Below are 56,742 nucleotides of genomic sequence, written 5' to 3' on the forward strand. Positions count from 1 at the left end.
GGGGGCGGGCGGGGGGGGGGGGGGGCCCCCAACGCCTGCGGGGGCCCGGCGGGGGCGGCGCGCCCCCCTCTCTCGGTCAGCGATTACTTGGTGAAGCCGATGTTGATGTAGTCGATCGGGTTGGTCGCGAAGCCCATGGCGCCGTAGTTGGCGACGGTCTTCTTCGTGGCGACCGCGCCCGGCAGCTGGTACAGCGGCAGCTCGCCGGCGACGTCCCAGAGCATCTTGTCGATGTCGTTGACGTCCTGGGCGCGCTTGGTGTCGTCCAGCTCGGCCACGGCGCTGTTGAAGGCGTCGTTGATGGCCTTGTTGCCGACGTGGCCGTAGTTCTGCTGCACGTTGGCCGGGTTCGCCAGGTCGAGCGAGTAGGCGCCCTTCTGGCCGGACGCCGGCGTGCTGGCGCCGATCCAGCGGAAGGTGGCCAGGTCGAAGTTGCCGACGTTGACGTACTTCGGGAAGAAGTCGGCGGTGGGCACCGCGTTGATGGTGACCTTGACGCCGACCTGGGCCAGCTGCTGCTGCAGGATCTTGCCGGTGTCGTCGGAGGCCGGCGTGCTGGAGCTGACGTAGGTGATGTCCAGCTCCTTGCCGTCCTTGGACCGGAACTGGCCGCTCTGCTTCCAGCCCAGCGCGTCCAGGTCGGTCTTCGCCTTGTCCACGCTGAACTTCAGGTCGCCGGAGTTGTCCTTGTACTCCTTGGTGCCCTGGGCGAAGATGTGGTTGCCCAGCAGCGGCGGGTTGGGCGTGATCTTGCCGATCTCGGCGTTGGCGATGGCCTTGCGGTCAATGGCCTCGAACACGATCTGGCGCAGCTTCTGGTCGGCCAGGATGCGGCCCTCGCCGCCGTTGAGCGTCAGGTGCACGGTGTCCGGGGCGACGGCCTGGCGCAGCGAGACGTTCTGCATCGTCTTGTAGCGGGTGATGGCGTCCAGCAGCGCGTTGGTGTCGGCCACGTCGATCGCGCCGGACTGCATCGCGTCGGGCATGGTCGGACGGGTCAGCACCTTGAACAGGATGCCGTCCAGGTGCGGCTTCTTGCCCCACCAGTTCGGGTCGCGAACGACCGAGACGGTCTTCGCGGTCAGGTCGATCTTGCCGATCTTGAACGCGGCGCCGGTGATCTTCGGCTCGTCCACCCAACCGGTGTTGAACTCGGTCGGGTCGGAGTTCAGCTCCTTCGGGTAGAGCGGGCTGAACAGGCCCTTCCACTCACCGAAGGGCTTGTCGAAGGTGATCTTGACGTCCTGGTCGTCCGAGCCCCGCTCGACCTTGGAGATGTTCTCGTAGCCGGTCGTGGTGTTGGGCTGGTAGGCCGGGTTGGTCCCGTTCTGGGCCTTCCACTGCCACTCGAAGTCCTCCCAGCTCATGGCCCGGCCGTTGGACCACTTCGCCTTGGGATTGATCTTGAACTCGAGCACCTGCGGGCTGGTGGACACCACGTCCGCCGAGGTCAGGTAGTCCTTGTTGATCTCGAGCGTGGCGTCGGCCTTCTCGGTGAAGATCCACGGCTCCAGCGTGTTGGACATCCGGGCGCTGGCGACGTCGTTGCCGTCGACCTGGTTCTGGTTCCAGTTCGCGGACGGCGAGTCGATGGCGAACTGGAGGGTGCCGCCGTCCTTGATGTTGTCGTCCGGCTGCGGGTTGATGTCGTTGACACCCGCCTTCTGATCGCCCTGCGGCAGTTGTCCGCCACCACCTCCGCCGCCGCAGGCGCTGAGGGTGAGCGCCGCCGCGAGCACCGGCGCCGCGAGCGCCAGCACCTTCCTTCTGCCCATCGAACTGACCTCCGTTGTTCCTCGTGACCGTCCGACGGCGTCGTCGGCCGGTTTGCCTGTCCGCCCACGGCCCGCCCCGGTCACCTGGTGTTGCCCGGCGCGCACCTTGGGTGATTCCTCCCCAGTTGCGACACTGGCCCGGCGACACTGTGGTCGCCGGGCCAGCTGTCACGGAATCGTCCGTCTGATCACTTGAGGAAGCCCATGTTCGCGTAGTCGAACGGGTACTGCGCGAAGCCGAACGCGCCGAAGTTGGCGAGCGTGTTGCGCACCGCGTAGGCGCCGGGGACCTGGTAGGTGGGCAGCAGGTGCCCTTCCTTCCAGATCTCGGTGTCGGCCTGCTGGATCAGGTCGACGCGCTTGTTCTCGTCCAGCTCGGAGCCGGCCTGGTCGAGCAGCTTGTTGATGGTGTCGTTGCCGATCGCGCTGTAGTTCTGCTGGGTGTTGCCCGGCGTGAAGTAGAACGCGGCGGCGTTGGCCGAGATCGGCTGCGGCGGCGCGGACAGGCCGTAGGCGACCAGGTCGTAGGCGCCGCGGTAGACGTAGTTCTTGAACAGCTCCGCCGCCGGCACCGAGTTGATCTTGGCGTTGACCCCGGCCAGCTTCAGCTGCGACTGCACGAGGCCCGAGATCGCGGTGGAGATCGGGTTGCCGGCGTCGATGACGAAGTTGACGTCGAGTTCCTTGCCGTCCTTGGCCCGGAAGTCGCCGCTCTGCTTGTAGCCCAGCTCGTCCAGCTTCTTCTTGGCCGCGTCCAGGTCGAACTTGATCGGCGCGGAGTTGTCCTTGTAGTTCTTGGTGCCCTTGACGAAGAAGTGGTTGCCCAGCGGCGTCGGGTCGGTGCTCATCGGGCCGAGCAGCGCCTTGGCGATCGACTTGGTGTCCACCGCCTGCTCGACCGCCACCCGGGTGGCCTGGTCCTCCAGCGGCGTGCCCTTGGCCCCGTTGAAGTCCAGCAGGTTGTACTGGGCCTCGGTGGACTGCCGGATGGTCACGTTCTGGATCGTCTTGGCCCGCTGGTACAGGTCGACGCTGGAACCGATGCGGTACCAGTCGATCGCGCCCGAGGCCAGCGCGTCCGGCAGGGCGTTGCGGGAGACCACCTTGAACAGGATCTGGTCCAGGTAGGGCTTCTTGCCCCACCAGTTCGCGTCCGGCACGACCGAGACGGTCTTCGCGGTCAGGTCGATCTTGCCGATCTTGAACGCGCCCGCGGTGATCTTCGGCTCGTCCTCCCAGCCCTTGTTGAACTCGTCCGCCGTGGCGTTGAGCTCCTTGGGCGTCAACGGCGAGAACAGGCTCTGCCACTCACCGAAGGGCTTGTCGAAGGTGACCTTGACGTCCTGGTCGCCGCTGCCCTTCTCGACCTTGCCGATGTTCTCCAGCCCGGTCGTGGAGTTGCACTGGTAGTCCTTGTTCTTGCCGTTGCAGGCCTGCCAGTCGGACTGGAAGTCCTCCCACGTGATCGCCCGGCCGTTGGACCACTTGGCCTTCGGGTTGATCTTGTACTCGACGACCTCGGGGCTGGTCGAGACCACCGAGGCCGACTCCAGGTAGTCCTTGTTCAGCGCCAGCGTGTTGTCCTGCTGCGCGGTGAACAGCCACGGCAGCATGGCGTTGATCATCCAGGCGCCGGTCTGCGTGGAGCCGTCGGTCTGGGACGGGTTCCAGTTGTCCGACAGGGAGTCCACCGGCCACTGCAGGATGCCACCCTGCTTGATCTTGTCCGCGGGCTGCGCGTTGATGTCGTTCTTACCGACGGTCGACTCGTTGGACTTGAGGTTGCCGCCGCCGGAGTTCCCTCCGCCGCAGGCCGTGACGAGCAGCGCCGCCGCGGCCAGCGCCCCCAGTAGCTTCTTGTTCATCGGTTTCAGACCACCTGTTTCGTTCGGGCGAAATGACAGGCCACTTCGTGATCCTCGCCCTGGGACTCACGGGGCGGCTCCACCTCGATGCATTTCGCCTTGTCCGAGTCGGACAGTGTGGCGTGCAGGAAGCAACGGGTGCGGAATCGACAGCCGGACGGCGGGTTCGCCGGGCTGGGCAGGTCGCCGGACAGGATGATGCGCTCGCGCGCGCGCTCCTTGACCGGGTCCGGGATCGGGATCGCGGACAGCAGGGCCTGGGTGTAGGGGTGGCTGGGCGCGCCGAACACCGAGTCGACGTCGCCGATCTCGATGATCTTGCCGAGGTACATCACGGCCACCCGGTCGGCGATGTGCCGGATCACGGACAGGTCGTGGGCCACGAACAGGTAGGACAGCCCGAGCTCGGCCTTGAGCTTGTCCAGCAGGTTGATCACGCCGGCCTGGATGGACACGTCCAGCGCGGACACCGGCTCGTCCAGCACCAGCAGCTTCGGCTCCAGCGCGAGCGCGCGGGCGATGCCGATGCGCTGCCGCTGGCCGCCGGAGAACTCGGCCGGGTAGCGGTCGGCGTGCTCGGCCCGCAGCCCGACCAGGTCCAACAGCTCCGGGATGCGCTTGCGGATGTGCGCGGTGTCGATCCCGTGCACCTGCATGGGTTCGGCGATCACGTCGCCGACCGGCATGCGGGGATCCAGCGAGGCCAGCGGATCCTGGAACACGACCTGCATGTCCCGGCGAATCGCCTTGCGCCCCTTGCCGTCCAGAGTGGACACGTCCTTGCCCAGCACGGAGATGTTGCCGCCGGCCGGCTGCTCCAGGCCGAGGATCTGCATCAGCGTGGTGGTCTTGCCGCAGCCCGACTCGCCGACCAGGCCGAGCGTCTCCTGCTCGCGCACCTCGAAGCTGACGCCGTCCACCGCGTGCACGGTGCCGACCTTGCGCTTGAGCACGACGCCCTTGGTCACCGCGAAGTGCTTGACCAGCGACTCGACCCCGAGCACCACCGGCCGCTCCGCCCGCGGCCGCAGCGCGGCCTTGGGCTCCTCGATCAGCTCCGCGCCGAACACCTCGACGGCCGTCTCGATCGCGGCCGCGTTGCTGGCGTCCACGCCCTCGATCTCGTCGGCGGCGGCCTCGGTCGCGGCCAGCTCGGCGCTGCGGATGCAGGCCGCCCGGTGCGCACTCGTGCCGTCCACTTCGGACAGTGCCGGCTCCTCGGTGAGGCAGTCGTCCACGGCCATCGGGCAGCGCGGCGCGAACGGACACCCCGGCGGCAGGTCGGTCAGCGACGGCGGCTGGCCCTTGATCGGCACCAGCGGCAGCTTCTCGGCGGCGTCCACCCGGGGCAGCGAGCCCAGCAGGCCGAGCGTATACGGCATGCGCGGCTGCTGGTAGATCTCGTTGACGTGCCCGGTCTCCACCGCCTTGCCGGCGTACATCACCATCAGCCGGTCGGCGAAGCCGGCGACGACGCCGAGGTCGTGGGTGATGATCACGATGCCGGCGCCGGTCACCTCCTTGGCCGTCTTGAGGACCTCCAGCACCTGCGCCTGCACGGTCACGTCGAGCGCGGTCGTCGGCTCGTCGGCGATGATCAGGTCCGGGTCGTTGGCGATGGCCATGGCGATCACCGCGCGCTGCCGCATGCCGCCGGAGAACTCGTGCGGGAACGCCTTGGAGCGGGCGCCCGAGTTCGGGATGCCGACCAGGTCCAGCAGTTCCACCGCGCGGTTGTTGGCGGCCTGCTTGGTCAGCCGGCCCCGGCCGTGGATGAGCAGCGCCTCCGCGATCTGGTCGCCGACGGTGTACACCGGCGTCAGCGCGGACAGCGGGTCCTGGAAGACCATGGAGATCCGGCGCCCCCGGATCTTCGACAGCTGCACGTCGGACAGCCCCAGCAGCTGCTGGCCCTGGAAGCGGATGGAACCGGTGATCCGTGCCTGATCGGGCAGCAGGCCCATCACCGCCAGCGAGGACACCGACTTGCCCGAGCCGGACTCGCCGACGATGCCGAGCACCTCGCCGCGTGAGACCTGGTAGCTCAGGCCGCGCACCGCGTGCACGCGGCCGGCCTCGCTGGGGAAGGAGACATCGAGGTCGGCGACCTCGAGGACCGGCCCGTCTCCGGCGCCGTCGAGGAGGCCCTCGTCCAGCGAAATCTCGGAGGCGCTCATGCCAACTTGTCCTTTCGCTTCTCGCGCCGGCGGGCGCGGGACGCCGTCGGGTCCAGCGCGTCGCGCAGACCGTCGCCGACCACGGCGACCGACAGCAAGGTGATGATCAGCAGCACCGCGGGCGCGTAGAACAGCCACGGGAAGGTCAGCGCCGAGCCGGTGCCGACGGAGATCAGCGTGCCCAGCGAGACGTCCGGCGGCTGCACGCCGAAGCCGAAGTAGCTCAGGCCCGACTCCTGCAGCACCGCGCTGCCGACGTTGATCGTGGCGTCCACGATCAGCAGCGAGGACATGTTCGGCACGATGTGCTTGAAGATTGTGCGCCACGGGGACTGCCCCATGAATCGCGCCGCGCTCACGTACTCCCGCGTCTTGAGCGTCAGCGTCATGCCGCGCACGATGCGAGCGGTGATCATCCACTGGAACACGACCAGCAGCACGACCAGGATCAGCCAGCTCGATCCCTTGAACAGCGGGCTGGCGATGCTGATGATCAGGAACGACGGCAGCACCAGCAGCAGGTCGACCAGCCACATCAGGGCGCGGTCGGTGATGCCGCCGAAGAAGCCCGCCGCGGCGCCGACGACCGCCGACAACGCGGTCGAGATCACGCCCACCAGCAGGCCGATCGTCAGCGACTTCTGCAGACCGCGCATGGACGCCACGAACATGTCGGTGCCGATGTTGTCGGTGCCGAACCAGTGCAAGAGCGACGGCGGGTCGTAGGTGAGGCTCGTGTCGTGGAACTCGTAGCTGTACGGGGAGAACAGCGGGTAGCTGAAGGCCACGATGTACAGCAGGACGATGACGACGATGCCACCCAGCGCCCAGCGGTTGCGCATGAAACGGCGGCGCACCAAGGCGCCGCGGGAGACCGGCTTGCTGGTCACGATGTCGGCCGCGGCGTCCTGCGCGGCGGCCGGGTTCACGGTGGTGCTCATGTGCTTCTGGCCTCCTACACCCGGATCCGCGGGTCGAGCAGGGCGTACAGGACGTCGGACAGCCAGCCGGACAACAGGACGCAGACGGCCACGAACAACGTCACCGTGGCGGTCACGTTGGTGTCCTGGTCGTTGATGCCCTGCACCAGCCAGGCCCCCATGCCCTGCCAGTTGAAGATGGTCTCGGTGAACACGCCGCCCACCACCAGCAGGCCGAAACCGAAGGCGAACAACGTGGCCATCGGAATCAGCGCGGTGCGCAGGCCGTGCTTGAAGAACGCGCGCCGACGGGTGAGGCCCTTCGCCTGCGCCGTACGGAGGAAGTCGCTGCCGAGGACGTCCAGCATCGCGCTGCGCTGATAGCGGCTGTAATAGGCGATCTGGCCCAGGACGATGGTCACTGTCGGCACGATCAGGAAGCGCAGCCGCTCGTCGAACGCGGCCAGCCAGCCGGCGTCGGCGTCGAGCGTTCCGCTGTACTCACCGGTGAACTGGAGCCACTCGCTGCCGGTGGCGTTGTTGATCGCCTGGGCAACCTGCTTCACCAACGGGCCGAGCACGAGCACCGGGGTCGCGAGGATCACATAGGAGAAGAAGGTCGATATGTAGTCGAAAAGTTTGTACTGACGGACGGCGCTGGCCACCCCGATCAACACACCGAGCGCGATGCCGATGGTGATGCCCAGCAGGAACAACCGCAGGCTCACCCCGACCCGGCGCCACAGCTCCTCGGTGATCGCGTGGTCCTTGGTGGTCTCGCCGAAGTCGCCGTGCAGAACGCCTTCGCCCCAGGTCAGGAAGCGCACCGGGATCGGTTGGTCCAGGTGCAGCTCGACGCGCTTGGCCTCGATCGTGGCCGCGGGTGGCGGCGGGTTGTGCTGCCTGAGCAGGCTCAACGGGTCGAACGAGATCGAGGACAGCGTGAAGGACAGGAATGTCGCCACCACGCAGAGCACGATGTAATTGATCAGTCGGCGAACAAGGAAGCCGAACATCGCCTAGCTCCTCCCAACGGCGGAACGGATCCGCGCCCGTCGGTGGAAGGATGAATGTGTGGTGGTCGGAGCGGTCACCCGGGGGATTCTGCGGCTTACTCCCAGTTCTCGCCACCCTCCAGCGGCCGGATTCTTGCGCCGATTGGGTAACGAAGGGCATGCCGGCTGCTCCGGACGGCGCAACCGCAAGGCCATTCGGTGATCAGCCACTGTGGACTGAACGGCAGACCATTGTGGACAGCCGCTCGTTGCCGTGGCACCGTAGTGGGGTGTCTGAACTGAACGCAACTGCCGCTGCACTGCTCGGATTGCTGCACGACGGTCCCAAGACCGGCGGGCAGCTGGTCACGGCGGCCGGTGAGCGCTTCGGCGCGTTCTTCAGCGTGACCCGCAGCCAGGTCTACCGGGAGCTGCCGGCGCTGGCCGAGCAGGGCCTGCTCAAGTTGGGCAAGCAGGGCCCCCGCTCCAGCCAGCAGTACGTGATCACCGCTGCCGGCAAGAAGGCCTTCAAGACCTGGCTGACCACCGAACCCGGTCCCGACCACCTGCGCTCGCCGCTGATCCTGCGGCTGGTGCACGCCAGCTCGCTGACGCCCAAGCAGCGCGCCGGACTGGTCGAGTCGGCCAAGGTGGTCTACGGGGCGGAGCAGGAGACCCACCGGTCGGCCGCGAAGTCGGCCGAGGACCCGTACGCCAAGGCGGTGGCCGAGTTCGCGCTGGCCCACGCCAAGGCCGTGCTGAAGCTCCTGGAGAGCATCCCGACGAGCTGATTGGGGACGGGCTCAGGGAGACGTGCGTCCGCGGAGAACGCGGACCACGTCGCCCGCCGTGCCTTGTGGGGGCCTGGCCCCCACGTCCCCGCACCGGGGGCAAGCCCCCGGACCCCCGTTCGCGGTGTCGGTGGCGCGACCCCCGACCCCGACCGCGCCGAGTAGTTCCGCGCTGACGTAATCTTGTTTGTTGTGAACCCGGACGTAGAAGCCGACCTCAAGGACCTGTCCGCGACCCTGGCCAGCGTCGAGGCCGTCATGGACCTCGACAAGCTGCGCGCGGACATCGAGCGCCTGGAGGCTGATGCGGCCCGTCCGGACCTGTGGGACGACGTCGAGACCGCCCAGCAGGTCACCAGCCAGCTCTCCCACAAGCAGGGCGAACTGCGCCGCGTGACCAACGTCCGGTCCCGCCTGGACGACGTGGCCGTGCTCTACGAGCTGGCCGAGGACGCCGACGACGCGGACAGCGTGGCCGAGGCCGACGCCGACCGGTCCAAGCTGCGCGAGGAGATCGCCCAGCTCGAGGTCCGCACCCTCCTGTCCGGCGAGTACGACGAGCGCCAGGCGCTGGTCACCGTGCGCTCCGAGGCCGGCGGCGTGGACGCGGCCGACTTCGCCGAGATGCTCATGCGCATGTACCTGCGCTGGGCCGAGCGCCACGGCTACACGACCGAGGTCTACGACACCTCCTACGCGGAGGAGGCCGGCATCAAGTCGGCGACCTTCCAGGTGAAGGCCCCGTACGCCTACGGCACGCTCTCGGTCGAGCAGGGCACGCACCGGCTGGTGCGCATCTCGCCGTTCGACAACCAGGGCCGCCGCCAGACCTCGTTCGCCGGCGTCGAGGTGGTCCCCGTGGTCGAGCAGACCGACCACATCGACATCGACGAGAAGGAGCTGCGGGTCGACGTGTACCGCTCGTCCGGCCCCGGCGGCCAGGGCGTCAACACGACCGACTCCGCGGTCCGGCTGACCCACATCCCGACCGGCATCGTGGTGTCCTGCCAGAACGAGCGCTCGCAGCTGCAGAACAAGGCGTCCGCGATGGCCGTGCTCCAGGCCAAGCTGCTGGAGCGGCGCCGCCAGGAGGAGCAGGCCAAGATCAACGCGCTCAAGGGCGACGGCGGCTCCAGCTGGGGAAACCAGATGCGCTCGTACGTGCTGCACCCGTACCAGATGGTCAAGGACCTGCGGACCGAGTTCGAGGTCGGCAACCCCACGGCCGTGCTCGACGGGGACATCGACGGCTTCCTCGAGGCCGGTATCCGGTGGCGTCGCAGCTCCGGGCAGTGACCGGATGTCATGAAATCCGTGTGAGCTGACGCCGTCGAAATCTCACCCGGACGGGGCTAGATGTCAGGCCGGTAACGGTCGCGGGTAAGCTCGCCGACCGTGATCCGGCTAGAACACGTCACCAAGGTCTACAAGACCTCGACCCGGCCCGCCCTCGACAACGTGAGTGTCGAGATGGGCAAGGGCGAGTTCGTGTTCCTCATCGGCCCGTCCGGCTCCGGGAAGTCCACCTTCCTGCGGCTGCTGTTGCGCGAAGAGGTGCCGAGCAAGGGGCGCGTCTACGTGTCCAACTTCGACGTGGCCAAGATGGCACGACGGCGGGTGCCACGGCTGCGCCAGTCCATCGGCTGCGTCTTCCAGGACTTCCGGCTGCTGCCGACCAAGACGGTGGCCGAGAACGTCGCCTTCGCGCTGGAGGTGATCGGCAAGCCTCGGCACACCATCCAGAAGGTCGTGCCCGAGGTCCTCCAGCTGGTCGGCCTGGACGGCAAGGCCGACCGCATGCCCACCGAGCTGTCCGGCGGCGAGCAGCAGCGGGTGGCGATCGCCCGTGCCTTCGTCAACCGCCCGCTGGTGCTCATCGCCGACGAGCCCACAGGAAACCTCGACCCCGACACCAGCCAGGACATCATGCTGCTGCTGGAGCGGATCAACCGCACCGGCACCACCGTCCTGATGGCCACCCACGACCACTCGATCGTCGACTCCATGCGGCGCCGCGTGGTGGAGCTCGACCACGGCAAGGTCATCCGCGACGACGCCAGGGGCGTCTACGGAGTCGGCCGCTAGCGACCGCAGGCGCCCGTCCCCCGCGGTCGCTGATGAATCCCCGAGCCAAGGAACGTCAACCCCGATGCGTGCCAGTTTCGTCTTCAGCGAAGTGATCACCGGGCTGCGCCGGAACATCACGATGACCATCGCGATGATCCTGACCACGGCGATCTCGCTCGGCCTGCTCGGCGGTGGTCTGCTCATCGTCCGCATGATCGACAAGATGCAGCTGATCTACTCCGACAAGGTGCAGGTCATGGTGAGCCTCACCGACGACATCAGCGCCAACGACAAGAGCTGCTCCTCGTCGATCTGCGCCAACCTCCAGCGCGAGCTCCAGGGCTCGAGCAACGTGGAGACCGTCACCTTCCAGAACCGCGACCAGAGCTTCCAGCGGTTCCAGCAGCTGTTCCAGGCCGAGCCGGAGCTGCTGCGGCTGACCCGGCCCGAGTCGCTGCCGGCGACGCTGCAGATCAAGCTGACCGATCCGAGCCGGGCCGACGTGCTGGTCAAGGCCTTCGCCGGCAAGCCGGGCGTGAAGACCGTGGACGACCAGGGCGTGTTCCTGCAGCGCTTCTTCGGCATCCTGGACAGCATCCGGTACGCGGTGTTCGTCGTCGCCCTCATCCAGGCCGCGGCGGCGGTGCTGCTGATATCCAACACGATCCAGGTGTCGGCGTTCACCCGAAGGGTCGAGGTCGGCATCATGCGCCTGGTCGGCGCGACCCGCTGGTACACCCAGCTGCCGTTCCTCATCGAGGCCGTGGTCGCCGGCATCATCGGCTCCGTGCTCGGCATCATCGGCCTGGCCGTGCTCAAGGAGTTCTTCCTCGACGCCGCCCTGTCCGGGCCCATCGCCTCCGGCGTGCTGCCGCGGCTGGACCTGCTGGACGTGGTGGCCATCTCGCCGATCCTGGTCGGCGTGTCCGCGGTCATCTCGGCCATCACCGGCTACGTGACCCTGCGCCTGTACGTGCGGCTGTAGTAACCGGCTGGCGCGCGGACGTAAAATCGAATCATGCCCAAGGAACAGGGCCGCAAGGCCATCGCGACCAACCGCAAGGCGCGCCACGACTACGCCATCGTGGACACCTACGAGTGCGGTGTCGTCCTCATGGGCACCGAGGTGAAGAGCCTGCGGGCCGGCCGGGCGTCCCTTGTGGACGCCTTCGCCACCGTCGATGACGGCGAGGTCTGGCTGCGCGGGCTGCACATCACCGAGTACGAGATGGGCACGTGGACCAACCACGAGCCGCGCCGCAACCGGAAACTGTTGCTGCACAAGGCCGAGATCCTCAAGCTCATCGGCAAGACCAAGGAGAGCGGCCTGAGCCTGGTGCCGCTGTCCATGTACTTCAAGGACGGCAAGGTCAAGGTCGAGCTGGCGCTGGCCAAGGGCAAGAAGTCCTGGGACAAGCGGCAGACCTTGGCCAAGAAGGACGCGGAGCGCGAGACCAGCCGCGCCATGGGCCGGTGGCTGAAGGGCCGCAGGGATTGATGAGTCCCGCTGCTGACTCCGAGATCGCCGGGTGGGTCCGTTCGTTGGGCCTGCCCGGCATCGTCGATCTGCACGTGCACTTCCTGCCCACGCGGATGATGGACAAGGTGTGGGCGTACTTCGACGCCGCCGCCGTCCACTATGGCGTGGAGTGGCCGGTCCACTATCGACTGCCGGAGGCGGAGCGGCTGGCTCGGCTGGCGTCGTTCGGCGTGACCGGGTTCGCGCCGCTGGTGTACCCGCACAAGCCGGGCATGGGGGCGTGGCTGACGTCGTGGGCGATGGACTTCGGGTCCCGCACGCCCGGGGCGGTGCCGACGGCGACGCTGTACCCGGAGCCCGGGGTTGCCTCATATCTGGGTGAGGCGGTGGCGGCCGGCGCGCGGTGCGTGAAGGCGCACGTCCAGGTCGGGGCGTACGACCCGAGGGATCCGTTGCTGGAGCCGGCATGGGGGCTGCTGGCCGAGGCCGGGGTGCCGGTGGTCATCCACTGTGGACACGGGCCGGTGCCGGGCGAGTACACCGGACTGGACCTGTTCGAGCAGGTGCTGCGTCGGCACCCGCGGCTGGTGGCCGTGCTGGCCCACGCCGGCATGCCGGACTTCGACGAGGCGCTGCGGCTGGCGGCGTCGTATGAAACCGTTTTTCTGGACACCACCATGGTCGGGACGCCGTTCTCGGAGCGCATGTCGCCCGTGCCGGCGGACTGGCCGGCGCGGCTGGCCGATCTCGGCGACCGCGTGGCGCTGGGCACCGACTTCCCCAACATCCCGTACGACTACGCGACGCAGCTGCGGGCCATCGCCTCGTGGGGGCTGGGCGACGACTTCCTGCGGCGGGTGCTGCACGACACGCCGGCCCGGCTGCTGGGCCTTCAGGCGTGAAGAAGCCCCCGTCCGTGAACCTGGGGGTGAACGGGGGCCTCCGGCGGGCCGTCGATGCGGGAGTGGACGACCACACTGTGATGGACACGTTCGGGGCCCAACTCTGACGCCTGCCGTCGAGATTCACTCGAATGGAGTATTCAGAGTGTGATCCGCTCGGCATGCGGGCAAGGATTCCGCAAATATCGCGGTTGTTGGATGATGTCGCCGTGGGATCGATGGTGTTTGCGCTGGTGGCGGCGCTGGGATACGGGCTGAGCGACTTCGTCGGCGGGCTGGCGTCCCGTCGAACTCACGTGCTGCGTGTCGTGCTGCTGAGCTACCCCATCGGCCTGGCCGGGCTCCTGCTCGTCGCCCCGCTCTCCGGCGGCCACATCGGCGGCTTCGACCTGGTCATCGCCATGATCGGCGGCGCCGCCAACGGCCTGGCCATCATCTGGTTCTACAGCGCGCTGGCCACCGGGCCCATGAACGTCGTCTCCCCGCTCACCGCCCTGCTGGTCGCCGGCCTGCCCATGGTGTTCGGGCTCGTCACCGGCGAGCAGTTGGGCGGCATCGCCATCGGCGGCGCCGTCATGGCCGTCGTCGCCGTCGTGCTCGTCAGCCGCGAAGAACGCACCGCCGTCGACGAGGCCGGGCCCGTCCGGTTCACCGCCCGCGTCGGCTGGCTCACCATCGGCTCCGGCGCCGCCTTCGCCGTCTACTTCGTGCTGCTCGACCAGCTCCCCGACGACAGCGGCCTGTGGCCGCTGGTCGTCTCCCGCGGCACCGCTACCGCCCTCGTGCTGGCCGCCGCCCTCGTCGCCGGGCAGTTCCGCATCCCGGAACGCCAGGCCATCGCCCTGTCCGTCACCGCCGGGCTGCTCGACGCCGTCTGCAACACCGCGTTCCTGCTCGCCCTGCGCACCGGCCTTCTCGCCGTTGTCAGCGTCCTGACCTCGCTCTACCCCGCCGCGACCGTGCTCATGGCCCGCCTCGTCCTCAAGGAACGCACCGGCCGCGTCCAGCGCTTCGGCCTCGCCCTGGCCGCGATCTCCGTCACCCTCATCGCCGGCGGCTCCGCCCTAGCGTGAACCGGGATGAACCCGGAGCCCGGACGCGTTATGCTCAGAGGTGTCAGACCCACGACCAGGGGGTGAACGGTTTCGACTTTGTGCGTCAAGTCAGGGGAAGCGTGTAGGTGCAGGCGAGAGACCACCTCAAGCGTCGCCGCAAACCAATAAGCGCCAAGACTAACAGTCGCGCTGACTACTCCCTCGCTGCCTGAGTAGCGTAGGAGTGTCTGTCGGCCCGGGATCGCCTCCGACCCGGTAGCCGGCATCAGCTAGGAGGCTAAACCGCAGAACCCGGTCGCGGGGGACTGCGGGACATCCACAGCGACTGGGCCCGTCACACCGTCTCGTCCGCGTGAACGGTGGGGCCGAGCAGAGACACAGCGGACTGCACACGGAGAAGCCCTGGTAAGGCGACAGAGGACCCGGGTTCGATTCCCGGCACCTCCACTCGACCCTGGGAGCCCCTTGTCTGCCTATGGCAGACCGGGGGCTCTCGTCGTATCTGTGGGGCTCGCGCCCCACACCCCCAGCCAGGAGGGGCTTCGCCCCCCTGGACCCCCCACTCCCGGTTGGAGGCTCCAAGAGCGGAGGGGTGCGGTGCTGGCTGGTCGGCGATCGGAGGCGGGCCAGTCGAGGGCAGCGGGTCCCTGAATTGTCCGTTGTCCTACTTGGTGTTCTCGTCCAGGTGGTTACGTGCCATACGGGCAACGGCTCGGGGGCACCCGGCCTCACGTTGCCAGTCCAGCAGCAACCAGCAGGAGATCACCGTAATACCGGCCACACAGAACGCCACCGACACCCCGATGTCCACGCCCGTTGCCCAGAAACGGCGGGCCAGCTGCATGGTGGTGGCTTCGTCGGACGAGAGGTCTTCTGGCTGAAGGAGAAGCACGCCAGTGGGCTCTTCCAGTCGCAGCAGGATGCATAGCTGGCTGAAGCCCGGCCGGCTGACGACTTCGTCGCTGTAGCCCTCGTCGACGAAGACTCGGCCGAGGCGAAGGCCGTGCTTGCCGGCGTACTCCTCCAGCTGCTGCCGGCGATCGGCGTAGGCGATGGGGTCCACGTCCGGCAAGCGGAGGTAGCCGAAGACCAGCGGCCGATCAACGTCCGGCATGTCGGGGCGGGACATCACGGCGTCCACAGCCGACTTGGGGCTATCACCAGGTGTGGCGCCAGGCGGTCGCCCGGTTCGGGCAGCGCTAGCAGCTCCTGGACGACCTCCTGAAGCTCGCTGCTCTCCTTCAGCCAGACGGTGCCACCGCCGAACTGTTCGTCCAGCACTCGGATGCCGACGACCTTGCTGCGGTCGTAGATCCACAGCGCGTCCGTGTAGCGCTGTCGGCTGAAGCTGCCGACGATCCCTTGCAGATCGGCGTGTTCGTCGGCGATGGGCCGGAAGTACCAACCGGCCTCCCGCACGGTGACGAGCTCGCTGAGTTCGGGGAAGCGGCGCAGGGCCTCCTCGACACTGACCGGCGCGGTCATGAGGTCACCGTCCGGCTGGCAGCGAGGAGTGGCAACAGCCGGTCCCGGATCGAGGCCGCATCCACGGCCTGACCGACAAAGCGGTCGCCGACGCGCCGGCCTTCGACGACGTCGCCGCCGAAGTACTCAAGGCGTTGGATGCCGACGCCCTGGTGGCCCACAACGCCCACGTTGATGTCGGTGTCTTGCAACGCAAGCTGGGCGACTGGGACTGCCCGGAAGTGTTCGACACGCTCAAGCTGGCCCGCCGGCTGCTGCCTGACCGGCCGACCTACAAGCTCGGCGCGCTGGTCGATGCGTTCAAGCTCGACGAAGGTCTGGACGAAAGCCTTGTCCCGCACCGAGCAACCTACGACGCACTCGTGACGGCCCGCCTGTTCCTGCGGCTGGCCAACGTCCTTGATGACCGCCCCCTCACCGTGGAAGAACTCCGCGGTGATTCACCTGGAGGAGGCGACGATGAGCCTGCGACTTTGTTCTAACAGCGGCAGCGGCATCTTCGTCAGCATCGACGGGCCGAGCGGCGCCGGCAAGACCACGATCGTTCACCACCTGGCGCAACTGCTGGTATCGCAAGGAGAACACGTCTACGTCACCAGCGAGCCGTCTGCCGGCCCAATCGGCAAACTCTGTCACGAGCTGACCGAGACCGTCAGCGGCCACGCCTTGGCCTGTCTCTACGCGGCTGACCGCTACCACCACGTGGCGACGGAGATCCGGCCGTACCTCGCCACCGGCGACATCGTGATCTCCGACCGCTACGTGGCATCCGGCTTGGTGATCCAGCGCTTCGACGACGTGGCGCCGGCATTCCTGTGGCAGCTCAACGAACACGTCGACCGGCCTGACTTGGCCGTCGTCCTCGACGCTGACCCCGATGTCATCGCGGAGCGGCTGATTGACCGCGGACCACACAACCGCTTCCAGCATCTCTCCGGCAGTAGTCACGCCGAAATCGCCTACTACCGCGAGGCTGCCGATCAGCTGGTCACGGCTGGCTTCAAGGTCCTGCGGGTCGACTGCGGCGAGCGACCACCCGCCCAAACCGCCGGGCGGCGAAGTTCCGGATCGGCAGCGCCGGCTTGACCAACCAGCTCACCGGCTCTCCGACGACGCCGGCCACGATCGGCACGGCGGCCAGCTCGACTAGATCGGGCGGCTGCTGGCCGTTGCCCTCGACGTCCACGATCACGTAGCTGAGGCTCGTCCAGTCAGTCATTGTGGTTTCCACCCTTCCAACCGATGTCGGCACGGCCGTGCCGCCGTTCATGGTGGGGGTGACGGATGTCGTGTACCTGAAAGCCGAGGGCGTGTTGGAGGTAGTAGCGCGGCTGTTCCGTGGCCAGGCCGGAGACCACGGCCGCCCGCTCGGTGATATCCGTGACCACCACACCCCGCGCCTCGGGGACGGCTTGGGCCGTTTTCCAGATGCGATCGGCCGCCGGCACGCGGTAGGCAGACTTGCACCGGACAAGCTGGCCCAGCGGGCAGATGTCGCACAGTTCCCGGATGCCGTAGTGGCCGTTGTAGTCCGGCAGTCCGTGCGCGTAGCTGACGGCGCAGGAAGTCTTGCGGAACAAGGGAGATTGGGTGCCGAAGCGGCTCAGTACCCGTGCCTCCAACGTCTCTGGCACGATCTTGCGGCGGGCGGTGTCCTCGTATGGCTCCGGTAGGCCGTTGGCGCGGTAGTAGTCCGCGATCTCGTTCCGGTAGAACAGGCCGGTGAAGACCGTGGCGTCGGCGTGTGCGGCCAGTTGGAAGGCCGTGTCCAGGTGCTCTGGTGAGTCGTTGAGACCTGGCACGAGCGGCCGCCAGTACAGCACCGTGCGGTACTTCCGCTGCGCCGGCGCGCTCATGAGCTTCAGGGAAGCCGCAGCCACGGCCGAGGGGTACGGCTCGATCTTCGGGTCGTCGATACCGGAGTACGTGAACAGCAGCGTCACTTTGAGCGAGCGCAGCTGGTTAAGCCGGTCGGCGTCCTCGGGCTTGAGGCTGTGCCTGGTGATGACGAGCACGTGGTTGGTCAGGCCGCGTGCGTCCAGGTCTTCCAGCACAGCAAAGGTGTGCGGCCGGACGGCCGGCAAGAACGGCTCGGTCGCCCGGTTGAACAGCTGGATCGGCGTGACGTGCGGTGTGAAGTAGCGATGGCCGACGAGCTCCTCGACGGCCGCTTCGTCGGTCATGATCGCCCGCGGTTGCCGCTCGTCCCACAGGCCGTAGGTGTGCCGGATGCAGTAGGCGCAGTCCAGCGGGCAGCCTTGGATGTGGTTGAGGCTGAGGCCGCTTTTGCGGTATTCGACTACCTGGCGGCTCCGAGCTGGTAGCCGGTCGAGCTGGTCCTTCGTCAGAAGGGCAACACGAACACTCACGTGGTTCTCCCTCTCCGAACTGACACGGACACGCGGGGTGTGGCGGGTCCGTGTCGGAGGGTAAGGAGATCACCGACGAAAGGAAAGAAAGTTTCTTGGTATTTCTCGAATCTCGCCCGCATTGGGCCGAGGAAGCAACATCAAGAAGGACGGGGCCGGCGGTTGGCGGGCTGGCGCTAGAAGTCGGCGCTGTCCTGCTCTGACTCGCCCGGGCTCAGGTCGGCGATGACCCGGTTGATGATCGCCCGTGCTGCGGCGCCGTAGCTCGCCACGGCGGCATGGCGCTCGAAGATGCCGCTGTAGAACTCGATCTCCTGCGGCTGCCGGAGGTTCAGCTCGGCGGAGTAGGTTTCGACGCGTACCAAGTCATTGTCCAGCAACCAGAAGCCGTGTCGCGGGTCGGTGACGTACTGCGTGTCGAAGCCGATGATCCCCAGTCGCACGTTGCGCATCGAGGACAGGGCGATGAGGCGGTCGAGCTGCGCCAGCATGACGTCCACGGGAACCAGCCGGTACCGCAGCGCGGCCTCGGTGATGATGAAGTGGAAGCGCTTGTCCTGGCGGTACAGCATCTCCTGCCGCTGCATCCGGGTCCGGACAGCCTCGTCGATGTCGTTCGGCACCTGGAGCATCGTGATCGCGTCGGCAAAGCGGGCGCGGGCGTAGTCGGGTGTCTGGATAAGTCCGGGGATGAAGGCGCTCTCGAAACCGCGGTAGAGCTTGATCTGCTCGTCCTGCTGCGCCAGCGAGGTCTGGTGTGCCTTCATGCCGGCCTTCAGCAGCCGGCTCCACTCGGCGTGCTGGAGTTCCAGCGTGTGCAGTGCCGCGAGCAGGCCGGGCGTCTCCTGCTCGGCATCGGTCACGCTGGTCCAGGCACGGATGTCGTCATCGGTCGGCGTCTGCTTGCCGTTCTCGAGCTTCGACACCTTGGAAGCCGGCCAGGACAGCGACTCCGCGAGCTGCTTGCCGGAGAGATCGGCAGCCGTGCGCAGCTCGCGGAGTCGCTTCCCGAGGGCGCGTCGCGCCTCGTCAACGCTGGTAGTCCCGCTGTTCATGCTGGGTGACAAACTCGTCCTGTCGGGTTGCGAGGTGCCGAGCGGCATCTCGCCAGTAGTTGTGTTGCACGATCACCGCTGGGTCTTCGATGACTTCGGCACCGACGAAGCGGTCATCTTCACCGAAGTGCATCATGACCAGCTTGCGTGAGTCGAACAGCCAGTAGTCGTGTCGCGGAAGCTCAGCGGCCTGGTCACGGGGCAGGTAGCGGATGTCGTCCCCAGCGTCGAACGTGTATCCCGCCAGCCACAGGCCGAACCGGCTGTAGTCACTGAGCGGCACGCTGACCACCCGCACCCGCGCGAACAGGCGTCCTGCTTGCGTGGCTTCGCGGACCATTTGCAACCAGCCTTGGAACCATGGCAGGTCATCCGGCTCGCCGGCCAGGTACTTCCGGAAGGAGTCCGTCTCGTCCGGCGAGTTGTACCGGTCGCGCGTCTCCAGCCGGAAGGCCGTGTGCTCGAAGGCCCGAAAGAGCGCCGCGAACTCTGGACCAGGCTTGATGAGCTGCGTCAGCGCGTTTCACCTTCCTGCTGGTAGCGGCGGGCGTAGAACTTCAGCACGTCTTCGGGGATCTCGATGAGGGTCTCGTGGTCAGGCACCGGACCGACGTCCGCTAGCACCTGCGGGTCGGTCACCTTCCAGCCCTGTGCGATGTAGGTGACTCGGTCCGTCCGGTCGGTGGCGAACAACGTCGGCGAGTCGCCCTGAGCTGACTCCGGGTCCTTGCCAAGAAATTCTGCTCGCATAGCCTCTCCTTGCTCGAACTTGCCGAAATCTGCTCGTTCATGGTGGCGGACGGTGGGGGAGACGTCAACGGTCGGGCCATGATCATCACGGTGCGGTCGGGACCGGATTGTCTTGACAGCAGCCACCTACAGCTTCGCCTGGTGTACTTCGGCATGTGAGAATCCTTGGATGCCGTCCACCTCGATGTCAGGTTTCTACTGGCTCGGATCTGCCATGCTCGTGGAAGGTCCGCGCGACATCCTTGCGCCCGCCATCTCCTTCTCCGAAGCGTACGAGGTGACATGGGAGCACGCGCTTGCTTCCGGCCTTAGGGTCATCAGCCACCGTGGCGGGTTGGTTCTCATTGACTTCAGCGCCCTGCCGAACTCGATGTCGGTCTCGATCGAGGCAAAAACATTTACCGATGAGTCTTTTGTTCAAGCTGTAGATAGCATCCTGCTTCGTACGAAGGTCATGAACGCGTGGATTCTGTGCGTGCAGAGCGCAGTTGTTGAGTTGCACGACCACGTGCGCGAGACGTTCCGGGTTAGTCATCGTGACCTAGTGCATACCAACAATGTGAACGAAAGCGTAGGTGGTGCGCAGTCGCCCGTCGGCATTGTACCCGGACTCGGGTTTGCTAATACCTTCATTAGTCGCCACTGGGCAATACCGGCTGAAACGCTCGTGCGGGCGTGCGAGTTGCTTGACGCGATCATGGCTGCGGGATCGCAAGCGCTCGACCTGATTGATCTGATCTCGCTCGCCACTGAATCTCTCGGCGATCACAACTACGCTCTTGGCGTCACTACAGCGTGGACAGCATCCGAAACGATGATTCAGATCATCTATAAGGAGTATCTTCGGCGGCCTCCGCTGCGGCCGGATGGGCCGCCGGTTACTGGGAAGCGTCGAGACATCCTGGAAGGCCGTGACTACTCTGCGTCGATCGTCATCGAGATGTTGGCGCTCGGCGGAGTGCTTAGTGATGCTGAGTATAATGGCATCACGAAGGCGCGTCGTGCGCGGAACAACTGGATTCACGACATGAAGCCCACGGACATGGGAACCGGCAAAGGTGCGCTCGATGTTGCACTCGGGCTGTTTGAGCGCAACATTGGCGTCAAGCTCCTGGTGATCCCGTATATGCCCGTTGTCATGTAGAAGCCAGGTCGCCGTAGCGGGCTGTCCTTATTCCGCTGCGTCTGAACCTTGAAGCCCGTTGACCAACTGCTCAACGATGGACGCTTCGACCGGTGTGTAGCCGCCGTGTTCGGTGATGTACAAATGGAGACGGAGTCAGCTCTCGCCATCGGCAGCATTTATGCTGCATAGCAATGGAATGAGTTCGACCATCCGGTTGGCAAGTTCTTCAAGTATGTCGTCGGCGACAGGATGTGTATATTCGTTCATGCGTCCTATTCTAATCGCTGGATTGCTGATCAAAGGGCTTCCCTGGTGGCCACTGCTCCGGCAACCCCAATAGCTCGTGTATGGGACGACGTGGCGGCGTGAACTGCCTTCGGTTGTCTCGAAACGCATTCTCGCCCCATGCCGGTAGGCAGTCCACCGGATGACTCGCCGCTGGGTGACCCCAGAAAGTTGGAATCTGTTTGGTTACACTCGTTGGGAGTATGTCCTGTGCAACGAGTACGCCAGAGACATTTGGGTGGTGCCATCCACTCTTGTTGCGGAAGTAGCCGACATGTATATCATCCAAGGCGTCTGAGACGTCAATCCCGTCGGGGCCGAGGAACGACGTGCCAACAGCTACGATGAACGGAAGGTCCATCGTCGTGCCATAAGCCTTCCCCTTGGTTGCCACTGCTGCTCTGAAGGGAGTCCTGTCGTCGGCAAAGCTGGCACCGTAGTCGTACATGCCGATCGGTCGAATACCTTCCTTGCCACGGTTCTCTGGTGACTTCGGGATTGGCTGAAAGCTGATGTGCCAACCGCGGTTTCGCCACTCGTAGGTCTCTATATCGTCGAAGCTGTGGTCGGCCTCGATTTGTCGGCCGATGACATCGGGATTGAGTCCGGCAAGCCACGCTTCGAGTTCGCGGCGCAGTGGTCCTGTTGGAGGACTGAACTTGTCGACGCTCTCAACATGCACGGAAACGTAGAAGGTTGGACTGTTGATTCCCTGAATCGCGTCATATATGCGGTTCTTGTCCCTCTCGCTAGCCTGCTTTTCGTCAGGTCGGGCCATGCATATAGCTTCAAGGTAGAAGGACTGACCCGCGCTCGTGGCGAGAAAGTCCGGCCTACGTGTAGTTCCGGCTATCTCAGGGTGGCACTCGACGGTATATCCCGATTTTACAAGCGTCTCATGTAGATAGAGTTCCCAGAATGCTGATCGAAACTGGAGATTGTCATCATCCCTGAGTCGGCCTCGTACGTCGGCCTGTGCGCTTGGGCAGAGTCGTGTGAACCAATCTTCAACGAGCTGCCTGACCGCCTCGAAGTATGGCGTGTGGGCTCGGTTGAGGAAGGCGGACATGCTCTCGCTATTCTGTGAACGGGACGAGTCCGTTCGCTGAAAGTCGTCAAATACCCGCATCTTGTTGGTATGCGTCGGGTCGGGCGGTGATGCTGCGGTTTCACCTTCGTCCATCTGTGCAGCATACGGCCGTGGGCTACGGTGCGCTAGCGGGGGCCGCTATTGTTTACTAGGGTCTGCTCCGGGGTTACGAACTTCGGCATACGGTCACGGTGATGGGCGCATGATGGAAGCTTTGAATCTGTGCCGTAAGTGTGTAGTTGCCATTATCGAGAGGTAATTTGATAAGGTCAAACGCTGCCTCATATGGCAATGCCGGTTCGTAGGTTATTGTGAACTCTGGTTCCGGCTCGGTGTCGCGGTAGCGACCGAGTGGGATGCGGCGAGTACCGTAGGGTGGTAGTGTCGCCGGCTCGAACGATTGTGGATTTTTGCGGATTACATTTGTTGGTATGTCGCGATTTGAGTGCTGCATGGTGGTCGTGCCTTGTTTATGGTTGATATCTCAACCCCGTACCCGGCCGGCTGGCATGCAAAAAACAGCGCGGGGGCATGGCTATGTAGTAGACGTGAATCTTACTGGCGACCTGCGAAGCACCTCACCTGCTGCCATTATGGTACCTGAATGTTAAAACAATCTGAACTTCCCGCTGACCTTGCGTGGTGCCGTAACGCTCACGTTTGATTGCCGGAGGGGTTGACTTCGTTGTGTCGTGGCTCAAAAATACTGGATATGGCAGGCAAGGTTGAATACGTCACGCACGAGCCTGGGGATGAAGATTCTTGGGTGTGTATTTGCGGCAATACGACGTCGGGCGATGGTTTTGCGCCTGTCGATCCCCATGATCACGAAGTTGAGCCGACCGATGATGCCTGGAAAACGAGACAATTGGCCTGTCGTACTTGCGGACGCGTAATTAATCGTGACACGCTAGCCGTGGTGCGCAAGGTTGATATTGTATCGATCGTTTGGATGGCTTGAGCGTATCCCGATGTGGGCATGCTCCTTATTGTGAACTCAGCCAAGAATGTTGTAGGCGCCAAGGTAGATCTCGCCGGTTCTGGCAGCGTGCTGCCGTTTGCGTGTAAGTAGTTCAGAAAGCTTAATCCTGTTGTCGATTATCGCACTCAGATCTGCGCCGTCCATCAAGATCATGAGGGGTCGACCTTGTGAATGTAGGTCGATAGCGCTCTGTTGAAAACCGTTCATCGACAGGAATAGGCCAAGCGTGTTGTCGAGCTTGCGGCTAACCTTGCTGGCGAAGATATCTAGGTCTTTTGGTTCGCACTTGAGATTTTGCCACTTTGCTTCCAGTAGAAACTCTGTGCCGTCGAAGGTAAATGCTCCGTCAATCTGTTCGCCGTACACCTTGAAAGGCGCTTTGGCGTCGATGTCGAACAGGGCGAAAAGTTGGTTGAGGAGCTTCTCTAGCGAGTAGCCGCGGGCCTGTGGTTCTTGCTTGACGATCTCGTACAACAGGGTGCGTAGCTCTTCTAGCTTTTCGGTCATCGCGCGCCTGGTCTCAGCGTCGGCTCGCTCGGCTTCGCGTCGCCGTGTGGCCTCTTCTTCTTCGCTGCGTATGCGTCGATATGGCTCTACCTGTTCGCGGAGCGTCTTGAGTGCGGCAACTGCGTCTGCGTACTTCTTCTCGCCGTCTTCAACGCGCTTGAGCCATGATGGGTCCGTGATGGCGGCGGTATCGAGGATCAGGCTTAGTAGCTCGTTGAAGTACTTATGTTGCTGTGAGGCTAGGCTGTCGACGAGCTGGGCAACGATCGTGCGCTTGTAGTCGCCCTGCCAGTCGAACTGTGCCACCAGGTGGCGATCTCCAAGCGTGTTGTTCAAGAAAGCGCGCAGGTCGGGCTTGAACCAATACGCCAGTGTTAGTGCCTCTTTGAGCGGCTGCAAAACCGCTGGCGACACACGCTTAGTCGATCCTGCCATAAAAACATTCTACCGCGTATGGTCGTGTTTGGCCCTGTCGCTAGCTTCCGGAGTGTCGATGGTGACCGTCCGAAGTTCTCTGGGCCAGCTGAGTGACATCTCATCCGGCCCGTCCGTTACTACGGATAGGCGTCTTCCACGCCCCGTGCTTCTTGAGCAGCCGCTTCACCGTCGTCGTACCGATGGCGTACTGCTCAGCCAGCTGCTTGACGGTGCTACCTGCGAGATAGGCAGCAACGAGGGGCCTCGATGTCGTCCGGAGTGAACCGGTCGGAGATCCGCCAGACGGCCGCCACATTGCCGGCCACGGGCGGGAGATGGTCCTCCGAGGCGTCGGACGCCGGCCCGTTTTTGATCTTCTCCATGACCCTGACCAGTGGTTCTAAGAGGTCAAGGCGGTTCGAATAGCGGCGAAGGAGGTCCACTCGACCCTGGGAGCCCCTTGTCTGCCTGCGGCAGACCGGGGGCTCTCGTCGCATCTGTGGGGCTCGCGCCCCACACCCCCGGGCAGGGCGGGCTTCGCCCCCTGCACCCCCCTTCGGGCTCGGCTGCGCCATCGCCCTCGGATCTGGTCGTTGCCGAAGCGTTCGCTCTCGCGCGGTCAGGGCTCTTCGGTGAAGGTCCAGATGGTGGCGGGGCGGCCGGTGGAGTGGTGGCGGGCCTGGTGGGCGGTGCGGTGGAGGGTGGGGATGCCGGCCATGAGGCGGTTGAGGTTGGCGGCGTTGGGGCGGGCGCCGCGGAGGGCGGCGGTGGCGGTGACGGCGCGGGTGGCGGAGAAGGAGTCGCCGAGCAGGGCCTGGGTGAAGGTGAGGTCGGACCAGAGCTTGGCGGCCAGCAGAGGACGGCAGTGGGCGATGATGCGGTCGTGGTCGAAGGCCAAAGGGGGGACGGCGTCGAGCGGAGCCCAGTCGGCGGAGCAGTCGGTGGGGGAGATGACGGCCCACATGGCGATCGACAGGGTGGGACCGCGGGGATCGCGGTGGGGCTCGTCGAAGGTGATGAACTGACCGACGGCGCGGACGGCGTCGGAAGGGACGCCGAGCTTGGTGGTGACGGCGCGGCGGGCGTCGTCGGCGAGGCGGGCGCCGCGGGCCAGCAGGACACCGGGCAGGGCGAGGCGGCCGACGAACGGGGCGGCGGCGCGCGGGGCGATGCCGAGGTGGATGGTCTCGTCGTCGGGCCAGAACCGCAAGGTCAGCACGTCGACGGAAACGGCGGACTGGTCGGGAACGGGGATCTGGGGCGACACAGCGGATTATCCTGCCGCACCGACCAAGGTCGTGGGCACGCGGTCGGCGCGGTCGGGGCCGTGGGCGGTCAGGGCGACGGGGACGCGCAGGCGAGCGGCGATGGCGTCGGCGGCGTCGGTGGGCAGGTCCTCCAGGACGGGGCGGGCCGAGGTGAGTAGGCGGGTGAGACGTGACTGGTGGGCGAGGTCCTGCCACGGCCCGCAGTGCACGGAGTCGATGAGGCCGTCGTCGGTGAGGTAGGCAGTGGCGGAACGGATGCCTGCGCGCTGGTCGAGGTGGGTGACGGAGAGGCCGTCGATGCCGCCGCAGGCCTCGATGGCGTAGCGCAGCAGGATTGGATCGAAATGGCCGACGCGGAAGGCGCCCTGGTACTCGCCGGTGGAGTTGTGCGGCTCGGGCAGCGCGAGGTCGGGGTCCTCGGTGGGGAAAGGACCGGCGCCATGGCGGGTCATGTAGGTACGGGTCACGCCAAGCACGTACGGGCGCTCGCCCAAGGCGGTGATCATGGCGCAGGCGTGGCGGGGCTCCACTGTGGACCACGTGGTGTGCGGATGCAGGCCGCGCCACTCGTCGAGCAGAACCCCTTGCGCCCCTTCGAAGACCAGGCGGCCACGGCCCGCGAAGGTGGCGGGTGCGTCCGGGCCGACGATCCGTACGGCGGCGGCGAACTCGCGGTAGAGCGAGACGAGTTCACGGATGGAGCCGACTCGGTCGCCGATCAGGGGTGCGTAGTGCCGGGCCAGGGCGTCCAAGCGGCGGGTCAGCCGAGGAATGTCTTGGCAGTCGGCGACTCTGGGGGCGCTGTGCTCCAACGCGTAGGCGGCGGTCTCGCCGATGCCCATGCCGCACGAGCCGTGGCGGGCGGTGCCCCGGGCGTCCTCCCGCGCCCGGTTCGCCGCCACGTGGATGGGGGTGGTGAGCAACGCGTCGCCGTCGATGTTCAGCAGCCCCAAGGGATCGGGCACGCCGAGTCCGGCCAGTGCGACCGATTCGGCGGCCAGCGCGATCGGCTCGACCAGCATGTGCCGTGACAACAGGGTCGGCACGCCGGCGAGAGTGCCGGAGGCGAACTGTGCGAACCGGTGGTGCCGGCCGTCGGCGACGACGTTGTGCGCGGCCTGCGCGCCGCCGTTGAACCGCACCACCGCGCTCACGGACCCGTTGGCGCACAACCAGTCGACCGTCGCACCCTTGCCGGCGTCGCCGAAACCGAGGTCGATGACGATCACATGCTGATCCCCGAGCCCCATGGTCAGACCCGCGTCTCCAGTGCGCGGCTGACCGCCACGGCCTCGGCGTGCGAGCCGACGTCGCGCAGGTCCGCCAGCCCGCCGCCGACGTCGATGCGCCCCTCCCCGACGCCGACCATCAGGGCGATCAGCTCGCACACCGCGCCCGGGTCCTCCAACCGCAGGAACCGCTCGCCGAGCAGTGTCGCCCAGTGCGCCGCGATCTCCGGATCGCCGTAGTAGCTCGACTGTTTGGGCAGAATGTAGAAGACGTGCCACCGTGATGCCAGTTCCCGGTACACCGACTCCACCGAGATGTCCTGACCCACGTTGTCGCCGATCACCTCGCGGACCTGCCGCGCCGACAGCCGTGGCTTGTTGAGCTCGTCCCCGATCAGGAACAGGTAGCCCTTCCTGCCGCGTTTGTCCCACGCGTCCGTCGCCACGTGCCGGACCATGTAATACGCCGCCAGCTCATAGCTTTCCGACTTCTGTCCGCCGCCCCCTCCTTCCAGCAGGATGTGCCGAAGCTGCTCGTCCATGCGGTTGTCCGACTCGAACTGGCCGATCTGCAGCGGCACCCGATCGCAGTCCGCGTCCCCGATGCCGCCGAACAGCACCTGCGGGTCGTCCGCGTATCCCTTGCTGCGCAACAGTCCGTGCAGCCGGCCCAGCTTGCCTTGCATGATCCTCGGGACGATCCCCATCGACCCCGTCACGTCGAACAGCACCGCGATCGGCAGCGAGTTCGCGTGGTCCGCGCTGTCTCTGCTCTCCCGGAACGTGTCCCTCGGATCCAGCGCCGGATGTGCCCGCCACGTCGACCAGTGCTGCGCCCTCATGTCGGCCGTGTACCCGAAGTCGTCCAGCCCTCGCCTGGCCCGAAACGTCTTCGCCGCCTGGAAGGCGTTGTCATCCCAGTGCCCGTACCCCATGTCGTGCTCCCCTCCACTCCGCTGGCCGACACCCCTCGTCTTCGCCGGCCCTAATTTTAGTCTAAGTGACTAAAACGATAGAGGCAAGCATGGCGGGGTGGGAGCGAGTCGCGTGGAGGCTCAGGGCCAGGCGATGTGGTCCACGGCCAGCCAGGCGTCGGCGGCGACGGCGGTGGGGGTGACGCCGGTGAAGGCGGCGACGTCGCGGTGGAGGTGGGACTGGTCGGCGTAGCCGGTGTCGGCGGCAACCAGGGCGGGGCTGTGGCCGGCGGCGAGGCGGCGGGCGGCCTCGTTGAAGCGGATCAGCTGGGCGGCCCGCTTGGGGGTCATGCCGATCTGGGCCCGGAAACGGGACCAGAGCCGCTTGCGGCTCCAGCCGACCTCGATGGCCAGGTCCTCGACGCGGACCCGGCCGAGGTGAGCGGTCATCCGGGACCAGACGAAGCGGGTCTCCGGGTCGACCGGGCGGCCGGCGGCGTGCCGCTGGGCCAGCGCGTCCTCGACGATAGCGAACCGAGCGTCCCACGTGGGGGCCTCGCGCAGGCGCTCCTGGACGCGCCGGGCGTCGGGGCCCCACAGGTCGTCGAGGGTGATCACGGCGCCGTCCAACTCGGGCGAACCGCGCAGCGCGGTGTGGGCGACGATCGGCGACACCCGGATCTGCAGACACTCGATCCGGCGGCCGCTCACCCGTGCGGTGGGGGCGAGTCCGGCGACCACGGTGCCGCATTGCTGACGGCCGTGGGCGTCGTCGACGATCAGGCCGCTGCCGAGGTCGATGCCCAGCGTGACGGCGGGGTGCGGCACCAGCCGGAGGTCGACCAGTTCCGTGGCCTGGTCACGGAATCCGGCCATGCTGACGCCCGCCGGCCGCGTCGGTCGTGACGGGACCGCGATCTCCCACAGGGCGACGCCGGCGCGAACCGTCGCGACGGACCTCATGCCGCCATCGTACGAGCCGAAGGGCGAGAACATTCGTCCAAGACCGGGGGCGGCCGGCCGGCGATGCTGGCCGGACCGCGACTGGAAGGGCCATTCCGATGACCATCAACCCGTTCACGCCCGCTGTCGAGCTGGCGGCGGCCATCCGCAGCAAGGAGATCAGTCCGGTCGAGGTGGCCGACTGCTACCTGGGCCGGATGAACGGCCTCGATCCCCGGCTCAACGCGTTCTGTTTCCGTGCCGACGACGAGGTGCGCGCGGCCGCCGCCGAGGCAGAGGAGGCGGTGATGCGGGGCGGCGAACTCCCGCCGTTCCACGGGGTTCCGTTGCCGATCAAGGATCTCGTCGACGTCGCCGGCTGGCCCACCACCCACGGCTCGGCGGGCGCGAGCCGCGTGCCAAAAGTCGAGTCGGATCCGGTGGTGCGTCGGTTCGTCGAAGCCGGATTCCTGCTGCTGGGCAAGACCGTAGCCGCCGAGTTCGGCACGGTTCCCTTCACCGAGAACGAAACCCTCGGCATAGCGCGGAATCCGTGGGATCCGGAGCGCACCCCGGGCGGGTCGTCCAGCGGCGCCGGGGTGGCGGTGGCGGCGGGGATGGCGCCGCTGGCCCATGCTGCCGACGGCGGGGGCTCGATCCGCATTCCCGCTTCCTGCAACGGACTTGTCGGCCTGAAGCCCACTCGCGGGCTGGTCACCAACGGCATCGTCGAGACCGGTGGGCTGGCCACCAGCGGCGTGGTCACACGCACGGTGGCCGACACCGCCGCCGTGCTGGATGTGCTCGCCCGGCACGATCCGGCCGCGTGGTGGTCGCCACCGACCTCGGCGCGCACGTCGGTTGCGGCCAAGGGGTTGAGAATCGGCGTGATCGACAAGGCCCCGATCGACGGGATCGCCGTGGATCCGGCGTGCCGGGTCGCCGTGGAGACGACGCTGCGGACCCTGGAATCGCTCGGCCACCACGTCGTCGAGAAGCCGGTGCCGCTGCCGCCGTTCGACGAGCTCATCTCCGCGTTCACCATGCTGTGGAACGTTGGCGCCGCCGGGATCGAGCTGGCCGACCCGGACCGGGTCGAGCCGCACAACCGGCTGATCCGGGCGGCGGCGCGGACCGTCGACTCGTGGACGTATGTCGAGGGCCTGCAACGGACCCAGCGGTTGTCACGGCGCGTCGTCGAGGGGTTCGTCGCCGACTTCGACCTCGTCGTCACGCCCACCATGGCCTGCCTGCCGCCGCCCATCGGCTTCTGGCGCGACGGCGTCGACGAGAATCCGGCCCTGGCCATCGCCAACAGCTATCCGATGGCCGTGTTCACCGCGTTGTTCAACGTCACCGGACAGCCCGCCATCTCGCTGCCGATCCACCATGACCCCGCCACCGGCCTGCCCGTCGGCGTCCAGCTCGTGGCCGCGCCCTGGCGGGAGGACCTGCTGCTCCAGGTGTCGCGAGAGCTCGAACGAGCGCATCCCTGGCTCAGCCGCCGGGCCGTCGCCTAACCGGCGGCCAATCCGTCGATGCTGGCCAGCTGGTCGGTCGTGAAGGCCACGGCGGCGGCGCGGAGGGTGGTGGGGGTGGACCGGGCGAGGGCGAACACGGTGCTGAGGATGCGGTGCATCTCGGTGCGGATCTGGTGGGTGGCCTCGGAGATCGAGGCGTCGATGTCGCCGAAGAGGGTCCACCACCACCAGGCGTTGGTGGCGGAGTTGGCGACGAAGTCGGGGACGACGTGGATGCCGCGGGCGGTGAGGGAGGCCTCGGCGGCGGGGAGGACGGGCAGGTTGGCGGCCTCGACGATGAGGCGGGCGCGGACGAGGTGCTGGTTGGCGGGGGTGATGCAGTAGGAGATGGCGGCGGGGACGAGGACGTCGGTGTCGACGGAGAGCCAGGCGTCGACGGGTAGCGTGGTGTCGCCGGGGCGGAGGCAGGAGCGGGGGATCTCGCCGAAAGCGTTGCGGGAGCGGAGAAGGAGTTCGACGTCGAGACCGGCGGGGTTGGTGATGACGCCGAGGGCGTCCGAGACGGCGACGATGCGCAGACCGGCCTGGGCGAGGTAACGGGCGGTGGAACCGCCCATGGAGCCGAAGCCCTGGATGACGGCACGGGTGCCCTCGTGGGGGAGGCCGAGCTCGGTCAACGAGGCCAGGGCGGCCTCGGCGACACCGATGCCGCCGGCGAGGTCGGGCAGCGCGATGCCGTCGACGGAGAGGGAGAAAGCCCGGCGCAGGCGGGAAATGGCGGCGGCGCGGTCGGGTAACAAGGGGTAGACGGCCTGGATGGAGCTCTCCATGCCGATCTCGGTGACGACCTCGTCGATGAGTTTCTGGTGCAGGCCAAGGTCTTCGCCGGTGGTCCAATGACGTTCCACCAGGGCGCGGACGCCTCGGAGGTAGCGTGTGAGGATGCCTCGCATACGGGGATCGTGCGGGTCGCAGTCGATGCCGCCTTTGGCACCGCCGAGCGGAACGTAGCGGTTGGAAGGCCGGTAGTAGAGGGCCTCCTTGCGGGTCATGCCGGCGGCCAGTCCGCGAACCTCGTCGAGGGTGCAACCCGCCCGCATACGCAGACCGCCGGAGCAGACCCCACGCACGAGTCGGTCGATGACCAGGAAGCCCTGGCGATCGGTGACGGGATCGGTCCACGTCACCTCGAGCAGCGGAGCCACCGGCACCTCCCATGCTGAACTGCGATTCAGTATGGGAAGGCCGGTGAGAGGGTGTCAAGAAAAGGTTTGCTAAGGGTCGGCCAACACCGCGGGATCGACGGAGAGCTCCCAGGCCAGCTGACGAATGATCCCAGAGCGGAGCTCACGCCGGGGTGGCCGGGATTTGTGCACGACGGAGCGCACGGCGAGACCGTCCAGGTAGGACGTGAGTCGGCCGGCCACGGCGACGGAATCGACGAGAGGGAACAGGCCGGCGGTTACGCCGTCGTCGATGACGGCAGCGATGGCGTCGATCCACCGGCGCTGGAGGTCGGTCAGGACCCGCGACAAAGTGTTGTCCCGCAGGGCGACGGACCAGGCGTCGATCCAGATGGTCCAGCCACGAGCGGGGCCGCTCGGCGCGTACCAGTCCAGGGCGGCCAGCAGCCGGGCGGCGGGCGAGCCGGGGCCGGCGACGATGGAGTCCAAAGTGGACAGATCCTGGGCGCAGGCGTGCACCAGCGCCTCGGACAGCAGGTTCTCCTTGGTGCCGAAGTGGTAGATGATCAAGGCGGGGCTGACGCCGCTGGCCTCGGCCACATCGGCGACGCGCACGGCGGCCATGCCCAGCGCGCGGATCTGGGTGAGCGTCTCCTCGAGCACCTCGGCCCGCCGCGCCGTCGCGGTCTTCCTCGGCATGGCCCGCACTATTCCACCAAGCGCTGCGCGGCCGGGCCAACCGGTGTTGACTTTCTCTGTGCGAATCATTGTGGTGGCGGTGCTGTGGCTGGTCGCATTGGCGTCGGCGACGCTGGTCGGGGTGTTCTCGCCCTGGTGGCTGTTCCTGACGGTCCCGCTGCTCGCGGCGGCGGTCCTGGGCGCCTACGACCTGATCCAGCGCCGCCATTCGGTGCTGCGCAACTACCCGGTGCTCGGCCACATGCGCTTCCTGCTGGAGGCGCTGCGGCCGGAGTTGCAGCAGTACTTCATCGAACGGAACTTCGACGGCCGCCCGTACGACCGTGACGTGCGCAGCATCGTCTACGAGCGGGCGAAGGGCACGGACGCGGAGGAGCCGTTCGGCACGGAACTCGACGTCTACGCGGCCGGCCACGAGTTCCTGGCCGCCTCGATCGCCCCGGTGCCGGTCCCGGAGCAGCCGCCACGGGTGCGGATCGGCGGCCCGGACTGCACGAAGCCGTACGACATGGCGCTGCTGAACGTCTCGGCGATGAGCTTCGGCTCGCTGTCGGCCAATGCCGTGCTGGCGCTGAACAAAGGGGCCAAACTCGGAGGATTCGCCCACGACACGGGCGAGGGCGGCCTGTCCGAGTACCACCTGCGGCACGGCGGCGACGTGGTGTGGGAGATCGGCACCGGCTACTTCGGCTGCCGCACCAAGGACGGCGACTTCGACGAGCGGGAGTTCGCGGACAAGGCGGCGCACGACAGCGTCCGCTGCGTGTCGCTGAAGCTGTCGCAGGGCGCGAAGCCGGGCGTCGGCGGCGTGCTGCCGGGCAGCAAGGTCAACGCGGAGATCGCCAAGGTGCGGGACGTGCCGCAGGGCCAGACCGTGAACTCGCCGCCGTACCACCGGGTCTTCGACACGCCACGGGAACTGGTCCGGTTCATCGCTCACATGCGTGAACTCGCGGGCGGCAAGCCGACGGGCTTCAAGCTGTGCCTCGGATCCCGACAGCAGTTCCTGGCCGTCTGCAAGGCGATGCTGGACGAGGGAACCACTCCCGACTTCATCATCGTGGACGGCGCGGAGGGTGGCACCGGCGCGGCCCCGCTGGAGTACGCCGACAACCTGGGCACGCCGCTGACCGAAGGCCTGATCACCGTGCACAACGCACTGGTCGGCGCGGGCCTGCGGGACCGGATCAGGATCGGCGCCAGCGGCAAGGTCGCCACCGGCAGCGACATCGTCAAACGCCTGCTCCAGGGGGCCGATTACACCAACGCGGCGCGGGCCATGATGTTCGCGGTCGGTTGCATCCAGGCCCAGCGCTGCCACACCAACCGCTGTCCGGTCGGGGTCACCACGCAGGACCCGCGGCGGGCGCGGGCGTTGGATGTCGAGGACAAGTCACTGAGGGTGCAACGCTTCCAGCAGTCCACGGTGCACAGCGCCGTGCAGATCATGTCGTCGATGGGGCTGCGGAGCCCTGATCAGCTGCGACCGCACATGTTGTGCCGCCGAACGGATCCGGTCACCGTGCGCACCTACGCCGAGCTTTATCACTGGCTGCGACCGGGTGAGCTGCTGAGCGAGCCTCCGAAGGGCTGGGCGCCGGACTGGGCGGCGGCGGATCCGGACCGCTTCGCCATGTGACGAATCCGTAAATGTGAGCAACGCATCACCGTCGGTAGGCGTCTTCTGGTTGGGTTGACCCATTTCCGTTGAACCAACCATGGGGGATCAGTGCGGACAACTGTCCTCGTCGGCGTGTGCGCGGCCGCCCTGCTCACGGCCGCCTGCTCGGCCGGCGGCCCGACGCCGGAGCCGCCGGGCCTCGCCGCCCGCGACACGACGATGACCACGGTGAAGCCGGCGCACCAGGATCTGAGCAACAAGGTGAGCCTGACCGGCAAGGTGGCGCTGGATCCGGTGTTCGGGGTGGCGTCGCCGGCCGACGGCCAGATCCGTTACCTGGACGTGAAGACGCCGGACGCCACGCCGAAGGTCCCGACGCCGGTGGCCAACATCTGGGCCAACGGCAAGGCGACCCGGGTGGACGTGCCGGCGGGCGCGACGTTCAGCGGCCGCCTGGTCGACGACAAATCCAACGTCACCGGCGGCATGCCGGTGGCCTCGGCCAAGTTCGCCGGCTACGGCATCGTCGCCGACCTCGACGGCGCGCAGGCGTACCGGATCGCGACCACGCCGGGCACGGTGCAGGCGCAGATCAAGGACGGCCCCGGCCCGTTCCCGTGCACGGTGCTGGGCACCGTCGCGGCCCTGCCGGCGGGCACACCCGCGCCGAAGGCGCCGACGACCCAGGCGCAGCCGCCGAAGTCGGGCGCCCCGACCTTCGCGCCGCCGGGGCAGGAACAGCAGCAGCCGCAACAGCAGTCCGATCCGACGGGGCTGCGCCTGGTCTGCACGGCGCCGGCCGGTGTGAAGCTGATCAACGGCGTGTCGGCGACGCTGGAGGTGGTCACCGCCACCACGCAGAACGCGCTGGTCCTGCCGGTCGAGGCGGTCGCGGGCAGCCAGGGCGCCGGCAAGGTGGACGTGGTCGTCGACGGCCACCGCCAGACCAAGGACGTCACGCTCGGCCTGACCGACGGCAAGAACATCGAGATCAAGACCGGGCTGACCGGCGACGAGACGATCGCCGTGCCGGGCCCGAACCTGCCGGCCGCGCCACAGGCCGGCGGTCCCACGCGATGACCGAACCGCTGATCCGGCTCTCGGGTGTGACCAAAACCCTGAAGGGCCAGGAAGAACCGCGGACCGTGCTGAACGGCGTGGACCTGTCGCTCTACAGTGGACAGAGCATCGCCGTGCTCGGCCGATCCGGCTCCGGCAAGAGCACCCTGCTGTCCCTGATCGGCCTGTTCGACCGGCCGGACCAGGGGCAGTACCTGTTACGGGACAACGACATCACCAAGATCTCCGAGCGCAGGGCGGCCGCACTGCGCAGCAGCGAGTTCGGCTTCGTGTTCCAGCGGTTCTTCCTTCTCAAGCACCTCACCGCGGCCCAGAACGTGGCGATGGCGCTGGTCAACGGCCAGGGCTGGCTGCCGCGCCGCAAGCGCCGGGCCAAGGTGATGACCGCGCTGGAGCAGGTCGGCGTCGCGCACCTGGCCAAGCACCGCCCGGCCCGGCTGTCCGGCGGTGAGCAACAGCGGGTGGCCATCGCCCGCGCGCTGGTGCGTGACCCGAAGATCCTGCTCGCGGACGAGCCGACCGGCGCGCTGGACTCGGAGACCGGCAACCTCGTGGTGGAGGTGCTGCGGTCGACCACCGATCGCGGCTGCGGGCTGATTCTCGTGACGCACGACCGTGATCACGCCAACAAGATGGGCCGCGTGCTGCACCTGGCCGACGGTGTCCTCGGGCAGGTGACGGCGTGATCCGACTGTCCGGCCGGCTGCGGTCGGCCCTGATCATCGGCATGCAGGGCATCCGGTCCCGCAAGCTGCGCACGCTGCTGTCCATGGTGAGCCTGTTCCTCGGCGTGCTCGCGGTCGTGGCGGTGCAGGCCGGCTCGCAGATCGCCGAGCAGGCGGCGCTGGGCAACATCGAGCTCCTGGAGGGCGTCGACGGTACGCAGATGATGTACGTGTCGCAGAACGACAAGGCCCCGGCGGTCGTGCTGGATGCCTTGCAGGGCAAGCAGCACGCGGTAGCGCTGGTCGGCACGCGGGCGTTCATCGGCGAACCGAACGTCTCCCCGATCAACAAGGGCGGCGGCCCGATCGACCAGGGCGCCAGCGGCGGCTTCTACTGCTCGGGCTACTCGGCGTGCAGCCCGGACGACAACCAGACGCAGGGGCCTCCGGGCAAGGCCGTCGAGCTCAGCCTGACCGCGATGACCGGCGACAACCGGCAGTTCCAGCCGTTCCGGCTGCAGTCCGGCCAGTGGCTGGACTTCACGTCGCCGGCGTCGCTCGCGCCGCGCATCGTGATCAACACGAAGGCGGCCGAGGCGTTCCAGCGCTACCAGATCCCGGCCCAGATGCGGATCACCGGCGCGACCGCCGACCCGACGCCGCAGATCATCGGCGTTGTCGACGACGGCAGCGGCGCGCCCGGGGCGTACGTCCGCTACGACGAGCTCGCCAACTGGCTGCCGCCCGGCGCCGGCACCTCGTTGCAGGTCATGACGGCCCCGAGCGAGACGGCGTTGCTGCAGACGCTCAAGGCCCGGCTGACCGCGGCCGGCGTGCCGGCCGGCCAGCTCCAGGTCCGGACGATCAACTCCAAGGCGCACGTCGCCGAGCAGCTGGAGCTGATGCGCCTGATCTTCCTGGGCATGGCCGGGCTGGTGCTGTTGATCGGCGTGGCCGGCATCCTCAACGTCGGCCTGGCCACGGTCGGCGAGCGCGTCGAGGAGTTCGCGCTGCGCCGGGCGTTGGGCACGCCACGGCTGCTGCTGGCCGGGATCGTGCTGGCCGAGACGTTGTTGACCGGCCTGTTCACCTCCATGTTGGCGATCGGCGCAGGGGTCCTGGGCCTGCGGGCGGCCGGGGTGCTGGTCGGCAACAGCGCCCGGTTCTCGTTCCTGCACGACCTCGCGTTCCCGTGGCAGGCCGGCGCCGCCGGTGTGGCCGCGGGGCTGATCGCCGGCCTGCTGGGCGGCAGCATCCCGGCGCTGCGGGCGGCGCGCATCCCCATCGCGACGGTGATGCGGGCCTGAGAGAATCGGCTCATGGCCGAAAGGGATCGGGACACGGCCGGTCGGGCCCGCAACGCGCGACCGCGCGACGGGCTCGGCCGGCCGCTCGCGCATGGCGCCCCGGGTGTCGAACGTCAGCCGGAAGGCATCGTCCGCGCGCCGTCGCAAACGCTTGCGGAGGCTCAGGAGCTGCTCGACTCCGGCCGGCCGTTCCACGCCCACGAGGTGCTGGAGGACGCCTGGAAGTCGGCCGACGAGGCGCACCGCCAGCTCTGGCGGGGCATGGCGCAGCTGGCCGTCGGGCTCACCCACGCCGCGCGGGGCAACCGGAACGGGGCGATGTCCCTGCTGCGCAGGGGAGCCGGCAACATCGAGCCGTACGGCGGGGAGAAGCCGTACGGGATCGACATTGCCGGCCTGGTCGGCTGGGCCACGCGGGTGGCCGACGGCGGCGGAGTGGACTCGACGCCGCCGCGACTGGTGGCTTAGGGGCGCGAGAGGCCAGTTCCTGGGGGCGAGAACTGGCCTCTCGCTTGTACGGTGCTCATGCCCGCTGGGGGTACAGGCATGATCACTGAAGGTGATGGTCCGTCAACTTCGGCGTGACGGCGGCGGGTGGTCGCTGTGGTGATCTAGTTCGTCCTGACCGGCGTCGACGTTACGGTCTGGACCGGGCTGACCCCCACAAGATCGCCGGGTCAGCTCGTGGCGTTACGTGACCGCCAGCGGTCGAGGACGAGGGGGATCTCGACCCGGAGGAAGTCGAAGAACTCAACCGACTCGCGCAGCCGCACGCCGGCGGCGGTGTCCTGGCCGACGGCCGCGACGCCGTCCGCGAGGGCCTCGGACCACAGGGTGAGCAGGCGCTCGCGGTCCATGGCCGACTCGTACCAGGTGCCGCCGCGGACCCGGAAGTGGTCGCGCTTGGAGCCGGGCTCGCGCTCGCGGACGATCAGGTGGACCTGGGTGAGGTAGCGCACGGCGCCGGAGACCGCGGCGGGGCTGACGGACAGCGACTCGGCCAGTTCGCCCGCGGTGAGCTGGCCCTCCTCGGAGGCGAGCAGCCCGACGAACACCCGCGCCGGCATGCGGGGCATGCCGCCTTCGGCCAGCATCAGGGCGAACCGCTCGATGAACTTCGACACGGCCTCGTCGTCACGCGCGGTCACTCCCACATCCTCTCACCCCGTTGGGTTCATCTTCTTCACGAATTTGTGAAACGAGTGTAGCTTGGTGGCATGACAACCGCCATCTCGGTGTCCGGCCTGCGCAAGGCGTTCGGCCGGACCCAGGCGCTCGACGGACTCGACCTCACCGTCACCACCGGCGAGGTCCACGGCTTCCTGGGCCCGAACGGCGCCGGGAAGTCCACCACCATCCGCGTCCTGCTCGGACTGCTGCGCGCCGACGGCGGCCGCGCCGAGCTGCTCGGCGGCGACCCCTGGCGGGACGCGACCGAGCTGCACCGCCGCCTGGCCTACGTGCCCGGCGACGTCACCCTGTGGCCCACGCTGTCCGGCGGCGAGGTCATCGACCTGCTCGGACGGCTGCGCGGCGGCCTGGATCCCAAGCGCCGCAAGGACCTGCTGGAGCGCTTCGACCTCGACCCGACCAAGAAGGGCCGGACCTACTCCAAGGGCAACCGGCAGAAGGTCGCGCTGGTCGCCGCGCTCGCGTCCGACGTGGAGCTGCTCATCCTGGACGAGCCCACCTCCGGCCTGGATCCGTTGATGGAGGAGGTGTTCCGGGACTGCATCGCCCGCGAACGCCAGGACGGCCGGACCGTGCTGCTGTCCAGCCACGTGCTGGCCGAGGTCGAGGCGCTGTGCGACCGCGTGAGCATCATCCGCAACGGCAAGACCGTCGAGTCCGGCACGCTGGCCGAGCTCCGGCACCTGACCCGCACCTCGATCACCGCCGAGCTGGGCTCCCCACTGTCCGGTGTGGACACCATGGCCGGCGTGCACGACTATTCGGCGCAGGGCAACAAGGTTCAGTTCGAGGTCGACACCGCCGAGCTGGACGCCGTGCTGCGCAAGCTCACCGAGTTCGGGGTGCGCAGCCTGATCAGCCAGCCGCCCACGCTGGAGCAGCTGTTCCTGCGCCACTACGAGGTGAGCGCGTGAACACCTTGGTGGGCACGGGATCCCTGGTGCGGCTGGTGCTGCGCCGGGAGCGGATCCAGCTGCCGGTGTGGATCCTGGTCGTCACCGGCATCGTCGCCGCGACGGCATCCAGCTTCGCTTCGCTGTACCCGACGGTGCAGTCACGGCAGGAGCTCGCGGCGTCGATCGTCAACAACCCGTCGATCCTGGCGTTGAGCGGCCCGGCGCAGGGGCTCGACACCATCGGCGGCATGACCGAGTGGAAGTACGGCGCGGTCGCCTGTGTGCTGGTCGGGCTGATGGCCGTGTTCATGACGGTCCGGCACACTCGGGCCGACGAGGAGACCGGCCGGCACGAACTGCTCGGCGCCGGCGTGGTCGGCCGGTACGCCAAGCTGACCGCGACGCTGATCGTGGTGTTCGGCGCGGGCCTGGCGTACGCGCTGTTGATCGGCCTCGCGCTGACCGCCCAGGGATTGCCGGCCGCCGGATCGTTCGCGATGGGACTGGGCATCGGCGGCTGCGTCTGGTTCTTCTCGGCCGTGACCGCCGTCGCCGCCCAGGTGAGCTCGAGTTCCCGTGCGGCCAACGGAATCGGCGGCGCGGTGATCGGCGCGGCGTACCTGCTGCGTGCGGCCGGCGACTCCGCCGCCGAGGACGGTCCGCGCTGGCTGTCGTGGCTCAGCCCGATCGGCTGGTCGCAGCAGATGCGCCCGTTCGCCGGCGAGCGCTTCTGGGTTCTCGCCCTGTTCGTGGCGATTTCCGTTGTGCTGCTTGGCGTCGGCTACGCGCTGGTCGGCCGGCGGGACATCGGGGCCGGCCTGCTGCCCGAGCGCGCCGGCCGTCCGAGCGGGATGTTCGGCACGTTCGGGCTGGCCTGGCGGTTGCAGCGGGGCATCCTGATCGGCTGGACCGTCGGCATCGTGGTGCTGGCCGGCGCGCTGGGCGGGATCTCCCAGAGCCTCAAGAGCATCCTGGACAGCACCCCGCAGGTCGCCCAGGCGTTGCAGCAGCTCGGCGGGCAACAGTCCCTTGTGGACTCCTTCATGGCCGCCATCCTGGACGTCATCGGCCTGGCCGTCTCCGTCTACGCCATCCAGGCCGCGCTGCGGCTGCGCGCCGAGGAGACCGCGTCGCGGGCCGAGCCCGTGCTGGCCGGCTCCGTCGCGCGACTCCGTTGGGCCGCAAGCCATCTCGCCTTCGCCCTGATCGGCAGCGCCTTCCTGCTCGCCGTCGCCGGCGCCGCCACCGGTCTGGCCGTCGGCCTCACCAACGGCGACGTCGGCACGCAGCTGCCCCGCCTTCTCGGCGCAGCCATGGTCCAGGTGCCGGCCGTCTGGGTCCTGGCCGGCATCGCCACCGCCCTGTTCGGGCTGCTGCCCCGGCTGACCTCCCTGGCCTGGGCCGCCCTCGTCGTCTTCCTGCTGCTCGGCCAGCTCGGCTCGCTGTTCCAGCTCAGCCAGTGGGCGTTGGACATCTCCCCGTTCACGCACCTGCCCAAGCTGCCCGGCGGCGAGTTCACCGTCGTGCCGCTGATCTGGCTGCTGGTCGTCACCGCCGCGCTGACCGTGGCCGGCCTGGCCGGTTTCAGGCGGCGCGACGTGGGATAAGAGTGGCCAGCTCGCGCCATTCGACGAGCACGGGCTCGAAGGCCGGCCAGGAGGTGCCGCATTCAGCGGGTGACGAGGCCGGCGTCGTAGGCCAGCAGGCCGATCTGGGTGCGGTTGGCGCAGTCCAGCTTCACCAGCATGCGGGAGACATAGCCCTTGACCGTGGCCTCGGACAGGTGCAGGCGGGTGGCGATCTGCGCGTTGGACAGCCCCTCGCCGAGGCAGGTCACCACGTCGATCTCACGGTCGGTCAGGTCGGCCACCAACGCCGTTGCCTTGTCCCGCGCGGCCTGTTCGCCGGCTGAGGCGGCGACGAGCCGGCGGGTGGCGGCGGGGGACAGCACGGTGTGCCCGTCGGCCGCCACCCGGACCAGGCTGATGAGGTCCTCGGGCGGCGTCGACTTGAGCAGGAACCCGGCCGCTCCGGCCCGCAGTGCGCGAATGACGTACTGGTCGGCGTCGAAGGTGGTCAGCGCGACGACGGTCGGCGGCGAGGGCAGGCCGGCGATGCGCTCGATCGCCGTGAGCCCGTCCACGCCGGGCATGCGCAGGTCCATCAGCACGACCCGAGGTTGGTGCCGCACCACGGCTTCCACCGCCGCGGCGCCGTCGTGAGCCGCGTCGACGACCGCGATGTCGGGCGCCGAGCCGAGAATGGTGCGCAGGTGCGCGCACACCATGGGCTCGTCGTCCACGACAAGGACCGTGATCTTGTCAGTCATGACTCTCCGCCGTCGGTACGAACGCGGGCAGTATGGCATCGACCTCGAAGCCGCCGTCGGGCCGCGAGGCCGCGGTGAACCGGCCGCTGACCAGCTCGACCCGCTGCTTGAGCCCGAGCAGGCCGGTGCCGGAGCCGCTCTCGCCGAGGTCGTGGTCGACGCTGCCGACCGGCGGGCCGTTGCGCACGGTGAGCCGCACGCGGTCAGCCCCGTAACGCACGTGCACGCGGGTCTTCGCGCCCGGCGCGTGCTTGCGGACGTTGGTCAGCGCCTCCTGCACGACCCGGTACGCCGTGCGGCCGACCACCGGCGCGGTCAGCAGCGGATTGCCGTCCACAATCAGCTCCACCGTCATGCCGACGCCCTGCGACTCCGTGACGAGCTCGGCCAGATCGGGCAGCCGCACGGCATCGGTCGGCTCCTCGCCGTTGTCGTCGGCATGGGTGCGGAGCACGCCGACCAGGTCCCGCAGCTCGGCCAGCGCCTGGCAGCCGGCCTCCCGCAGCTCCTCGGCGGCCGTCCGGGTCGCCTCGTCGGGCGCGGTGATCCGCAGGGCCCCGGCCTGCAACACCATGAGGCTCACGCGATGCGTGACCACGTCGTGCATCTCGCCGGCCAGCCGCACGCGTTCGTCGGCCCGCGCCTGCTCGGCCAGCAGCTGCTGTTCTCGCTCGGCCCGCTCGGCGCGTTCGGTCAGCGCCCGGATCAGCGACAGCCGGTTGCCGATGTACAGCCCGAACAGGGCCGGGAACACCGTGAACAGCATGCCGCCGGTGATGATGGTGAACGTCGGCGCCCACACCCGGACGGAGATCGCGATCAGCACCGCGGAGCACAGCCACATCCGCCGCGACCGGGGGATCCGCTTGAACGCGACGCCGACGGCGAACGGCGTGGCCAGCGGCACGAACTGCGAGTCCTCTCGGATCACGCCGAAGAACAGCTGCGGGTCGATGTAGGCGGAGACCGCCATGGCGATGGCGCTGGCCGCGCACAGCGCCAGGCCGACGAGCGGGAACCGGCGATGCCACAGCAGCGCGAACATTCCCGGCAATTGGATGAACGTCTGCGTCCACTCGTAGAACGTGGTCGGCGGGCCGTAGCCGATCCAGATCGCCAGGATGATGCCGAGCACGGTGGCGAACGGCGACAGCAGGAAGAAGGCGTCGCGCCAACGCGGTCGGGTCACCTCTCGACCATACCCACCCGGACAATCCGCCTTAGGTAGCGCCGGCACCTACGAAAGTCGCATGCCCCGGGCACTTTCCGGGCTGTCCGGCGCGGCCACCGTCCGGGTTGGATGGTCGCCGGGGGGACACGTGATGGGGGGACGGCAAGTGCGGCAACTCGGGGGAAGCACAACCATCGAGGCAGGGCCGGTGGTTGCCGCACTTGCCGCGCGGCCGGTCGCGGTCATCGCCGGTCTGCTGGGCATCGCGCTGGTGGCCACCAGCTGGCGTTACGGTTATTTCGGCGACGAGCTGTACTTCGTCGCCGCCGGGCACCATCTCGACTTCGGGTACGCGGACCAGCCGCCGCTGGTGCCGCTCCTGGCGCTGATCGCCGACACCGTCGCGCCGGGATCGTTGGTGGTGCTGCGGATTCCGGCCGCTGTGGTCACGGTGGCCGGCGTGTTCGTGGCGGCCATGATCGCCCGTGAGCTCGGGGGCAGCCGGCGGGCCCAGATCATCTCGGCCGGCAGCTACGCCGTCGCGCCGTTCCTGGCCGGCGGGGGCCATCTGCTGGCGACGTCCACAGTGGACCCATTCCTGTGGACGCTGATCACGTGGTTGGTCGTGCGCTGGGTAGGCGTCCGTGACGACAAGTTGCTGCTGTGGGCCGGTGTTGTCACCGCGGTGTCGTTGCAGGTGAAGTGGCTGATCGTCTTCTTCTGGGTCGTCGCCGGCGTGGCCATCCTGATCGCCGGGCCACGGGATCTGTTGCGCAGCAAGATGTTGTGGCTCGGGGCGGCCATCGCTGGGCTGACCTCGGTGCCGCAGCTGCTGTGGCAGGCCCACAACGGTTGGCCCCAGCTCCAGATGGGCAGCGTGATCGCGGCCGACGAGCGGGCCAGCATCGGCGGCGCGGGCGGCTTCCTGCTGGTTCTCGCCCTGTACACGGGGGCCGTCGGCGTGCCGCTCGGAATTTACGGACTGGTGCGCACGTTCCGGTTGCCCGAGTTCAGGTTTCTCGGCATCACGGCCGTCGGGCTGATCGTGGTGTTCATCGCGACCGGCGGCCGGCCGTACTACGCCGGCGGCATTCTGCCGGTGCTGTGGGCGTTCGGCGCGGTCGGCCTCGACGGCCGGCGGCGGTGGCTGCCCTGGGTGGCGTGGCCGGTGTTCGCCGTCTCGATCGCCTTCGTGGCGGCGTCCCTGCCGCTGCGGCCCGTGGATTCCCTGCGGGACAGCAACGAGACCGCCGACTTCATCGCCTTCGAGAGCGTGGGCTGGCCGCAGATGGCCGACGAGGTCGCCGCCGCCTACCGGGCGCTGCCCGACGACGTCCGCGCGCACACGGCGATCGTCGGCGACGCCTACTGGTCGGCCAGCGTGATGTCCCTGTACGGCCCCGAGCGCGGCCTGCCCGCGCCCTACGGACCGAACCGCGGCTACTGGTACTTCGGAGTGCCGCCGGAGAGCGCGGTGAACGTGCTCTACATCGGCGACAACCACATCGACCAGATCCGGTCGCACTTCGGCAGCGTCACCCAGGTGGCCACTGTGGACAACAAGCTCGGCATCCACAACGGCTACCAGGGAGCGCCGATCTACCTGGCCACCAACCGGGACCGGCCGTGGTCAGCCCTGTGGCCGGCGCTGCGCAACCTGTGACGGCTCGTTCACAGTCCACAGTAGAGGCTCGCCGGCCGCGTAGCGCTTGATGTTGTCGGTCAGGGCGATCATCGAGTTGAACAGCACCTGCTGGGTCACGCCGCCCACGTGCGGCGTGGCGATCACCTTGGGGTGGTTGACCAACGGGTTGCCCGGGTCCGCCGGCTCGACGGCCAGCACGTCGAGCCCGGCCCCGGCGATGTGGCCGGAGTCCAGCGCCGCCACCAGGGCCGCCTCGTCGACCAGGCCTCCGCGGGCCACGTTGACGAACAGCGCACCCGGCTTCATCGCGGCGAAGGCGCCGGCGTCGAAGAAGTTCCGGTTGTGCTCGCCGAACATCAGGGCGCTGATCACCACGTCCGCCTCGGCCAGCACCTCGGTGAGCCGATCGGCGCCGACCACGCGGTCGATCTCCGGCGGCCCACCCAGCTCCGGCCGGGCCCGCACGGCGACGAGCCGGGTTCCCCAGGGCGCCAACCGCTTCGCGACCGCGAGGCCGATCGCGCCCAGCCCGATGATCGCCACGGTGCCGCCGGACAGCGACCGGCCGGCCGGCTGCGCCCACTTCCGTTCCCGCAACGCCTGCCGCGCCTCGTCGAGCTGCCGGCTCAACGCCAGCGTGAGCAGGATTGCCTGCTCCGCCACGGCGTCCGCGTTGCCGGTGACGTCACCGGGCAGCCGCGCCACCCACACGCCGGCCGCCGTCGCCGCGTCCACGTCGACCGTCTCCAGGCCGACGCCGAACTGCTGCACGAAGCCGAAAGTGGCACGCGACAACAGGTTTGCGTCCACCTTCGCGGCGATCGGCGTGACCACGTCCATGCCGTCGGCCATCTCGGCGAAGCCGGCCGGCGAGGACTGGAACACCTCCCAGCCCGGCAGCAGCGCCCGCAGCGGGTCGAGCGGATACTCTTCGAGGCCGATCAGCAGTCGCATGTGACCCAGGTTACGGGCTCAGCGCTCGGTGATGGCCGGCGGCGAGGGCATCTGGTAGCCCGAGCTGCCCACGTTGGCCTGCAGGGCCGAGCGCCAGGCGCCGGTGGAGATCATCTTCTGCAGCGCGGCGTCCACCTTCTCGCGGCCGCCGGTGTCGCCCTTGCGCAGCCCGATGCCGTACGAGTCCTTGGTGAACGGCTTGCCGACCACCTTGAGCAGCTCCGGGTTCTGCGCCGCGTAGCCGGCCAGGATCACGTCGTCGGTGGTGACCGCGTCGACGATGTTGGCCAGCAGCGCGGTGACGCAGTCGGAATAGCGGCTGTACTCGACCAGCGTGGTGTTCTGCGCGAACTTGTCCTTCACCTGCTGGGCCGAGGTGGAGCCGGCGACCGAGCAGAGCTTCTTGCCGTTCAGCGACTGCGGGCCGGTGATCGAGTTGTCGCTCAGGCGCACCAACAGGTCCTGGCCCACGGTGAAGTACGGGCCGGCGAAGTCGACGAGCTTCTTGCGCTTGTCGTTGATGGTGTACGCGGCCACGACCATGTCGACCTTGCCGCTGGTGAGCAAGGTCTCACGGTCGGCGGGCTCGGCTTCCTTCCACGTGATGTTGGCCGGGTCCACGCCCAGCTCGCCGGCGATGAACTTCGCCACGTCCACGTCGAAGCCCTGATACAGGTCGTTCAACGTCTTCTCGCCGATGCCCGGCTGGTCGAACCGGATGCCGATGGTGAGTTTGCCCTGGCCGGCGGCCCCGGTCAGGGTGTCGGCGGGCCCGCTCGTCCCGCATGCGGCGAGCAAGGCCAGCGCGGCGAGTGCGGCGGTCGCTCGTAGTGATCCCCGCATGCGCATGGTGAGGTCCCCTTAAGGTCGAGGCGGCCTGCACTGCCTAACAAACCCAGGGCCGTCAAGTCCAATCGGGCAGGCCTGGACTACGTCACACTCCACTACGCGCCAGGATCCTTGACAGTTCGCGGTGATCCTCTTTTTCACATTCACATGTGAGCATCCGTCGCAGCCGTGGCTCGCTCACGTCGCAACTGGATGTATTCGCGGATCACCAGGACGATGATCACTACGTCGATCGCCGCGAAGATCGGCAGCGCGATGGAATGGGTGTGGACGGCCCGGAAGATCTCGTAGACGACAAAGGCCCCCAACACCACCGCGGCCACCGGGTACAGCGGCAGCACCTTGCGCAGCAGCGCCGCCACCAGACCCAGCTTGATCACGGCGTGCAACAGCAGGTAGCCGATCGCGAACGTGCGGCTGCTGCCGTCGGCGAAGTCGTGCGCCGCGGTCTGTAGGTGCGTCGACAGCGTGCCGCTCGGATCGCCGAGCAGGTCTCGCGTCACCACCTCGTTGGCCAGGCCGGTGATCAGCGTCGGCGGGATGAAGATCAGCACGATGCCCAGCACGAGCTGGCCGAGGCCGTCCAGCCCCTTGATGGCGATGGCGACCTTGAACAGCTTGTCGGTCGTGGTCGAGTTGCTCACGCCGACCAGGATGCCCCGATCAGCGCGGTTTAGTGCGGCGAGTGGGCGAAGCGGTGGTGGGATCCTCCGGCCAGGGGTGCTTCGGGTAGCGGCCGCGCAGCTCGGAGCGCACCTGCGGGTAGCCGGTCCGCCAGAACGAGGCCAGGTCGCCGGTGACCGCCACCGGGCGGCCGGCCGGGGAGAGCAGGTGCAGCACCACCGGCACGCGGCCGTCGGCGATGCGGGGCGTGTCGGTCCAGCCGAACGTCTCCTGCACCCGGACCGGGAGGGTCGGGCCGTCGGCGGTGTAGTCGACCTTGAGCTTCGAGCCCGACGGCACCTCGATGCGGTCCGGGGCGAGCTCGTCCAGGCGGGCGGCGGCGGGCCAGGGCAGCATGGTCTGGAGCACGTGCTGGGCGCTGATCCGGGCCAGGTCCGTGCGCTTGCGGGCGGCGGACAGATCGGTGTTCCGGATGATGGCGTCATCCGAGACCTCGGGCCAGGGATCACCCAGGTTGACGTGCAGGAACTCCATTCGTTGGCGCTGCCTGGCCGCGTCCTGGCTCCACTGGAGCAGAGCGATGCCTTCTTTGCGGAGGCCTTCTTTCAGCGCTTCCAGGAGGAGTTCGGGGTCGGGCTTGGCGATCGGACGCTCCGCCAGCACGATCGCGCCCAGGCGGCGGACGTGCCGGGCGACGACGTCGCCGTTGGTCCAGGTCACCTCGTCCTTCTCGGACAGCAGGGCCGGGGCGGCGCGTTCAGCCAACTCCTGGTCGGCGCGGGCGGCGAGGCGGACCCGGCCGTGGGCGCGACCCGGTTCGCGGTCGGCGACGGCCACGGCCAGCCACTCGCTGTCGGTGGGGCCGTCCGTCTCGACCGCGGTGCCGCCGGCCATGAGGTAGCTGCGCGAGCCCGGCTGACGCCTTTTCGCCAGGCGTTCCGGGTGGGCCAGGGCGACGACGAGGGCGGGGTCGTCTTTTCGACCGGTGGGGCCGTCGACCAACTTGGAGAGGCGGCCGACCTCGCGTTTCCAGGTCGGGGGCTGGTCTTGGCGAAGCCGGCGCACGGCCGTCTCGACGTCGTTCGAGGAGGTGACGGAGTCGTCGTCCAGCAGCGCCACAACCTCGGCCGTCGGCTTTGCGCCCAGTTCACGGGCACCGTCGAGCAGCGCTCGGCCCAGCCGGGGGTGCAGGCCCAGCTCGGAGATGCGGCGGCCGCGGTCGGTGACGCCGTTGTCGTCGAGGGCGCCCAGGTTCCTGAGGGTGGTCTGCCCGGCGGCGAGGGCGCCCGGCGGGGGCGCGTCCCACCAGGTCAGGTCGCTGCCATCCGGGGTGCCCCAACAAGCCAGCTCCAGGGCGAGGCGGGTCAGCTCGGCGGTGCGGATCTCCGGCTCGGGGTAGCGGGGCAGCGTGGCCTGCTCGTGCTCCGGCCAGCACCGGTAGACGTGGCCGGGGGCCTCGCGCCCGGCCCGGCCGGCGCGCTGATCGGCGACGGCCTGTGACACCCGGGTGGTGATCAAGCCGGACAGGCCGCGGCGGTGATCGGCCCTGGGCGAGCGGGCCAGGCCGGCGTCGACCACTGTGCGGACGCCCGGCACCGTCAGGCTCGACTCCGCGACGGCCGTGGCCAGGACGATGCGTCGGTCCGCGGTCTTCCGGATGGCGTCGTCCTGGGCCTCGGTGGCCAGCCTTCCGTGCAGGGGAAGGACATTTAGGCCTTGCAGCTGCTGCGAGACGCGGCGGATCTCGCCGACACCGGGGAGGAAGACCAGGATGTCACCGTCCGTTTCGGACAGTGCTTTGTGGACTGTTCTTGCCACGTGTTGCTCCAGGCGTTCGTTCCGGGCGGCCGGCACGTAGGTCGTCTGGATGGGGAAGGTTCTGGCGTGGGCCTCGATGACCGGGGTGTCGGCGCCCAGGATCTCCGCCAGTCTCTTGGCGGCGACGGTGGCGCTCGTGGCCAGCACCTTGAGGTCGGGGCGCAGGCCCTCGCGGGCGTCCAGGAGCAGCGCCAGAAGGAGATCGGCGTCGAGATGGCGTTCGTGGCACTCGTCCAGCAGCACGACGTCGACGCCGGTCAGCTCCGGGTCGTGTTGCAGGCGGCGCAGCAGGAGGCCGCTGGTGACGACCTCGACCCGCGTCTGCTTCGAGGTGCGGCGGTCGCCCCGGACCGCGTAGCCGACCGTGCCGCCGACCTGTTCGCCCAGCAGCTCCGACATCCGGGCCGCCGCCGCCCGCGCCGCCAGCCGTCGCGGCTCCGCAACGAGAACACGACCTGGTAGCGCCAGCGGCACCAAAGTCGTCTTTCCCGTGCCCGGCGGGGCCACCAGCACCGCCGTGCCGTGCCGGGCCAGGGCGGCGTTCAGGTCGTCGAGTACCGCACGGACCGGAAGATCGGGAAGCTGCACCCCGCTAGCCTGCCGCAGTCACGCCGATCAGCAGACCCACCAGGTAGGTCGCGCCCGCCGCGATCACGCCGAACAGCAGTTGGCGCAGGCCGTTCCACCACCACGGGCGGGTCGTGAAGCGGGCCACCACCGCGCCCGCCGCGAACAGGCCGATGCCGCCGATGCCCAGGCCGGCCAGCAGCGACTCCCAGCCCAGCAGGAACGGCAGCAGCGGGAACAAGGCGCCGATCGAGAAACACAGGAACGAGGAGACCGCCGCCACCACCGGAGACGGCTGATCGTCCGGATTGACACCCAGCTCCTGCTCGATATGCACCCGGACGGCCAACTCCTCGTCCTGGTGGATTTCCTCGGCCACCCGGCGGGCCGTTTCCTCGGTGAGACCCATTTCCTCGAACATCTGCATCAGCTCGGCCTTTTCCGCGGCCGGATTCTCGCGCAGTTCCCGACGTTCGGTGGCCACCTCGGCCTGCACCGAGTCGTTCTGCGTCTGCACCGAGGCGTATTCGCCCAGCGCCATCGAGAACGCGCCCGCGACCAGGCCCGCCATGCCGGTGAGCACGATGACGTGCGAGCTCGCCCCGCCACCGCCGACCCCCGCGACCAGTGAGATGTTGGTCACCAGGCCGTCCATCGCACCGAACACCGCCGGCCGCAGCCAGCCGCCGGACAGGTCGTTGTGGGTGTGGCCGACCTCGTTCTGCGCCGTTTCGTCAACCTGGGTCACGTTCGGAGGGTAATGGATTGAGCCGGTACTGAGGAAAGCCTTGCACAGTGTTGCCTAGCCTTAGCGGTGTGCCACACATCGATCCCGAACTCGAGCGGTTCGTCCAGGCCTTCCCGGTGGCCCGGGTGTCCGCGCCCGGCGCCGACGTCGTCAAGATCCGCGAGGACCTCGACCAGCGCTGGCGGCGCATGCAGCCGGTCGTGCAGGTCGGCGAGGTCACGGACCTGGCGACGCCCGTGCCCGTGCGGGTGTACAAGCCCGTTCTCGGCGCCGTCGACCTGCCGGTGGTGGTGTTCCTGCACGGCGGCGGCTGGTGCACCGGAAGCGTGGTCACCCACGACGATTTGTGCCGCCGAATCAGCCGCTCCGCCCAGGCCGTCGTCGTTTCCGTCGAATACCGGATGGCGCCCGAGGATCCATTTCCCGCGGCCGTCGACGACTCCTTCGCCGTGTTGCGGTGGGTCGGTTCGCACGCCCGGGAAATCGGCGGCGACCCGTCCCGCATCGCCGTCGCCGGGGACAGCGCCGGCGGCAACCTCGCCGCTGTGCTCACCCAGCTCGCTCGTGACAACGGCGGGCCCGAGCTGCGGTTCCAGCTGCTGCTCTACCCGGCCGTCGGCGGCATTGGCGAGTTTCCCTCACGGGCGGAGAACACCGACGCCCCCGTGCTGTCGACCGCCGACATGGAGGCCTTCCTGCGGCACTACGCCGGTTCGATCACCGGCGAGCCGCCCGTCACCCTCGCGCCCGCCCTCGCCGCCGACCTGTCCGGCCTGCCGCCGGCCTTCATCGCCACCGTCTGGCACGACCCGCTGCGGGACGAGGCCGAGGCCTACGGTCGGCTCCTCGCCGCCGCCGGCGTGCCCGTCGAGACCGTCCGTTTTGATCACCTTGTGCACTCTTTCGCCAGCTACGCGCCCCTCATCCCCGCCGCCTCCGAGGCCCTCGAACAGTGCCTGTCGGCGTTGCGGAAAGGACTTCTCAGGTAGCACTCAGGGGTCGTCGGTAGCATTTCGCCAGGACTCGGCCACCGAGTTGGCCGGCCTTGACGAGGAGGACGGTTCATCGTGGGCGCGGCCCAGAACAACAACAAGCGTGACAAGAACAAGGCCAACGCCGCCCGGGCCGTCGCGGCCGCCCGCGGCGCTCGCAACGACCGGCGCAACATCGCCATCGGCACCGTGGCCGTCATCGTGGTCGCCATCGCCGTGATCGTCGGCGTGGTCCTGTCCACCCGGCAGTCCACCCCGCCCGCCGCCACCGGCGCCGATGCGATCAAGGTCACCAAGGCCGACGCCGAGTACACCGCCAAGGCCGGCGACGACGGCACCGTCACCGCCGGGCAGGACACCGCCAAGACCAAGATCGACGTCTACGAGGACTTCACCTGCCCCTACTGCGGCGACCTCGAGAAGCAGAGCGGCGCCCAGATGGCCAAGGCCATGGCCGACGGCAAGCTCCAGGTGCGATACCACCTGCTCAACATCCTCGACAACAACACCAATCCCCCCGGCTACTCCCTGCTGGCCGCCAACGCCGCCATCGCCGCTGCCAAGCAGGGCAAGTTCGCCGACTTCCACGCCAGCCTCTACGCCCAGCAGCCCAAGGAGGGCGGGGCCGGCTACACCAACGAGCAGCTCATCAGCCTCGGCAAGCGCCTCGGCATCACCGCCGCCCAGTTCTCCACCGACGTGACCGCCGGCGTCTACGGCAACCTCGTCAAGCAGCAGGCCACCACCGCCTCCGCGCCCCCCGTCAATCTCCAGGGCACCCCCACCGTCCTCAACGGCACCACCGACCTCAAGGCCCTCCAGGACCCCCAGTGGCTCGACAAGCTCCTCAACACCTGATCCCTTGATCCTTCTCACGGCCCGTCACGCCCCCGGCGTGACGGGCCGTTCACGTTCCTGACCTGCCCGAACCCCACTGCCCACCCCCCGATTTCACTTCTCCCGGACCCGTCGTGTAGGGTTTGCACCACGAGATGAGGGACCTACCAACCCGGGTTCCAAATCTCGGCTCGGGGCTGTGGCGCAGCTGGTAGCGCATCACACTGGCAGTGTGAGGGTCAGGGGTTCGAGTCCCCTCAGCTCCACAATTGTTGAATAGTTTAGATACGCCCCCTGACCTGGGAAAACTAGGTTTGGGGGCGATCTTGATTTTTCGTCCCAAGTGGACAGTGGATGACCTAACTGGAGCAAAACTGGAGCAGGGGTCTGACCCTATGCGAAATGGGGTCAGGTTTTTGCTCCAGTTCTATGTCACCCGACCGGGGATTCTTCAGCGGCGAATCTCTAGAACGCCCGTAGGCGGGCGGGCACGGTCGGCTGGCGGTTATGGGGTAGGCGGGCCCGCGTTGTCACGGCTGTGGCCCGGCTAGCCGTTGGCCGGGTGCGCCGATCGTCCATGTCAGCCCCTGGCGATCCGCGAGCCCGTCGCCGCCGCCCAGGTCGCGATCAATGGATGGGTAGACGGTTACAACCGTCAACGGTGGGCTTCGGCGGCCCAGTCGATCACTCGCGCGAGCTGGACGCCGACGCTCACCAACCATCCATAATGGATTCGTGGCAGCGTGCGTTGCGTCTCGACGGGAACTGGCGGCCCGGCCAGCCGAACCGTCCGGCGTTGGTGACGCACGGGTCGCCAGTTCCTCCTACGGGGCCTAGTGAGGGTAGGGAGGCGCGAAGTCGGGCTCGGCAGCTCCTGCGAAAACCAGGTGGTCGATCTCGGACAACTCGCCGTACAGCACACCGTGGAACTCCAGGACGGTGTTGCGCGCGAGCGAGACCTGCGACATGTGCTCGTTCCAGTCCACGTCACGTACATGGATGTCTGGGTCGGCGGTGTCTTGCAGGTGGTAGCCGACGCTCCTGTGGACGTACCCGTCGAACACCACTACCGCGGGCACACGGACCGTGATGAGCCGCGTTCCGCCCTCGTACTGATCATCGATAGACACTGCGATCGCGTTGTAGTCGGGGTCGATGTGGTCGACAGCCATGTTCTCAACGGTGGAGTGGGGCAGTGTCAGATCACTGAACGGTGTCCGGTGACCCATCCGTCCGTCGCTGTCAGCATCGACCTCCTGGTAGAGGAGATCAGTGCAAGCGCGGTCGACCGCGTCGTGGAGACTGTCCGTGAGCCGCTGGTGGTTTCGTGACTGCGTGAGGACGTGCCGCTCGGCTTCGGGATAGGACACGTTGTACTGGGACGCGTAACGGCGGGCCTGTTTGACCAGCCGCAATGCGGCGGTGTAGTTGATGCGGAGCTGATTGCTCAGTCGCCTGGCGTCGTGGTCTTTCATGGGCAGTCCCTGCGTCGTTGTCCGACAGCCCCCACGCGACCATCGAGACATGTCGGCAGGACACGCCATGATGGATCCGCTACGCCGGGCCTCCGACCCTTGCCTCACTGTGTCGGCTGGGCGTGGGCCAACCAGACGGGAGGGAACGGCACCGTAGCTGTGCCGTCTTTGACGGTAGCACAGCAGAAAGTTGGGCAAGTCGCCGCAACCGGTGGCGGTCACTTGATCGCAGCAGGTGCGTGCCGAGCATAAGTTGCGCGCCGCTGGCGACGACGCGCGATCGGAGTACTGCACGCTCGCGCGCTAGCGGCGGCTTGGTGCCTCGAAGAGTGCGGCGAGGATGAGGCGCTGCTGCACCGGTGGCGCCGAGCGGTCGGGTTGTAGCCGCGCTCAGGTCGTTCACCAGCCACCTATCTTCGCCGACCTGTGCGGGTGAGGCCGTAGGCTGCGCGTTGATGCCACTGCTGGAGTCGGAGGTCGCGTCGATCATGCTCGAGCCCTCGACCCTGGTGGTGCGGTTGGCCCTTCCGGTTGCCTGCACGGTGTGCCAGCGGCCTCAGTCGGTCCGTTCATCAGGGGCTTGTCCGGACTGCGGCACGCCACTTGATCCCGATGCGGTCGCGGACGTTCGAGGCGCGGTTCGTCGACGACGCGACGCGTTTCGGCGCCGCCTTCAGCGGCTGGACGAGCGGATGCACTCCGTGACCGATCCTCCGCTGGACTTTGAGCGGAGGGGAACACCCCGCAGCGATGACCGGCATCTGACCGATGTGCTCCAGCCAGCGTTGAAGACGCTGCGCGCCTCCTACAAGACGGTCGCCGACCTGCTGGCCACCGGCACCTGGGATCCCGACGAGCCCGGCTGCCTAATGGCGTTCACCGCGCTTGTGCAGGCCCTCGATGCCTCGCTGGACTTCGTCACCACGCTCCGGACAACGATGCCGCCGATCGAGTGGAGGGCTGTGCACCGCGAGTTGACGCGGGCAGCGGCCGAGCACGCTCGCGGGCAGGTGCTGCTGACGTCGACGATCACTGCCCCCGATCTTGTTGCCGCCCAGCATCAACGCGACGCCAGCAGCGCAGCTTTTGCTGCAGGTGCGCGGCATGCAGAGCGCGTTGCAGCACTCATCCGTCGTATCCAAGAAGCGCCCAGCGATGGGCCTTTCCAGCTTGATGGTTCTTTCGATATCGCCGCGCTGGCATGGTCGAGCGCCGGCCGGCAGGGCATGTCGATCGCCGACGGAGCGGCCCTCGTCCGGCAAGCTCTCGCTGGTATTCCCGGGATGTCGTCCCTGCCGAACGAGCAGGCGCTGATGATGTTTCCTCTGCTGGCATCGTCGGCGCGGGTCGTCGACCTCGATCTGCTCGCCCGGCGTGCCCAGGCGTTGCGCAATGTCGTTGACAATGCTGACCGGACCACCTCGTGGGTCACGGACCCCGGATTGCTGATCAGCCGGGTCCGGCGCGGCGGAGAGCGCCTGATGGCAGAGGGAGAGCGGCTTGGCCTGGAGTGGCGCCATCAGTTTCCGCGACACCGCATCATGGACACACTCACCGGGGTGTATCGCCAGCTCGTTGAAGGCGCACTCCGCGACCTTGGAGGCGTGACGGTCGTCGCTGCCCGCGTCGCGCGCGGCGAGCCCGACAACGCTACCTATGGCCAAGACGTCGTGGATGGACTGAAGGCAGGGGAGGTCGTCGACGAGTTGCGCCGCCTCGGCGTCATGCGGGAGGGCGATGTCGACATGGTGTTCCGCAACGCCAGTGCACACGCCGACATCGAGATCACGGACACCGGTGTCGTAGCCACGGAACGGATCATTGAGAACGGGCGGGTGACATCGTCCACCGCGGTGACAGTGTCCGATGACGAGTTCTACGAGATTCTCGTTTCGCTGCAAGAAATCCTCCTGGCACTTCAGCTCGCACTGCTGCCTTGGCTGTGGCTGCACAAGGACCCCACGATCGCCGCCTCCATTGCGTCTGTACCCACGAGCGATCGCCAACGGGACCACACCGTTGCGCTCCTTGCGGGCATGTCAGGTTTGCGTGATGTCACGGTGTCCGTGGTCGACAAGCACGTCACAGTCTCGGCTTCCCCGAGCGACGGAGTCAGCCCGGCCGACACGGCGAGGCGCGCCCTGTCAGTAGCTCCTGGAGCGCTCGGTGCTGTGCCGAACGCGGACCGGGTCGCGCTGAACATCGACGGACTCACCCCGGTGACGTTCACTCGCACCGAGTTCGACATGCCCGCCATTGAGGACGAGGCACCGCATGATCTTCCGTTGGTCGGTCTGGTCAACGCCAAGTGGCTGATCGACTGCGGCGTTTCGCTAAGCGGGGAAGAAGAAGCGAAGTATGTGACGTGGCCATTGGCGCTGTTGGCATCGGGGTGCGCTGACTTAGTTGTGAGCACGCCCCAGCAAACGGAAAACATCGACAGCGCCGTCGCCTCGCTGCGTGTCTTCCGCGCTCGCCTCGACGAAGTCGTGCCGAGCAACAGATCGTTGCTGACCCAGCGCGCGGTGGACCAGATCGACATCCTGAAGGCGTCGCTTGTGGGAATGGCCGCTGGCCGCCGGGGTCAGCTTTCTGTGACCGAGAGCGTGAACTTCGGGCATCAGGCTGTGGCGGCGCTCGAAAGGCTGCGGGAGATCCAGACGGAAGCTACGGCGAGGTTCGACGTCACGTCCTCAACTGGCTGATGAGAAGTAGCCGCGCCAAGGCCGCGGCCGGCGATCGGTTCCGGAAGCACCACGAGCCCGTGCGGTGCGCGGGCTCGCGTGACGGATTCAGGCTAGGCAGCCTGCCTCCAGGTGGTGTCGAACTCCTCGGTGGAGTTGAGGACGGTCTTGTCCCAGCGGTCTTGCAGGCATTGCAGCAGGCGGGCCTCTACGGCGGCGGCGACGTGGGAGTAGGTCTCGCGGACCTTGTCTCCCATGACATGTCCAAGTCGCAAGGCTTGGGCGATCTCGGGGATGGCGTCTTCGATCATCCAGGTCTTGTGGCTGTGCCGTAGCCCGTGGAAGGTCAGGCCCGGCGCGACCGGCTGCAGCCGCATGTCGGGGTTTTTGCGGTGGAGGTTGCCGTCGGCGCAGGGGCGCATGGCGCGGCGGGAGAAGTTGCTGCGTCGGTGCAGTGCGTTGTCGGGGGTGACGAACACGTGCGGGTGGGTGTGGGTGGCCAGGTGTGCGCGGAGCAGGCGGACGTTGAACGGGGCGAGGGTGATGGTGCGGGCGGACTCGTCGGTCTTGGGTGGGCCGAGCCATAGCTTGCCGGCGGCGGACTCGTGCAGCGCGCCGATCTCGGGGTCGACGACGATGTAGCCGGTGTCGTCGTCGAACAGGTGCAGGTTCGGGCGCTGTAGCCCGGTCAGCTCGCCCCAGCGTGCGCCGGTCCATCCGGCGGTGACGACCATGACCGCGCCGCCGGGGCCGTAGTAGGCGGCGATCTGATCGGCCAGGCGCAGCACCGGGTCGGACTGCGCCCAGATCTTTTCCCTGCGCCGCTCGGAGTGGCGGCGTCGTCCGCGGCGGCGGGCGCGGATGGGGTTGGCGGCGATGAGTTTCTCGTCGGCGGCGTCGGCCAGGACCAAGGACAACAGCTTCAGGATGCCGTCGACGCTGACCTGGGACAGTGGCTTGGCGCGGAGTTTCTTCTTCCAGGCTTGGGCTTTGAGGTTGGAGATCTCCGCCAGAGCGGTGTCGCCCCAGCGCGGGATGATGTGGTTGCGCAGCATGCTGCGGTAGTTGTCCGCCGTTCGGGAGTCGATGTCGAGGGAGTCGAGCCAGTCGTTGGTGGTGACGAACTCGCCGAGCGTGCTCTGTCCGGCGGCGGGGTCGATCCACGTGCCGCGGCGCTGTTCGGATTCCATGTCGTCGGCGTAGTCCTGCGCGGCGGTGGACGTGGTGAAGCCGGGGATCGCGCCGATGGTGCCGTCGTCGCGTCGGTAGCGGACGCGCCAGGTGTTGTCGCCGGATTGTTCAATCCAGGCCATGGTGGTGACCTCTTTCGCAGTCGTGTGGGGGTCGCAGACGTGACGGGATGCATGGACGCTCCGTGTGGGGCAGAAGGGCAAGGGCGTCCCGAAAAAACGTCCGTCTGTCCGCAAAGGACACCACGTTCGCGCTACCTGCTGGCAGTGGTGGACCCGTCGCGTCGCG

General features: G+C 67.8%; 53 protein-coding genes, 1 tRNA gene and 1 other RNA gene (1 of these 55 only partly in view). 25 read left to right on the plus strand and 30 right to left on the minus strand.

The window, feature by feature from the left end; genetic code table 11:
• Positions 1-83: 83 nt before the first annotated feature.
• From AB0M73_RS32110 to AB0M73_RS32130, 5 genes are all read right to left on the minus strand, one after another.
• A complete protein-coding gene (locus AB0M73_RS32110) occupies positions 84-1,775 on the minus strand; it encodes an ABC transporter family substrate-binding protein (protein WP_363898490.1) in 1,692 nt (563 codons plus the stop codon).
• Positions 1,776-1,963: 188 nt separating this feature from the next.
• On the minus strand, positions 1,964-3,640 hold the full coding sequence (locus AB0M73_RS32115) for an ABC transporter family substrate-binding protein (protein WP_363898492.1): 1,677 nt from the start codon (positions 3,638-3,640) through the stop codon (positions 1,964-1,966).
• A 5-nt stretch (positions 3,641-3,645) separates the two neighbouring features.
• Entirely contained in the window at positions 3,646-5,817 is a 2,172-nt protein-coding gene (locus AB0M73_RS32120; protein WP_363898495.1) for an ABC transporter ATP-binding protein, read from the minus strand.
• Positions 5,814-6,758 (minus strand): ABC transporter permease, encoded by a 945-nt coding sequence (locus tag AB0M73_RS32125; RefSeq protein ID WP_363898498.1) that lies wholly within the window; start codon positions 6,756-6,758, stop codon positions 5,814-5,816. Before AB0M73_RS32125 ends, AB0M73_RS32120 begins: the two co-directional genes overlap by 4 nt.
• Positions 6,759-6,772: 14 nt before the next feature.
• A complete protein-coding gene (locus AB0M73_RS32130; RefSeq protein WP_043718922.1) occupies positions 6,773-7,753 on the minus strand; it encodes an ABC transporter permease in 981 nt (326 codons plus the stop codon).
• A gap of 269 nt (positions 7,754-8,022) precedes the next feature.
• Between AB0M73_RS32130 and AB0M73_RS32135 the strand changes: the two genes are divergently transcribed.
• The 8 genes from AB0M73_RS32135 (at position 8,023) to ssrA (ending at position 14,477) form a co-directional block, all read left to right on the plus strand.
• Positions 8,023-8,523: a helix-turn-helix transcriptional regulator gene (locus AB0M73_RS32135; protein WP_043730106.1), complete on the plus strand. Its 501-nt coding sequence runs from the start codon at positions 8,023-8,025 to the stop codon at positions 8,521-8,523.
• 192 nt (positions 8,524-8,715) lie between these two features.
• Positions 8,716-9,819, plus strand: a complete 1,104-nt coding sequence (prfB, locus tag AB0M73_RS32140) for a peptide chain release factor 2 (RefSeq protein ID WP_043718921.1) — start codon at positions 8,716-8,718, stop codon at positions 9,817-9,819.
• A 99-nt stretch (positions 9,820-9,918) separates the two neighbouring features.
• Positions 9,919-10,608, plus strand: a complete 690-nt coding sequence (gene ftsE / locus AB0M73_RS32145) for a cell division ATP-binding protein FtsE (protein WP_043718920.1) — start codon at positions 9,919-9,921, stop codon at positions 10,606-10,608.
• Between the two features lie 64 nt (positions 10,609-10,672).
• Complete coding sequence (gene ftsX, locus AB0M73_RS32150) at positions 10,673-11,575, plus strand: permease-like cell division protein FtsX (protein WP_043718919.1); 903 nt, start codon at positions 10,673-10,675, stop codon at positions 11,573-11,575.
• Positions 11,576-11,608: 33 nt separating this feature from the next.
• Positions 11,609-12,088: an SsrA-binding protein SmpB gene (gene smpB, locus AB0M73_RS32155; protein ID WP_043718918.1), complete on the plus strand. Its 480-nt coding sequence runs from the start codon at positions 11,609-11,611 to the stop codon at positions 12,086-12,088.
• Complete coding sequence (locus tag AB0M73_RS32160; RefSeq protein ID WP_363898505.1) at positions 12,088-12,972, plus strand: amidohydrolase family protein; 885 nt, start codon at positions 12,088-12,090, stop codon at positions 12,970-12,972. The genes smpB and AB0M73_RS32160 overlap by 1 nt, the downstream gene beginning before the upstream one ends.
• Before the next feature lie 218 nt (positions 12,973-13,190).
• On the plus strand, positions 13,191-14,045 hold the full coding sequence (locus tag AB0M73_RS32165; protein ID WP_363898679.1) for an EamA family transporter: 855 nt from the start codon (positions 13,191-13,193) through the stop codon (positions 14,043-14,045).
• 58 nt (positions 14,046-14,103) lie between these two features.
• Positions 14,104-14,477, plus strand: a transfer-messenger RNA (tmRNA) gene (gene ssrA / locus AB0M73_RS32170).
• Positions 14,478-14,691: 214 nt separating this feature from the next.
• On the opposite strand, the gene AB0M73_RS32175 is transcribed toward ssrA, so the two are convergent.
• Together AB0M73_RS32175 and AB0M73_RS32180 are read right to left on the minus strand one after the other, a co-directional pair.
• Positions 14,692-15,156, minus strand: a complete 465-nt coding sequence (locus tag AB0M73_RS32175; RefSeq protein ID WP_363898508.1) for a recombinase family protein — start codon at positions 15,154-15,156, stop codon at positions 14,692-14,694.
• The gene (locus AB0M73_RS32180; protein WP_363898511.1) at positions 15,156-15,512 is read right to left on the minus strand and encodes a hypothetical protein; all 357 of its coding nucleotides are present in this window, start codon (positions 15,510-15,512) and stop codon (positions 15,156-15,158) included. The genes AB0M73_RS32175 and AB0M73_RS32180 overlap by 1 nt, the downstream gene beginning before the upstream one ends.
• 68 nt (positions 15,513-15,580) lie before the next feature.
• Between AB0M73_RS32180 and AB0M73_RS32185 the strand changes: the two genes are divergently transcribed.
• A complete protein-coding gene (locus AB0M73_RS32185) occupies positions 15,581-15,994 on the plus strand; it encodes an exonuclease domain-containing protein (protein ID WP_363898682.1) in 414 nt (137 codons plus the stop codon).
• Positions 15,972-16,598 (plus strand): dTMP kinase, encoded by a 627-nt coding sequence (gene tmk / locus AB0M73_RS32190; protein WP_363898514.1) that lies wholly within the window; start codon positions 15,972-15,974, stop codon positions 16,596-16,598. Before AB0M73_RS32185 ends, tmk begins: the two co-directional genes overlap by 23 nt.
• Positions 16,599-16,723: 125 nt before the next feature.
• Here tmk and AB0M73_RS32195 read toward each other — a convergent pair whose 3' ends face one another.
• The 4 genes from AB0M73_RS32195 to AB0M73_RS32210 all read right to left on the minus strand — a co-directional run bounded on the left by AB0M73_RS32195 (position 16,724) and on the right by AB0M73_RS32210 (position 19,812).
• The gene (locus AB0M73_RS32195; RefSeq protein WP_363898518.1) at positions 16,724-17,881 is read right to left on the minus strand and encodes a radical SAM protein; all 1,158 of its coding nucleotides are present in this window, start codon (positions 17,879-17,881) and stop codon (positions 16,724-16,726) included.
• A gap of 176 nt (positions 17,882-18,057) precedes the next feature.
• Positions 18,058-18,936 (minus strand): helix-turn-helix transcriptional regulator, encoded by an 879-nt coding sequence (locus tag AB0M73_RS32200; protein ID WP_363898521.1) that lies wholly within the window; start codon positions 18,934-18,936, stop codon positions 18,058-18,060.
• Complete coding sequence (locus tag AB0M73_RS32205) at positions 18,911-19,453, minus strand: DUF6879 family protein (protein WP_363898685.1); 543 nt, start codon at positions 19,451-19,453, stop codon at positions 18,911-18,913. Before AB0M73_RS32205 ends, AB0M73_RS32200 begins: the two co-directional genes overlap by 26 nt.
• Positions 19,450-19,812 carry a hypothetical protein gene (locus AB0M73_RS32210; RefSeq protein ID WP_363898524.1) on the minus strand — a complete coding sequence of 121 codons (363 nt, stop codon included), beginning with the start codon at positions 19,810-19,812 and terminating at the stop codon, positions 19,450-19,452. The genes AB0M73_RS32205 and AB0M73_RS32210 overlap by 4 nt, the downstream gene beginning before the upstream one ends.
• 43 nt (positions 19,813-19,855) lie before the next feature.
• Between AB0M73_RS32210 and AB0M73_RS32215 the strand changes: the two genes are divergently transcribed.
• Complete coding sequence (locus AB0M73_RS32215) at positions 19,856-20,830, plus strand: hypothetical protein (RefSeq protein ID WP_363898527.1); 975 nt, start codon at positions 19,856-19,858, stop codon at positions 20,828-20,830.
• A 259-nt stretch (positions 20,831-21,089) separates the two neighbouring features.
• Here the strand turns inward: AB0M73_RS32215 and AB0M73_RS32220 are convergent, their stop codons facing one another.
• Entirely contained in the window at positions 21,090-22,280 is a 1,191-nt protein-coding gene (locus AB0M73_RS32220) for a hypothetical protein (protein WP_363898530.1), read from the minus strand.
• 619 nt (positions 22,281-22,899) lie between these two features.
• Between AB0M73_RS32220 and AB0M73_RS32225 the strand changes: the two genes are divergently transcribed.
• The gene (locus tag AB0M73_RS32225; protein ID WP_363898533.1) at positions 22,900-23,148 is read left to right on the plus strand and encodes a hypothetical protein; all 249 of its coding nucleotides are present in this window, start codon (positions 22,900-22,902) and stop codon (positions 23,146-23,148) included.
• A 36-nt stretch (positions 23,149-23,184) separates the two neighbouring features.
• On the opposite strand, the gene AB0M73_RS32230 is transcribed toward AB0M73_RS32225, so the two are convergent.
• From AB0M73_RS32230 to AB0M73_RS32250, 5 genes are all read right to left on the minus strand, one after another.
• On the minus strand, positions 23,185-24,111 hold the full coding sequence (locus tag AB0M73_RS32230; RefSeq protein ID WP_363898536.1) for a hypothetical protein: 927 nt from the start codon (positions 24,109-24,111) through the stop codon (positions 23,185-23,187).
• A gap of 601 nt (positions 24,112-24,712) precedes the next feature.
• Complete coding sequence (locus AB0M73_RS32235) at positions 24,713-25,360, minus strand: NUDIX hydrolase (RefSeq protein ID WP_363898539.1); 648 nt, start codon at positions 25,358-25,360, stop codon at positions 24,713-24,715.
• 6 nt (positions 25,361-25,366) lie between these two features.
• Complete coding sequence (locus AB0M73_RS32240) at positions 25,367-26,590, minus strand: adenylosuccinate synthetase (RefSeq protein WP_363898542.1); 1,224 nt, start codon at positions 26,588-26,590, stop codon at positions 25,367-25,369.
• A gap of 23 nt (positions 26,591-26,613) precedes the next feature.
• Positions 26,614-27,525, minus strand: coding sequence for a hypothetical protein (locus tag AB0M73_RS32245; RefSeq protein WP_363898545.1), 912 nt, complete (start codon positions 27,523-27,525; stop codon positions 26,614-26,616).
• 120 nt (positions 27,526-27,645) lie between these two features.
• Entirely contained in the window at positions 27,646-28,467 is an 822-nt protein-coding gene (locus AB0M73_RS32250) for a helix-turn-helix domain-containing protein (RefSeq protein ID WP_363898548.1), read from the minus strand.
• A 98-nt stretch (positions 28,468-28,565) separates the two neighbouring features.
• Between AB0M73_RS32250 and AB0M73_RS32255 the strand changes: the two genes are divergently transcribed.
• A complete protein-coding gene (locus AB0M73_RS32255) occupies positions 28,566-29,966 on the plus strand; it encodes an amidase (protein WP_363898551.1) in 1,401 nt (466 codons plus the stop codon).
• Here the strand turns inward: AB0M73_RS32255 and AB0M73_RS32260 are convergent.
• Both AB0M73_RS32260 and AB0M73_RS32265 read right to left on the minus strand, forming a co-directional pair.
• A complete protein-coding gene (locus AB0M73_RS32260; RefSeq protein ID WP_363898554.1) occupies positions 29,963-31,132 on the minus strand; it encodes a Glu/Leu/Phe/Val dehydrogenase dimerization domain-containing protein in 1,170 nt (389 codons plus the stop codon). The genes AB0M73_RS32255 and AB0M73_RS32260 overlap by 4 nt on opposite strands.
• 69 nt (positions 31,133-31,201) lie before the next feature.
• Positions 31,202-31,810, minus strand: coding sequence for a TetR/AcrR family transcriptional regulator (locus tag AB0M73_RS32265; RefSeq protein WP_363898557.1), 609 nt, complete (start codon positions 31,808-31,810; stop codon positions 31,202-31,204).
• Between the two features lie 58 nt (positions 31,811-31,868).
• Here AB0M73_RS32265 and AB0M73_RS32270 point away from each other — a divergent pair, with 58 nt between their 5' ends.
• The 5 genes from AB0M73_RS32270 to AB0M73_RS32290 all read left to right on the plus strand — a co-directional run bounded on the left by AB0M73_RS32270 (position 31,869) and on the right by AB0M73_RS32290 (position 36,951).
• The gene (locus AB0M73_RS32270) at positions 31,869-33,449 is read left to right on the plus strand and encodes an FMN-binding glutamate synthase family protein (RefSeq protein WP_363898559.1); all 1,581 of its coding nucleotides are present in this window, start codon (positions 31,869-31,871) and stop codon (positions 33,447-33,449) included.
• A 90-nt stretch (positions 33,450-33,539) separates the two neighbouring features.
• A complete protein-coding gene (locus AB0M73_RS32275; RefSeq protein WP_363898562.1) occupies positions 33,540-34,511 on the plus strand; it encodes an efflux RND transporter periplasmic adaptor subunit in 972 nt (323 codons plus the stop codon).
• Entirely contained in the window at positions 34,508-35,197 is a 690-nt protein-coding gene (locus AB0M73_RS32280) for an ABC transporter ATP-binding protein (protein WP_043718906.1), read from the plus strand. Before AB0M73_RS32275 ends, AB0M73_RS32280 begins: the two co-directional genes overlap by 4 nt.
• Positions 35,194-36,483: an ABC transporter permease gene (locus tag AB0M73_RS32285; RefSeq protein WP_363898566.1), complete on the plus strand. Its 1,290-nt coding sequence runs from the start codon at positions 35,194-35,196 to the stop codon at positions 36,481-36,483. The genes AB0M73_RS32280 and AB0M73_RS32285 overlap by 4 nt, the downstream gene beginning before the upstream one ends.
• 12 nt (positions 36,484-36,495) lie before the next feature.
• The gene (locus AB0M73_RS32290; RefSeq protein WP_363898569.1) at positions 36,496-36,951 is read left to right on the plus strand and encodes a DUF309 domain-containing protein; all 456 of its coding nucleotides are present in this window, start codon (positions 36,496-36,498) and stop codon (positions 36,949-36,951) included.
• Positions 36,952-37,160: 209 nt separating this feature from the next.
• On the opposite strand, the gene AB0M73_RS32295 is transcribed toward AB0M73_RS32290, so the two are convergent.
• Positions 37,161-37,631 carry a MarR family transcriptional regulator gene (locus AB0M73_RS32295; RefSeq protein WP_363898572.1) on the minus strand — a complete coding sequence of 157 codons (471 nt, stop codon included), beginning with the start codon at positions 37,629-37,631 and terminating at the stop codon, positions 37,161-37,163.
• A gap of 69 nt (positions 37,632-37,700) precedes the next feature.
• Here AB0M73_RS32295 and AB0M73_RS32300 point away from each other — a divergent pair, with 69 nt between their 5' ends.
• Complete coding sequence (locus AB0M73_RS32300; RefSeq protein ID WP_363898575.1) at positions 37,701-38,588, plus strand: ABC transporter ATP-binding protein; 888 nt, start codon at positions 37,701-37,703, stop codon at positions 38,586-38,588.
• The gene (locus AB0M73_RS32305; RefSeq protein ID WP_363898578.1) at positions 38,585-40,177 is read left to right on the plus strand and encodes an ABC transporter permease; all 1,593 of its coding nucleotides are present in this window, start codon (positions 38,585-38,587) and stop codon (positions 40,175-40,177) included. Before AB0M73_RS32300 ends, AB0M73_RS32305 begins: the two co-directional genes overlap by 4 nt.
• Before the next feature lie 62 nt (positions 40,178-40,239).
• On the opposite strand, the gene AB0M73_RS32310 is transcribed toward AB0M73_RS32305, so the two are convergent.
• Together AB0M73_RS32310 and AB0M73_RS32315 are read right to left on the minus strand one after the other, a co-directional pair.
• Positions 40,240-40,899, minus strand: a complete 660-nt coding sequence (locus AB0M73_RS32310) for a response regulator transcription factor (RefSeq protein ID WP_363898581.1) — start codon at positions 40,897-40,899, stop codon at positions 40,240-40,242.
• Positions 40,892-42,088 carry a histidine kinase gene (locus AB0M73_RS32315; protein ID WP_363898585.1) on the minus strand — a complete coding sequence of 399 codons (1,197 nt, stop codon included), beginning with the start codon at positions 42,086-42,088 and terminating at the stop codon, positions 40,892-40,894. The genes AB0M73_RS32310 and AB0M73_RS32315 overlap by 8 nt, the downstream gene beginning before the upstream one ends.
• Positions 42,089-42,278: 190 nt before the next feature.
• On the opposite strand from AB0M73_RS32315, the gene AB0M73_RS32320 reads away from it, so the two are divergent.
• Positions 42,279-43,733: a glycosyltransferase family 39 protein gene (locus AB0M73_RS32320; protein WP_363898588.1), complete on the plus strand. Its 1,455-nt coding sequence runs from the start codon at positions 42,279-42,281 to the stop codon at positions 43,731-43,733.
• Here AB0M73_RS32320 and AB0M73_RS32325 read toward each other — a convergent pair.
• The 5 genes from AB0M73_RS32325 to AB0M73_RS32345 all read right to left on the minus strand — a co-directional run bounded on the left by AB0M73_RS32325 (position 43,701) and on the right by AB0M73_RS32345 (position 49,275).
• The gene (locus AB0M73_RS32325) at positions 43,701-44,669 is read right to left on the minus strand and encodes an NAD(P)-dependent oxidoreductase (protein ID WP_363898591.1); all 969 of its coding nucleotides are present in this window, start codon (positions 44,667-44,669) and stop codon (positions 43,701-43,703) included. The genes AB0M73_RS32320 and AB0M73_RS32325 overlap by 33 nt on opposite strands.
• Before the next feature lie 18 nt (positions 44,670-44,687).
• Positions 44,688-45,518, minus strand: a complete 831-nt coding sequence (locus AB0M73_RS32330; protein ID WP_363898594.1) for a glutamate ABC transporter substrate-binding protein — start codon at positions 45,516-45,518, stop codon at positions 44,688-44,690.
• Positions 45,519-45,661: 143 nt separating this feature from the next.
• Positions 45,662-46,162 (minus strand): DUF2127 domain-containing protein, encoded by a 501-nt coding sequence (locus AB0M73_RS32335; RefSeq protein ID WP_363898597.1) that lies wholly within the window; start codon positions 46,160-46,162, stop codon positions 45,662-45,664.
• 19 nt (positions 46,163-46,181) lie between these two features.
• Positions 46,182-48,548: an ATP-dependent helicase HrpB gene (gene hrpB, locus AB0M73_RS32340; RefSeq protein WP_363898600.1), complete on the minus strand. Its 2,367-nt coding sequence runs from the start codon at positions 48,546-48,548 to the stop codon at positions 46,182-46,184.
• Between the two features lie 4 nt (positions 48,549-48,552).
• Positions 48,553-49,275, minus strand: a complete 723-nt coding sequence (locus AB0M73_RS32345) for a VIT1/CCC1 transporter family protein (RefSeq protein WP_043718882.1) — start codon at positions 49,273-49,275, stop codon at positions 48,553-48,555.
• A 68-nt stretch (positions 49,276-49,343) separates the two neighbouring features.
• Between AB0M73_RS32345 and AB0M73_RS32350 the strand changes: the two genes are divergently transcribed.
• From AB0M73_RS32350 to AB0M73_RS32360, 3 genes are all read left to right on the plus strand, one after another.
• Positions 49,344-50,264 (plus strand): alpha/beta hydrolase, encoded by a 921-nt coding sequence (locus AB0M73_RS32350; protein ID WP_363898605.1) that lies wholly within the window; start codon positions 49,344-49,346, stop codon positions 50,262-50,264.
• Positions 50,265-50,342: 78 nt separating this feature from the next.
• Positions 50,343-51,125 carry a thioredoxin domain-containing protein gene (locus AB0M73_RS32355; RefSeq protein WP_363898607.1) on the plus strand — a complete coding sequence of 261 codons (783 nt, stop codon included), beginning with the start codon at positions 50,343-50,345 and terminating at the stop codon, positions 51,123-51,125.
• A gap of 172 nt (positions 51,126-51,297) precedes the next feature.
• Positions 51,298-51,370, plus strand: a tRNA-Ala gene (locus AB0M73_RS32360).
• 567 nt (positions 51,371-51,937) lie between these two features.
• Here AB0M73_RS32360 and AB0M73_RS32365 read toward each other — a convergent pair.
• Positions 51,938-52,579: a hypothetical protein gene (locus AB0M73_RS32365; RefSeq protein WP_363898610.1), complete on the minus strand. Its 642-nt coding sequence runs from the start codon at positions 52,577-52,579 to the stop codon at positions 51,938-51,940.
• Between the two features lie 455 nt (positions 52,580-53,034).
• Here AB0M73_RS32365 and AB0M73_RS32370 point away from each other — a divergent pair, with 455 nt between their 5' ends.
• A complete protein-coding gene (locus AB0M73_RS32370) occupies positions 53,035-55,284 on the plus strand; it encodes a hypothetical protein (RefSeq protein WP_363898613.1) in 2,250 nt (749 codons plus the stop codon).
• Between the two features lie 92 nt (positions 55,285-55,376).
• On the opposite strand, the gene AB0M73_RS32375 is transcribed toward AB0M73_RS32370, so the two are convergent.
• Together AB0M73_RS32375 and AB0M73_RS32380 are read right to left on the minus strand one after the other, a co-directional pair.
• Positions 55,377-56,576: a tyrosine-type recombinase/integrase gene (locus tag AB0M73_RS32375; protein WP_363898616.1), complete on the minus strand. Its 1,200-nt coding sequence runs from the start codon at positions 56,574-56,576 to the stop codon at positions 55,377-55,379.
• 131 nt (positions 56,577-56,707) lie between these two features.
• A protein-coding gene (locus AB0M73_RS32380) for a helix-turn-helix domain-containing protein (RefSeq protein ID WP_363898619.1) crosses the window boundary here: on the minus strand, positions 56,708-56,742 show its final stretch. It continues 454 nt past the right edge of the window; only the last 35 of its 489 coding nucleotides appear in the window; its start codon lies off the right edge, out of view; the stop codon is at positions 56,708-56,710.

Source organism: Kutzneria sp. NPDC051319 (genome assembly GCF_040682195.1).
Taxonomy (GTDB): Bacteria; Actinomycetota; Actinomycetes; order Mycobacteriales; family Pseudonocardiaceae; genus Kutzneria.

What these genes read in the sequence shown, in the direction of transcription:
- AB0M73_RS32280 (WP_043718906.1), top strand. Translation starts at nt 34,508, where the DNA reads ATGACCGAACCGCTGATCCGGCTCTCGGGTGTGACCAAAACCCTGAAG.
- AB0M73_RS32255 (WP_363898551.1), top strand. Translation starts at nt 28,566, where the DNA reads ATGACCATCAACCCGTTCACGCCCGCTGTCGAGCTGGCGGCGGCCATC.
- AB0M73_RS32365 (WP_363898610.1), bottom strand. Translation starts at nt 52,579, where the DNA reads ATGAAAGACCACGACGCCAGGCGACTGAGCAATCAGCTCCGCATCAAC.
- AB0M73_RS32215 (WP_363898527.1), top strand. Translation starts at nt 19,856, where the DNA reads ATGCCGTCCACCTCGATGTCAGGTTTCTACTGGCTCGGATCTGCCATG.
- AB0M73_RS32375 (WP_363898616.1), bottom strand. Translation starts at nt 56,576, where the DNA reads ATGGCCTGGATTGAACAATCCGGCGACAACACCTGGCGCGTCCGCTAC.
- AB0M73_RS32370 (WP_363898613.1), top strand. Translation starts at nt 53,035, where the DNA reads ATGCCACTGCTGGAGTCGGAGGTCGCGTCGATCATGCTCGAGCCCTCG.
- tmk (WP_363898514.1), top strand. Translation starts at nt 15,972, where the DNA reads ATGAGCCTGCGACTTTGTTCTAACAGCGGCAGCGGCATCTTCGTCAGC.
- AB0M73_RS32330 (WP_363898594.1), bottom strand. Translation starts at nt 45,518, where the DNA reads ATGCGCATGCGGGGATCACTACGAGCGACCGCCGCACTCGCCGCGCTG.
- smpB (WP_043718918.1), top strand. Translation starts at nt 11,609, where the DNA reads ATGCCCAAGGAACAGGGCCGCAAGGCCATCGCGACCAACCGCAAGGCG.
- AB0M73_RS32245 (WP_363898545.1), bottom strand. Translation starts at nt 27,525, where the DNA reads ATGGGGTACGGGCACTGGGATGACAACGCCTTCCAGGCGGCGAAGACG.
- AB0M73_RS32230 (WP_363898536.1), bottom strand. Translation starts at nt 24,111, where the DNA reads ATGGCAGGATCGACTAAGCGTGTGTCGCCAGCGGTTTTGCAGCCGCTC.
- AB0M73_RS32290 (WP_363898569.1), top strand. Translation starts at nt 36,496, where the DNA reads ATGGCCGAAAGGGATCGGGACACGGCCGGTCGGGCCCGCAACGCGCGA.
- AB0M73_RS32125 (WP_363898498.1), bottom strand. Translation starts at nt 6,758, where the DNA reads ATGAGCACCACCGTGAACCCGGCCGCCGCGCAGGACGCCGCGGCCGAC.
- AB0M73_RS32180 (WP_363898511.1), bottom strand. Translation starts at nt 15,512, where the DNA reads ATGACCGCGCCGGTCAGTGTCGAGGAGGCCCTGCGCCGCTTCCCCGAA.
- AB0M73_RS32250 (WP_363898548.1), bottom strand. Translation starts at nt 28,467, where the DNA reads ATGAGGTCCGTCGCGACGGTTCGCGCCGGCGTCGCCCTGTGGGAGATC.
- AB0M73_RS32300 (WP_363898575.1), top strand. Translation starts at nt 37,701, where the DNA reads ATGACAACCGCCATCTCGGTGTCCGGCCTGCGCAAGGCGTTCGGCCGG.
- ftsX (WP_043718919.1), top strand. Translation starts at nt 10,673, where the DNA reads ATGCGTGCCAGTTTCGTCTTCAGCGAAGTGATCACCGGGCTGCGCCGG.
- AB0M73_RS32220 (WP_363898530.1), bottom strand. Translation starts at nt 22,280, where the DNA reads ATGGACGAAGGTGAAACCGCAGCATCACCGCCCGACCCGACGCATACC.
- AB0M73_RS32265 (WP_363898557.1), bottom strand. Translation starts at nt 31,810, where the DNA reads ATGCCGAGGAAGACCGCGACGGCGCGGCGGGCCGAGGTGCTCGAGGAG.
- AB0M73_RS32110 (WP_363898490.1), bottom strand. Translation starts at nt 1,775, where the DNA reads ATGGGCAGAAGGAAGGTGCTGGCGCTCGCGGCGCCGGTGCTCGCGGCG.
- AB0M73_RS32165 (WP_363898679.1), top strand. Translation starts at nt 13,191, where the DNA reads ATGGTGTTTGCGCTGGTGGCGGCGCTGGGATACGGGCTGAGCGACTTC.
- AB0M73_RS32200 (WP_363898521.1), bottom strand. Translation starts at nt 18,936, where the DNA reads ATGAACAGCGGGACTACCAGCGTTGACGAGGCGCGACGCGCCCTCGGG.
- AB0M73_RS32130 (WP_043718922.1), bottom strand. Translation starts at nt 7,753, where the DNA reads ATGTTCGGCTTCCTTGTTCGCCGACTGATCAATTACATCGTGCTCTGC.
- AB0M73_RS32325 (WP_363898591.1), bottom strand. Translation starts at nt 44,669, where the DNA reads ATGCGACTGCTGATCGGCCTCGAAGAGTATCCGCTCGACCCGCTGCGG.
- AB0M73_RS32115 (WP_363898492.1), bottom strand. Translation starts at nt 3,640, where the DNA reads ATGAACAAGAAGCTACTGGGGGCGCTGGCCGCGGCGGCGCTGCTCGTC.
- AB0M73_RS32310 (WP_363898581.1), bottom strand. Translation starts at nt 40,899, where the DNA reads ATGACTGACAAGATCACGGTCCTTGTCGTGGACGACGAGCCCATGGTG.
- AB0M73_RS32175 (WP_363898508.1), bottom strand. Translation starts at nt 15,156, where the DNA reads ATGTCCCGCCCCGACATGCCGGACGTTGATCGGCCGCTGGTCTTCGGC.
- AB0M73_RS32120 (WP_363898495.1), bottom strand. Translation starts at nt 5,817, where the DNA reads ATGAGCGCCTCCGAGATTTCGCTGGACGAGGGCCTCCTCGACGGCGCC.
- AB0M73_RS32160 (WP_363898505.1), top strand. Translation starts at nt 12,088, where the DNA reads ATGAGTCCCGCTGCTGACTCCGAGATCGCCGGGTGGGTCCGTTCGTTG.
- AB0M73_RS32225 (WP_363898533.1), top strand. Translation starts at nt 22,900, where the DNA reads ATGGCAGGCAAGGTTGAATACGTCACGCACGAGCCTGGGGATGAAGAT.